This window comes from Flavobacterium anseongense (genome assembly GCF_021608185.1).
Lineage (GTDB): Bacteria > Bacteroidota > Bacteroidia > Flavobacteriales > Flavobacteriaceae > Flavobacterium > Flavobacterium anseongense.
This window is the reverse complement of record NZ_JAKIHN010000002.1, coordinates 115344-173014: the sequence shown is the minus strand read 5'-3', so window position 1 is coordinate 173014 and position 57671 is coordinate 115344. Positions and strand designations below refer to the sequence as shown.

Here is a 57671-nt window from a genome sequence, read left to right as displayed (position 1 = left end):
AATATCCCACTGTATGGAATAGGTGAGCAGGAAGTAGGCGATTTTACTTTTAATAGCATCGGTGAATTGATTATTCCGGTAAAATCGGCTATGAACACCGAATTTAATTTTGCCAATCATACGACTATAACAACCAATACTGCCAATACGGTTATACTAAAAGTAGCCGCGGATGGAGAACTTGTTGATTATAAAAGGGTATATGAAAACACCGCACAAAATAGTATTTATACTTATGCTATCCATACTGATTCAGATGATAACATTTTCGTTGGTGGGACTTTTAACAAGACCACCGATTTTGATCCTCATGTTTCTAATCAACATATTTTAGTTCCGGAATTGTTTGAAAATTTTGACACAGGTCTTTTCTTTAACGATTTTAGAGGTTTTGTTTTAAAACTTAAAAATTGTGAATCGATACCTTTTTTTGGGGATACTTATGAGTTTTGTTCCGGATCAACTCCCAACCCAACAATAGCTGATATAAAAGCAAGTGGTCCGAATATAAGTTTTTATGATTCAATGACTTCTGGCACAGCATTAGCCAATAATTTCCCGCTAACTAATGGCCAGACTTATTATTATGAAAATGATGTAGACAGTTGTGCTAATATTGGACGGTTTCCTTTGCAGATAATCATTTCACCTCAGTCAAGTCCGCCAGTAGTCAGCACGCAACAGCCTTGTTTTTTTCAGGAAATGCAACTCTCTAATTTGGATATTAATGGGGAAAATTTATTGTTTTATCTTACTGATTCAGGTGGAGAAAGTGTAAGCAATAGTCTTTATGTTAATCCAAACACGACGTATTATGTTACTCAAAATTACAATAACTGTGAAAGTAGCCGGGTTTCTTTTTCAGTGTATCAAATGGCGTTGTTAACAGATAATTACACGGCTGCTGTTTGTGATGCTGATAAAAATGATACTGAAATTGTTAATTTGTCACAGTATGTTCGTTATTTTACAGGTTCATCAGGAGGTGATTTTTTAGCTTCCTATTTCAATTCACATGATGATGCTTTGAATAATCAAAATCCTATTTCGAATTTTGCTAATTTTCAAGCTACAAACCAAACGGTTTTTATTCGATTATTTTCAAATGCAAGCGAGTGTTTTGAAATTGCAGAACTCAATCTAACAATGGTTTATCCACCAGAAATTACCGAAATAAAAGTTAATGATTTGGCGGAAAATAATACTATAACAATTTTACCTTATGATGGAAATTACAGCTATTCCTTAGATGGTATAAATTATCAAAGCAGTAATCATTTTGATAATTTAGATAGTGGAATTTATCATGCTTATATAAAAGATAATACGGCTAATTGCGCTACTGTTTCAGACCAGTTTTATGTATTAGCTTATCCAAAATATTTTACACCAAATGGAGATGGAATTAATGATTTTTGGAGAATAAAAATGTCGCAATTTCAATTTTCAATCAATGTTGAAATTTATGATCGTTATGGGCAATGGATTACTTTTTTTGATAAGAACAGTCCGGGTTGGGACGGGAAACATGGAGGTAAAGAATTACCTGCAAACGATTATTGGTTTAAAATAATCCGAACCACCGATAAAGAAACCATTTATCGCGGGCATTTTTCTTTGATACGATAGCTTTATATCGAAAGTAAAAACTTCAAAGTATCAACATTATCAGCATAATCCCAAAGCTTTGGTCGCTGTGTTTGTCCAAAGGGAATCGAATTCGGAATCAAATCATTAGATACAATACACTGAATTTGCTCGGCATCATTTTCTAATCGCTTTTGCAAATCGGTTATGTCTTCATAATATTCATAAAACACAGATGAAATAGGCGAGGCATAGCTTGTGTCATCTTTTAAAGTCAGGAATTCATTATCCAATAATTTAAAATTACTCATCAAAAAAACCGCTTTATTGTAGTCATAGTTGTTAGAATATTTCTCGTAGTAGATAACGTCTTTATATTCATAGATTGCTTTAAAAAATGCTTCAAAACTGTACTCTTTTGGTACAAACAATTTAGAAACATTACGACAACCCAAACCAAAATACCTAAAAATATCTTCACCAAGATTAACCAAATCGTCATGTGATTCTTTTCCGTTTAAAACGGCAACCGAGTTTCTGTTTTTGCGAATGATATTTGGTTTGTCTTTAAAATAGAATTCGAAATAACGTGCAGTATTGTTACTTCCGGTGGCAATTATGGCATCGAAGTTTTCCAATTTTCCATCAGTAAATGAAATGTAATACGATAGTTTTGGTTCAACACTAATCAAATAATTTGCTAAAAACTGTATCAAATGCTGGTCATTCGAAGATGCTTTTACCAATACTTTATGTCCTGTAATCAAAACAGAAAGAAAATCGTGAAATCCAACTAACGGAATATTTCCGGCAAGAATCAAAGCCACTGTTTTTGGCTTAACATCTGATAAATTATAAGATGATAACCATTTATTTAAGTTATCTTCCGTCAAGGCTTCTGCCCAGGATTTAACAGCAAAATAAACCTGTTCCGGTGTAAACCATCCGTTATGCGATTTTGATAACGCTAATAAGTCTTTAAATTTTTCAAAATACAAATCATTATAAAGCACATCACGACGCTGAACCTGTTCGTTCAAAGTGAATTGGCTTAAAAACTTTCCTAATTCAACAAAAGGTAATTTTGTGTTAATAGAATCCATTTAGATTTGTTTATGAAGTGTTTTGATTGTAATTTTGCGCAAAAATAAGACAATAGAAATAGAATAAAGAGAAAAGATAAATAATTGTCTATATTCTATTCTCTATATTCTTTTATCCAAAAAAATAAAATGGCTATAATAATAACTGACGAATGTATAAACTGCGGTGCTTGTGAACCTGAATGTCCAAACACGGCAATTTATGAAGGTGCAGATGACTGGAGATATAAAGACGGAACCAAACTTAGAGGGAAAATAATTTTACCTGACGGTACAGAAGTAGATTCAGATGCGGCACAAACGCCAATTTCCGATGATATTTATTATATCGTTCCATCAAAGTGTACCGAGTGTAAAGGTTTTCACGAAGAGCCACAATGTGCTGCGGTTTGCCCTGTAGATTGTTGCGTTCCGGATGATAATCATGTTGAGAGTGAGGAAACACTTCTCAACAGACAAGCATTTTTACACAACGAGTAAATAAAAAAATCCTGAACGAACATTCAGGATTTTTCATTCAATAGCAAACTGTTATTTCTGCAAATTGAATACTTCAACGGTAACCTTATCCGTTTTCTCATCATAGGTTTCTAAAACCAGGTTTCCATTGGCATCAAAATAGCCAACCGAAAATTTATCTTTGTTTTTATAGATGTAATTATTGTTCGATGTTCTTCTCAACAATGAAATAGCATTTGGGCTCGTAACTTTATAACCGGATTTGTCAGCAAGCACATGATAACGTTCTCCGTTATAAGAATAATAGGCAGAGTGGTCAACATCAACAATTTTTACATCTCCGTCAACACTAACTTTAGTAGTTACAGTTGCCTGAGTTGGTGTTGGTTGAATATCCGTATTCAAAGTTCCGCTTGGCACATCTTTAAGTTCGATATTCTGAACCTCTTTTATTTCTTCTTTTTTAACAACCTGATGTTCTCCTTTATCGTCTTTTAACGTTGTAGTTGTTATTACTGTTTCGGTTTTCTTGTTTTGATTTTGGGCATGAATGTTCAATGTAAGTAAAAGAGCAACCGCTCCCAAAGCTATAGTTTTCATAATAATTATTTTAATGTTAGTATGTTACAAATTTACTTTACAACAGCTTGAATGTCGTTACATCATTTTGAGTTTAAGTTATACCTTTCACATAAAAAAAAACCTGAGCGTTAACTCAGGTTTTGTATTAATTATATTGTAATCAAATTAGAACTTGAAACTAAGTCTGGTATAGTAATAAGCTCCGTTGAATCCCATCTGAACGGCATCCCAATAACCACCGGCTTCTGTATTTCCGGATTCGTCTTGTTTCGTTGGATAGACATTGAATAAGTTGTTGCTTCCTACAGTCAATTTTACTTGTTTTACAACTTGGAATCCTAAGGTTAAATCAGTTACAATTTTTGCATTGTAAACGTTGTTAGCACCAGCGTAATCTACAAGGGTTACTTTACTGAATCTTGTAAAAGCGGTTCCTATATCAAACCACTTTCTTTCATAGTTAAGGTTCAAACCAAATTTGCTGTTTGGTGCTGATGCTTTTAAGAATGCGACTTCACGTGCTCCAAAGAAAGTTTCCTGATCTAAAGTTCCGTTATTAACTCGGGTTACCTGCATATCATTGATATTTCCAATTAAAGTCGCTCCAAGTTTAGAACTTCCAAAAGTATTTCTCCATGACATAACTACATCAATACCTTTAGTTACAGTACTTACACCATTCACAAAGAATTGCGCCGAATCTACACCTAAGTTTAAAGCTGTGGCATCAAAATACCCTGTAAGCACAATTCTGTCGCTTACATTTATTAAGTAACCGTCAACTGTAGCAGTGAATTTTCCGAATTTACCTGTCAAACCTATTGAGCCATTTTTTGATTTTTCCTCTTTTAGTTTATCAATTCCAAAACCTTCTGTTACGGCACTTCCGTTTGCAGCTAATAAAACTTCAGAAGCACCGCTGGCATTGAAATTAGTGAAACTTGTATTAAAGTATATTTGAGCCAATGATGGCGCTCTGAATCCGGTACTGAATGAACCTCTTAAGCTAACGTTGTTGCACAATTTAAGTTTGTATGCCATTTTAAGATTAAGTGTATTTCCGAAGTCGCTATAATTTTCATAACGAAGCGCAGTTCCTAATAAGAATTCATCTGAAACATCCAATTCGGCATCAACATAGGCTGCAGCACTGGTTCTGTCTTCGCTAACTTCATTAGCCGGACTAAAGCCGGGAAAACCTTGTGAACCTCCGGGTCTTGGATTACCTGAGATTGGGTCAATAGGAGCCGACTGAGTCAATGGATTGGTAATAGGCACGCCGTTGGTATCATAAGTTGCATACGAACCTTCTTCTCCGGCTGTGATATCATATTTTTCTATACGATATTCACCACCAAAAGCAAAGTTAAGTCCATTTAAAACCGATTTGAAATTTCTTGAAAAGTCAAGGTTGGTTGTATTTTGTGTCAGACTAAATCCACCGGCATCGAACTCAGTTGGCGATAAATCTTCCAAACTGGCATTGATAGTTCCTTTAATGGTATAATCAAATTTGTTTTGTCCAAATGCGTTGCTCAAGTCAATTTTCCAATCTCCGGCTTTAGCTTTAAAACCAAATGCAGCTGAGTTGTCAATGATTTTTGAAGTAATTCTTGGCGTATAACCACCAGGATAAATAGATTCTACCACACGTTCTCCGTCATTTCTGGTAAAAGCATAAGCATCAGTATTTCTGTCGTTTCTTCCACCAAAAACATAAAAGTCAATTTTGTTAGATAGCGGAATCTGAATATTTGCCATCAGATTATAGCTCTTGATTTCGGCATCACCAAAACCTTTTCTGAAATCAAAAGAAGGACGAAGCGTTTTGTCTTTGGATAAATATTCACCGGTGAAATTAGCAAATCCACCATTCTTTCCTATTTTAACTCCATAATTGGCTCCGGCTTTTACCGAAAATCCATCATAGTTCTTGTCTTTTCCATAAGAATTTCCGTTTCCGTTTTCGTCTAATCGGAAACCTGGCGTATTTGGCGTTCCCGGAAGAAAATCGCCATCGGCATCATTCCTGAAAATTCCGGTAGTAATCATACCGTTAAATTCATCAACATTATCATTTAAAACAATATTAATTACACCTGCAATAGCATCTGAACCATATTGCGCCGCTGCACCATCACGAAGGATTTCTATTCTTTTGATAGCAGTTGCAGGGATAGCATTCAAATCAGTCCCGGTATTTCCACGACCTCGGGTTCCGAATAAATTAACCAATGAGGATTGATGTCTTCTTTTTCCGTTGATTAATACCAAAGTCTGATCTGGCCCCATTCCTCTTAAAGTCGCCGGGTCAACGTGATCGGCACCATCAGACCCCGATTGTTTGTTGGCATTAAAAGATGGCGCTAAATATTGAAGTAATTCATTGATTTCAATTTTACCACTTTGGGTAGTAATGTCTTTTACATTAATGATGTCGATTGGAACTGCCGAATTTACAACCGTTCGTTTAACATTTCTGGAACCTACAATTTGTACTTCCTGCAAAGTTTGAATTTTTGTCGAATCTGATTTCGTTTCGTTTGGCTCGTTTTGAGCAAAAACTGCCGAAATTGGTGCGACCAATAATAGTAAAGTAATTTTTTTCATAAATATTTTGTTAGATGTTAGCCTTGCAATTTAATATTTTTTTAAGAAAAACAATAAAATTATCCTAATGATTTAACAATCAAAAAGGTAAATTTGTTTTAGTGAAAATTATTTTGTTAAATTTGTTTAGCCCAAATTTATAGTATGAAAAAAATATTTCTACTATTACTTTTTATATTCAGCATCAGCGTTTTATCTCAAAACGTCGAAAAATCCTTGGTATTAATAGATATTGACACTAATCTGCCTATAGAAGATGTAACCGTTTATATTGCAAGAACAAAACAGACTTTGTTAAGTAACGCTGAGGGAAAGGTTACTTTTGTCTTAAATGGTGTCTCTACAATACAAGTTGCACATTCCGCATATAACGAAATCAAAATAAGATCGACGATACTTAAAGAGAAAGAAAATGTTTTCTATTTAAAAAGCAACGTAAACGGTCTCGATGAAATCATCGTTACTAAACAGCATCCACAGAGAATCCTTAAAAATATTGTCGAAAACTCGATTAACAAACTTACCATTCCGGGACGTTTAAAGGTATATTCAAGAGAATTTTTTAAAAAGAACGGCACCAATTCTTATTATAATGACGGATTGATGAATTTTCAGATGACTGGAAAGGAAAAGAATGTTAAAGCCGATATTTTGATTGAGCAGAATCGTTCTTATGGTTTGGTTGAAGAAGATTTTAGTCCGGACGTTTTGGGTTATAACCTTAATGATATTATTCAAAATTATTACAACTTCAAGTATTTAGAGCCTATTTTGGAACCAAACGCCAAAAAGAAATATGATTTTCTGATTAAGGCCTATTCAAAAAATGATGATTATTATGTGATGTCAATTACACCTGTTGACCCAACCAAAGTTATGCGCGATGATTTTACCATTATTTACGACAGAAAAAAGAAATTGATTGTAGAAGCAAGTTCGTTTGCATCACCAAATACAATTTCCAACATTAAAGATAAAACTTCGGTGGGCTCCAAAAATATTTACAAGTCATCTTTCAAGACAATTTACAGGCTTGATAATACAAATTACTATTTAGTTGGATCTAAAGAAGAAATTGGTTTTGAACGAATCGATAAAAAAAATAGTAAAACTGATATAGAAATCAAAAGCTATTTCGTGATTACGAATTTCAGCGCACACAAATTTACTTATGATAATAGCGATATTTTCAAGGAAAAGACGCTTTACAACAAAAAGAATTCTATACTAACAAACTATTGGGATATTTCCGGACTTACCGCTACCGAAGAAGAAGAAGCTATCATAGCCAGTCTAGAGTTCAGACCATAATCCATATCACATTCTATTCTTTGCTTCTTGATTTTATTACGCTATATTTGCACACTTTTAAAAATAAAATCAAAATGAAGGCAGGAATTGTAGGATTACCAAACGTGGGGAAATCAACTTTATTTAATTGTTTATCAAACGCAAAAGCGCAGAGTGCTAACTTTCCGTTTTGTACTATCGAACCAAATATTGGTGTAGTAAACGTTCCCGATCCAAGAATAAACCGCTTGGAAGAATTGGTAAAACCGGAACGTGTTCAAATGGCAACTGTTGATATTGTTGATATTGCAGGATTGGTAAAAGGAGCCAGTAAAGGCGAAGGTTTAGGAAACCAGTTCTTGGCAAACATCAGAGAATGTAATGCGATTATTCACGTATTGCGTTGTTTTGATAATGATAATATTGTTCACGTTGATGGCAATGTAAACCCAATCCGCGATAAAGAAACCATCGATATTGAGTTACAGTTAAAAGATTTAGAAACCGTTGAAAAACGTTTGGAAAAAGTAAATCGTGCCGCCAAAACCGGAAATAAAGAAGCTCAGGTTGAAAAAGCATTGTTGGACAGAATCCGTGAAGCATTGCTTCAGGCAAAATCAGCCAGAACCGTTGTGCCTCAGAATAATGACGAAGAAGTTTTGCTGGAAGATTTTCAATTAATAACTAACAAACCGGTTTTATACGTTTGTAATGTTGATGAAGAATCGGCTGCAACCGGAAATAAATATGTTGAACAGGTTCGTGAATTAGTTAAAGATGAAAACGCCGAAGTAATCGTTTTGGCAGTTGGAACAGAAGCCGATATAACCGAATTAGAAACCTACGAAGAACGTCAAATGTTCCTGGAAGATTTAGGTTTAAAAGAACCGGGTTCTGCAGTTTTAATTCGTGCTGCTTACAAACTTTTAAAACAACAAACTTACTTCACAGCCGGAGTTAAAGAAGTTCGTGCGTGGACAATCAACATTGGTGATACAGCACCAAAAGCGGCCGGAGTTATCCACACCGATTTTGAAAAAGGATTTATCCGTGCTGAAGTTATCGCGTTTGACGATTATTCTAATTTAGGTTCAGAAGCAAAAGCAAAAGAAGCCGGAAAACTAAGAGTAGAAGGTAAAGAATACATAGTAAAAGATGGTGATGTGATGCATTTCCGTTTTAACGTTTAATTCGTTTTATGAAAAAATTAGTATTTTGTATCTGTTTAGTTGCTTTAGTAAGCAATGATTTTTTTGCTCAAAGTAAAATTAGATTCGGAGTTAATGGCGGGGTGACTTATTCCAGTTTCAGAGGCAATAAAGCTGCAGAAGAACTCGATGCAGGTTTTGATTTTTTAGTTGGAGTTTCTGTGGAATATCCACTCAAAGATAAATTGTCTCTATTGGCTAATTTGTCTTACGACAGAAAAACTGCAGCCGGAACTCCCAGTGGGTTTATTCCTAGTCCTGAAGATCCTGCCATTGGGAACCTTAATGCAGAAGCTAATTATCAATATATTACGCTTCCGATAGTATTGAAATATAAAATCGGAGCTAAGCAAAGTTTTTATGCTGATGCTGGATTATTTGTTGGTTATTTGCTAAAATCTCAAACACACGAAGATTACTACAACTCTACTGATGACACAACAAGTTTAAATAAAAAGTTAGATGCCGGTTTGGTTCTGGGTTTCGGCAAAAATTTCAAACTTAAAAACAATCAGGAAATTACCATTGAGCTAAGAGAAAATCTCGGGTTACTCAATACCAGTAAAGTGAATGTAACCGGAGGGAACTCAGTTAAAACAAATTCACTAAACTTGATTTTAGGTTATTCATTTGATATAAAATAAAATTCACAATAAAAAAAATACAACCTGTAGAAATTCTACAGGTTTTTTTATGCTCAAAAACTGCCAACTGCTACTGAACAATGCCAACTATTTTTTGTCAATATCATTCTTAATAACTTTGACAACTATCATTTCAAAAATCCTTCGATTTACTTATATTAGCACAAAATCGCTAAATCCAAAATGTCAGATCAAAATCAATATACCGAAGATAATATCCGTTCGTTAGACTGGAAGGAACACATCCGTATGCGTCCCGGAATGTACATCGGAAAACTTGGTGATGGGTCTTCGCCCGATGATGGAATTTATATTCTTCTCAAGGAAACCATTGATAACTGTATCGATGAGTTTGTTATGGGTGCCGGAAAAGTTATTGAAGTCACCATAAAAGACAAAATGGTTTCTGTGCGTGATTACGGTCGAGGCATTCCGTTAGGGAAAGTTGTGGATGTTGTGTCCAAAATGAATACTGGTGGAAAATACGACTCGAAAGCTTTTAAGAAATCAGTAGGTCTGAATGGAGTAGGAACAAAAGCCGTAAATGCCTTGTCCAATTACTTCCGTGTGGAATCGGTTCGTGATAACCAACAAAAAGCGGCTGAGTTCTCTGCCGGAAATCTAACCATCGAAGAAGATATAGTTGAATCAACCAAACGAAGAGGAACCAAAGTTTCTTTCGTTGCCGATGAAACCATTTTCAAAAACTACAAATACCGTAATGAGTATATTATCAAGATGCTCAAAAATTACTGTTACTTAAATCGTGGGTTAACGATTTATTATAACGGTGAAAAATACTTTTCAGAATTTGGTTTAAAAGATCTTTTGGAAGAAACAATTACCGAAGAAGACATGCAATATCCGGTAATTCATTTGGAAGGCGATGATATCGAAATCGCTTTGACACACAGTAAATCACAATACTCAGAAGAATACCATTCGTTTGTAAACGGACAAAATACAACGCAGGGTGGAACACATTTAGGTGCTTTCCGCGAGGCGATTGTAAAAACCATCAAAGAGTTTTATAACAAACCTTTTGAAGCTTCGGATATCCGTAAATCAATTGTTTCTGCGGTAGCTGTGAAAGTAGAAGAACCTGTTTTCGAATCACAAACAAAAACAAAATTGGGCTCGACAGAGATTGGTCCGAAAGGCCCATCTGTGCGTACATTTGTCAACGATTTTATCAAAACCAAACTTGATAATTATTTGCATAAAAATCCAGAAGTTGCGGATTTACTTTTACGCAAGATTTTACAGGCGGAGCGCGAGCGAAAAGAACTATCCGGAATCCGTAAACTGGCAAAAGACAGAGCAAAGAAATCAAGTTTACACAATAAAAAACTACGCGATTGCCGTGTGCATTTAACCGATGCCAAAAACCCAAGAAGTTTAGAAAGTACGCTTTTTATTACCGAGGGAGATTCTGCGTCAGGTTCAATAACCAAAAGCCGTGATGTAAATACACAAGCGGTTTTCAGTTTACGTGGAAAGCCTTTGAATTCGTATGGAATGTCAAAGAAAATCGTTTACGAAAACGAAGAATTCAATCTGCTTCAGGCAGCTTTAGATATAGAGGAGGACATGGGCGATTTGCGTTACAACAATATCGTAATTGCTACCGATGCCGATGTTGATGGAATGCACATTAGATTGTTATTGATTACATTCTTCCTGCAGTTTTTTCCAGAGTTGATTAAAGACGGACATTTATATATTTTGCAAACGCCTTTATTCCGTGTGCGAAATAAAAAGGAAACCATCTATTGCTATAGCGAACAGGAACGTATAGATGCGATTGAAAAGCTAAAACCAAAACCGGAAATCACACGATTCAAAGGATTGGGAGAAATTTCACCGGACGAGTTCAAACATTTCATTGGCGAAAGCATCCGATTAGATCCTGTGATGTTAGATAAAGCAACATCAATAGAGACTTTACTCGAATTCTATATGGGTAAAAACACACCGGACAGACAGGTTTTTATTATCAATAACCTGAAAGTGGAATTGGATGTGGTGGAGAAGAATTAATTAAAAGATACTGAAATAAATTCAGCATAAATGAACAACGACGAAGAAGACGATATAATTCCAAACGAAGACGAGAACAACGACCCGAGCGACAGCGAACAGGCGGAGCAATCGTTTGATGACGCTTCCGATGAAGGTTTTGAAGACCTCAAAGGTTCAGGTGATCATTTTTACGACCATGAAGAAGTCAATCCCGAAGATACCATTACCAAAGTTACAGGAATGTACAAGGATTGGTTTCTGGATTATGCTTCCTATGTAATTCTGGAGCGTGCTGTTCCTGCCATTGAAGATGGTTTCAAACCGGTGCAGCGTCGTATCATGCACTCGATGAAAGAGTTGGATGACGGACGTTACAACAAGGTCGCAAACATCGTTGGGCACACGATGCAGTATCATCCCCACGGAGATGCCAGTATTGGTGATGCGATGGTGCAGATTGGTCAGAAGGATTTGCTTATCGACATGCAGGGAAACTGGGGAAACATTCTCACAGGTGACAGTGCTGCAGCTTCTCGTTATATTGAAGCCCGAATTTCTAAGCTTGGTCACGATATTCTATATTCTCCAAAAATTACAACCTGGCAGGCTTCATATGACGGAAGAAGAAATGAACCGGTAAATCTTCCTGTGAAATTTCCGTTGTTGTTGGCTCAAGGTGCAGAAGGAATTGCCGTTGGTTTATCCACGAAAGTGTTGCCACACAATTTTAATGAACTGATAGAATGTTCAATAAAAGTTTTAAAGAACAAACCGTTTACACTTTTCCCTGATTTTCCAACTGCAGGAATCGCAGATGTTTCGGCATACAATGATGGATTACGTGGCGGAAGAGTTCGTGTACGTGCCAAAATTGGACAATTAGACAAACAGACATTAGTAATTACCCAAATTCCGTTTTCAACGAATACTTCAACTTTGATTGACAGTATTCTTAAAGCAAATGAAAAAGGGAAAATCAAAGTCAAAAAAATAGAAGACAATACAGCAGCTGAAGTTGAAATTCTTATTCATCTTCCGCCCGGTGTTTCTCCAGATAAAACCATCGATGCACTTTATGCGTTCACGGCCTGCGAAACTTCGGTGGCGCCATTAGGATGCGTAATTGAAAACCATAAACCGTTGTTTATTGGTGTTTCGGATATGTTGAAAATCTCAACACACAGAACTGTTGATTTGTTGAAGCGTGAGTTAGAAATTCAGTTGGATGAACTCGAAAATAAATGGCATTTTGCTACGCTCGAAAAGATTTTCATTCGGGAAGAAATGTATATCGATTTCAAATTGTATTCAGACAGAGAATCGCTTTACGAATATATGTATAAAGCTTTCAAACCGTTTTCAAAATCGTTTGTGCGTGAAATCAACGATGACGATTTGCAAAAGCTGACACAGATTCCGATGATTCGTATCACGCGTTTTGACTCGGATAAAGCTGATGATGCGATTTCGAAATTGGAAGCCGAAATGGAACAGGTAAAACACGATTTGGATCACATTATTGATTTTGCAATCAACTTCTTTCAAATGCTGAAAGACAAATACGGAAAAGGTCGTGAACGTCAAACCGAGTTGAGAAGTTTTGACAATATTGAAGCTACCAAAGTAGTTTTAAGAAACACCAAACTATACGTAAACAAAGAAGAAGGTTTCTTTGGAACCGGTTTGAAAAAAGACGAATATGTTGCCGATTGTTCCGATATTGATGACGTGATTGTGTTCCTTCGCGACGGAAAAATGATGATTTCTAAAGTAGATGACAAGAAGTTTGTAGGCAAGGATATCATTCATATTGCTGTTTTTGATAAGAATGACAAACGCACCATTTACAACATGATTTATCGCGATGGTAAAAATGGCTCTACGTTCATCAAACGTTTTAACGTTTCCGGAGTTACGCGTGATAAGTTTTATGATTTAACACAGGAAAAAGCAGGCTCACAAGTCTTGTATTTTTCGGCAAATCCGAATGGAGAAGCTGAGGTGATTACCGTTTTATTACGTCAGGTTGGAAGCATAAAGAAATTGAAATGGGATTTAGATTTTACTGATATTGCCATCAAAGGAAGAGCTTCACGTGGAAATACGGTTACCAAATATCCAATCAAGAAAATCGAATTAAAGGAAAAAGGAATTTCTACTTTGCGTCCGAGAAAAGTTTGGTTTGATGACACTGTTCAAAGATTAAATGTAGATGGAAGAGGTGAGTTGCTGGGTGAATTCAGACCAAATGACAGATTGTTATTGATTAATCAATCTGGAAAACTGAAAACTATTATTCCGGAACTGACAACGCATTTTGATGAAGATATTGTGGTGATGGAAAAATGGAATCCAAACAAACCGATTTCAGCGATTTATTATGACGGCGAAAAGGAGCGTTATTTTATCAAGCGTTTCTTGGTCGAAAACGAAAACAAAGAAGAAATCTTCATTACAGAACACGAAAAGTCACAACTCGAAATTGTTTCGACAGATTGGCGACCAATGGCGGAAATTGTTTTTGCTAAAGTGAAAGGTGTACAGAAAGATAATCAGACAATAAATCTGGAAGAATTCATTGCTGTTAAAGGAATAAAAGCATTGGGAAATCAACTCACAACGGATAAACTGAAACAAGTGAATTTGTTAGAACCATTGCCATACGAAGAACCTGAACCCGAACCAGCTGAAGAAATGGAAGTAAGTGATGAAACCGATGTTTCAGATGATATCCAGACAGAAACCGGAGATGATGGACAGATAACCCTGTCGTTAGAATAAATACAAATCCCGCCTTGTTAAAAAAAAAACAAGACGGGATTTGTTTTATAATGCATTTTAAAGACTCGGATGTCAGTAGTTTTTTTTAATCTGTTATTGATTACCTATTTCTGTTTATTTGCTAAAAGTCCTATCATCATAATTATTGAAGTTAAAATTGTTACTTGTATAATTAATGATTTGTTGACTAATTCTATTGATTGATTTATTGGTATACTCAAGAATAAAAGTATTGTAATTAATCCTCTTGGCGCAATAAATAATAAAGGAATCTTAGTTATTCTGAATGTTTTAATAAACACTAGTCGAATTATAAATATGCCCACACATATTCCAATTGCCCAAATAATTGTTTCTGAATTTATCAATTCACTTGTATTTATTAGATAACCAAATAAAATAAAAAACAATGCTCGTACTAAAAAGGCAATTTCTGTAATAAGTTCTTTAAACTTATGCACTTCTTTGTTTAAAATTGAAGGTTGCAATTTTTGAATTATATTATATTTTTTAAACTCATCCAGATTTCCTATGAATAAGCCAAATAGTAAGATGAATATCAAAGCAGGTAAATGGTAAATTTTTGAAATGGTATATATTAAAACTATCATCAAAATAATAGGTAAAAACTTAACATGGTGTTTGATTTTACTTAAAAGAAAAGCAAGTCCCATTGTTGCAATAATTGTAATAATTAAAATGATTATTAATTCTAAAAAAAAGTATCCTATTGATTGAATGTCAATATCATCATTCAATATTATGAAGTTAAAAAAAAGCACACCAAAAATGTCTGACAAACTACTTTCATAAGTTATAAATTCCTTGTCTTTAGTTAATAAATTTTGTGCACTTGGGATTGCTATCGCACTACTAATAATTGCAAATGGAATTGCATTAGCTAGTCCAATCTTAAAACTTACATTTCCAAAATATTGAAAAGCGCAAGCAAGTCCGACTGAAAAAAGTAATAGCGGTAAAAGTGCAACTATAGTTGTTTTGCCAATAAAAGGCAATTTAGACTTATTAAATTCTAATTCTAATGAACCCTCTAAAACAATCAGAATAAGCCCAATGGTTCCAAGTATTGGAAGTATTTGACTTAAATCAGGAACAGTTATTTCAAGTTTAACTGTCACTTGTTTAACAACCCAACCAACAACCAAAAGCAAAATGACAGAAGGTATTTTAGTTTTTGAAGAACTGATATCAAAAATATATGCCAAAATAAGCAGAATACATACGGAAATAATTATTGATGTTGTCATTTTATTTTTCTTTAAGTTTTATTGACAAACCGTTTATTTTGGTTTGCTGCTATCTTTCTACTTTTTAATTGCATTAGTATAATAAAGATTAAATTACTTAAGAGAAAAACAAACAGGACTATTACTAAAAAAAACCGCCTTGTGTTATAACTTCAAAATTTACCAATCAACACACAAAATAGGCCATTGAATTTTAATCAGTAACGTCATTATCGGTAAGCCTTTTATCAATAATCTTATTGTTATGTAGTTTGACCGGTTTTCTGCTTTTCCTCATTCTTAAATTTAAGAATTCAACAAACAACGAGAAGAAGATTGAGAAGTATAAATAGCCTTTCGGTATCGTTCCAACTTCGACATTGGCACCAAATCTGAAATGTGCCAAGTGCGAACCTTCGGCAATCAACATTACTCCAATTAATATTAGGAATGACAGACCAAGGATTTGAATCGTAGGATGTTCATTTACGAATTTAGAAACCGGACCGGCAAAAATCATCATGATTACAATTGAAATGATTACCGATAAAATCATAATAATCAGCGCACCAGTATGCCCAAAACCGCCTTGCTCAGGTTCCGCATTGCTGACCATTCCGATGGCTGTTAAAATACTATCAAAGGAAAAAACAATGTTCAGCAAAGCTATCTGAAGAATTGCTGACGACAAGCTATTGCTGGCTTTTCCGCTAACTCCTTCTTCTTCACCTTCCATTTTATGATGAATCTCGGAAACCGATTTGTATAACAGGAATAAACCTCCACCAAAAATGATAAGGCTTTGTCCCGTAACTCCGGCTTCAAAAAATCCCCAATCGATATGGAATAAGACTTCTTTTAAACCCATAACCCAGGTAATTCCGAATAACAGGATAATTCTAAAAAGCATGGCGAGTAATAAGCCGACACGTCTTGATTTGGGTTGGTCTTCGGCTTTTAATTTTCCGGAAACAATAGATAGGAAAACGATATTGTCAATCCCAAGAATGATTTCAAGAAAGGTAAGAGTTAAAAGAGCCATCAAGGCATTTGGCGTAAATAATATTTCCATTTTTATAAGTTTATTGATTTAACGTGTTTAATCGAGTTTTTTTACAACGCCACGAGATTTTTTATTGCTTCCCACAAAGGAATATTCAAAAGTATAGCTATTCTTATCAGTAAACAAAATTTTCATGCTGATTGCTTTTTCTTCTTTCATGTTTTTGGGATGCAATTTCTGTAAAATAAATTCACAATCATTTACCCAACGCACCGAAGCCGAATCGGTTTTCCCGTTATAGGTTTCAATCTGAAGCTTTTCCGTTCTGGTAAAAGTTGATGTGTGCTTCTTACCATCTATGTTTTGCGTGAATTCAAATTTTCCTGTTTTGAAATCCTTGCAGTTGCGTTCTTTTTCCGAGCAGGATATAAAGGTTAAGGCAAGTAGGAGTAGTGTTGTTATTTTCATTTGTTAAGGTGCTAAGGTTCTAAGTCACTAAGGTTCTATGGTTGAGAAGTAAAAACTCAGCACCTTAGTACCTTAGCGCCTTAGTTACTTTTTTAGTTTATCTAATTCATCATCCGTAAAGTTCTTAATACTTTTTTCTTTGGCAAACTTATCAGCATTATAACTGTTGGATTTGTTTTTCGGGATTGAAAGCGAGTTCCATTCACTTTGTTTTAGCATTTTGGCATAAAAAATAATTTGTCCAATATGATACGGATAATGCGCCAACTGACGGTTTATGGCTTCCATCACGGTATGACCTTCGTTGCGGATATAAATAATATCTTCTAGTTGCTCTGGACTTAATGAATTGATTGTATTGAAAAAACAATTCCAGCCTTTATGCCACATTTCCATTAGTGCAGCTTTGTCATTTCCATGAAAATGAGAATCAAATTCACCGTCACGGTTTCGCCATTCTTTCTCGCCGTCAGTAGTTAAGAAATCCGTCCAGCGCGAAATCATATTCCCCGAAAGATGTTTTATAATTACCGCAATTGAATTGGTGTCATCATTTACTGAAACGAACAATTGTTCCGGCTCGAGTTGTTCTATTGCTTTTTCTCCTATAGTTTTATAATAGAGAAACTGCTTTTTGATGCTTTCTATGTAAATATTATTTATCATTTTCAAAAAGTGCGTCTGTCAGCGTTTTTATTCCTTTAAACATAAAATAAACGGCTAAAAAGCAGAAGACAATTCCAAAAGCTAATACTAAATAATGCCACACATTCTGCTTATTAATCCATGCGTTATAAATTACGCTTGGCCCAATAAACATTAGAGGTAAGGCGTATAACATGTATTTAATTCCCTTGTCTAAAAGTGCTTTGTTGATTGGCATTTTAAAATTTTATTTGGATTCCGATTCCGTTTTGATTTGCCACTGCATTGAGGTCAAAGTTTAATGAACTTGTATTTTTTAATCCGTCGTTATACGATTGAACCGCTTCTTCAATCTTTTTTGACCTTCCGGATAAAACCGGAATAGAGACTGCAACCATACCAACACCGACATAGGTTAGTGCGGTTGGATATTTCACATCCGAAAATAATCCAACAGCCAAATCAATTACTGACAAAGTTACTCCTAATCCAAGAAGTGTTGCGCCAATCGTTTCTTTTGATTTTGCCTGTTTGTAAAGACTAAGTGAATGAAGATTTGAAGCCAATAATTTTTTTACCTGATAAGTTGGAATTTGTTCATTGTCTTGATAAATTCTACCTCTCTCTAATTTGATTGGTTTAGGCGAAGTATCACCTAATGCAGGTTTTTGTGAATAGGCAGCGAATCCTATGAGTAGTATCAAAGCAATAATAATGTTTTTCATGTTGTGATTTTTGACATTTTGTATTTGTAATATAGGGCAAAAATAAATCCGATAAAGGTGTGTGTTCCAATAATCATTAAAAATAAGAATACTTTTTTTAAACCGAATTCATCGTGTTCAAAAAAGGATATTCCAGAATAGAATAATCCGAAAAAATAGACCAAAACTAAAACTATATTACCTATGAAATACCGAATTATATGTTTCCACTTTCTCAATAATACAATGCTTATTATCCATAAGACAGGCAGTATTCCGAGGAGAAAATAGAAAATATAAACTCCCATTATTTATTGTAATTATCTACTGCTTTTCTGACACTGCCAAATTCTTTTAGTAATTCAGCCGCTTTTTCATAGTCGACGGGAATTTCACCCATAATCATTTTCACGCCACGATCTACCAGTTTGTCGTTGCTCAGTTGCATATCAACCATTTTGTTCCCTTTTACTTTCCCAAGCTGAATCATCGTTGCGGTTGAAATCATATTCAGGACGAGTTTTTGTGCTGTGCCGGCTTTCATTCGGGAACTTCCGGTTACGAATTCAGGTCCAACGACAACTACAATGGGAAACTTTGCTGTTAAAGCAATTGGGCTTCCTTCGTTGCAGGTAATACAACCTGTAATAATATTTTTTGAATTGCATTTTTCCAATCCGCCAATAACATAAGGCGTAGTTCCCGATGCGGCTATCCCAATAACGACATCATTTTCTGTTATGCCGTGTTCTTGTAAATCTATCCACGCCTGAAGTTTATCGTCTTCGGCATTTTCTACCGCTCGTCGAATTGCTTTATCTCCGCCTGCAATTAGTCCGTTAACCAAGTCAAACGGAACTCCAAAAGTTGGAGGACATTCCGATGCATCTACAATTCCCAATCTTCCTGAAGTTCCGGCGCCAATGTAGAAAAGCCTTCCGCCAAGTTTCATTTTCTCTACAGTTTTGGCAACAAGTGCTTCAATTTGAGGCAATGCTTTTTCAACAGCAAGCGGAACGGTTTTGTCTTCTTTATTGATATTGGCCAACAAATCGGCAACCGACATTTTTTCTAAATGTTCGTAGTGTGAGGATTGTTCGGTGGTTTTGGTGAAATTCATGATGCTATCTTAAAACGTGATGCGCCAATACAGTTTGGACATCATAAACATTAACTGATTTATTGAATTGTTTAACAATACTAGGGTTTGTCTCACTTGAAACCCAGATTTTCAATTCGGCTTCTAAATCGAAAGTTCCTGCAGTTTCAATACTAAATCTGGAAATGCTTTTATAGACAATCGATTTATATTCTACTTTGCTACCTGTGATTCCTTGCTTTTCAATCAGAATCAAACGTTTAGTAGTGAATATGAAAGTGTCTCTTATTAATTTGAAACCCAATTCAATTTCTTCTCCTTCAATAAGTAATTTTCCGTAATCGTTAATTAGATTTTCTTTTGAAACTGCTCCGGCGTTGCCTAATAATGCAGAAAATAAGCCCATAGTTTTTATTTTAAGTTTAAATCCAAATTTACAAAAAACTCGCCAATACAATTCCTAAAATAATCATCGAAACTTTGGCAATATTGAATTTGTGCCCTTCGCTGCTTTCAAAAATAATGGTGGATGAAATATGAAACAAAATTCCAATGACAACGGCGGTTATTTGAGTGCAGTATTCGTTTAGTATCGGAAGGCTATCGGAAGCTAATGTTCCAATAGGTGTCATTAAGGCAAACGTTAGCATAAAGAAAAATAATGCTGTTTTATTTAATTCTGCATGAACAAAAAATGTCGTTAAGATAATGGCAATAGGCAAGTGATGAATGGCAATTCCAAATGCCAAATCATGGTGATGTCCAACAGGAAACCCTTCTAAAAATGCGTGAATACACAAACTGATAAAAAGCAACCAAGGTATTTGTGTTAGTTTGTCATGACCGTGAACGTGTCCGTGTTCGGCGCCTTTGGAAAAGAACTCCAAAATGATTTGGAATAAGATTCCACACATGATAAAAATTCCAATATTTAATTGTCCGGCTGTTTGATGTACATACAAATCTGGTAACAAATGCATAACCGTCAGCGACAATAAAAACGAACCACTAAACGCCAGTAACAGCTTTAGGTTTTTCTTTGCTTTTGGTTTAAGTAACAAGGCAATTAAATAACCGATAAGTACTGACAGTAAAGGTAATAAGTAATTCATTTTATGTTAATTTGGTTATTTGGTTATTTGGTTATTCGAATGCTTTCTAACAAATTACCGAATTACCGTATAACCGAATCACCTATTTAAATATCATTATTAAACGTTCACTTGTATTTTTATGGAATTTTTTCAATTTGTAATCGCCAAAAGTATCCAGTAAATAAATCCCGGTTTCGTTCATCATATTTTGAAAATCTTCCAATGTGTAAGCTCTGACTTTTTCGATGAAATGAAAGGCTTCTCCTTTGTCTTCAAAATCAATCTCTTTAATAATAAAATCATCAAGAACAAAGCGTTTGATGTTAAAAGTGATTCCGTCAACTTCTTTGGTTTCTTCCGGAATTAAATTATCAATAACCACTTGCGAATTCATAAAATCAATCACGGCAAAACCATATTCTGAAAGGCTTTCTTTGATAGCCATCAAGGTTTTTATATCGTCTTCCCGGTTTTCAAAATAACCAAAACTGGTAAACAAATTGAAAATTGCATCAAACTTTTCTTCGAAAGGTTCACGTTTGTCATGCACTACAAAATGCAAAGTGTCATTGGTGTTTTTATTGGCTTCAGCTATACTGTTTTCAGATAAATCGGCACCAACAACATCAAACCCTAATTGGTTTAAATAAATGGCATGTCTTCCTTTGCCACAAGCCAAGTCAAGTACTTTTGCTTTCTCGGGCAAATTTAAATAATGCGTGAGATTATCCATGAAAATTTGCGCTTCACGGTAATTTCGGTCTTTGTAAAGAATGTGATAATAGGGTGTGTCAAACCAAGAAGAATACCAAGTATTGGTTTGTTGCTTATCGTTTGTGGTTTGTGGTTTTATTGCTTCTGACATTTATTCTTTTCAAATGAATTCTGAACGTGCAAATTTAATGTATTTTTGCCGAAGAAAGTGGAAAACCTTTCTTATTTCCTTTTGTGCCTTAATGGAACCACAAAGGAACAAAGGAAAAGCAAAAGTCACAAAAGTAAGTACTTTGTTTCTTTTGTGGTTAAAATAAAATATTATGGAGAATTTTAAAATGATTGCCAAAACCTTTTTTGGTTTTGAAGAAATACTGGCTAAAGAACTACAACAATTAGGCGCACAGGATGTTGAAATTGGTACGCGAGCTGTAAGTTTCAAAGGAGACAAAGGTTTTATGTATAAAGCCAATTTGTCGTTACGTACAGCCTTAAAAATATTAAAACCCATCTATTATTTCAGAGCTGTGAATGACCAGAATTTATACAAAGGCATTCAGGGAATTGACTGGTCAAAATATTTGGGCGATAACCAAACATTTGTGATTGATACCACAATTCACTCTGATAATTTTAAGCATTCGCAATTTGTTTCGCAAAAAGCAAAAGATGCTATTGTTGACCAATTCCGTGAGAAAACAGGACAACGTCCAAGTATTGATAAGGATTTCCCCGATTTAAGAATTAATATTCACATTGACCGTGACCAGGTTTCGGTAGCGCTTGATACTTCCGGAGCATCGCTGCATCATCGTGGTTACAGAACAGCTACGAATATTGCTCCGATTAACGAAGTGTTAGCAGCAGGAATGTTATTGCTTTCAGGCTGGGATGGAAGTTCTGATTTTTTGGATCCGATGTGTGGTTCGGGAACATTATTAGCGGAAGCAGCAATGATTGCGTGTAATATACCGGCAAACATTAACAGAAAAGAATTTGCTTTCGAAAAATGGAACGATTGGGATAACGATTTGTTTGATCAGATTATCGATGCTTTAATGAAACGAACGCGTGAATTTCACCATACCATTATAGGCTATGACAAAGCGCCAAGTGCAGTTCAAAAGGCGAAAGACAATATTCAGAATGCCAATCTTGATGACTATGTAAGCATCATTCAAGGTGATTTTTTTGACAGTAAGAAGGAAAATGTCGGACCTTTACATATGGTTTTCAATCCTCCATACGGTGAACGTTTGAATATCGAATTGGAACGTTTTTACAGAGAAATAGGTGATACCTTAAAGAATAATTATCCAAATACCAATGCCTGGTTTATCACAGCCAATCTGGAAGCTTTGAAATTTGTTGGACTTCGCCCATCACGTAAAATCAAACTTTTTAACGGAAGTTTAGAAGCACGTTTGGTGAAATACGAAATGTATGAAGGAAGCAGAAAAGGGAAATATATGAATACCGAAGACTAATTTATTTCAGCTGTTTGGCTTCGAAATCTATAGCCTTAATCATATTTTTTAACTGATTGGCATCAATACGTTTGGCTTTAATAACTTTATTTTTATCCAAAATATAAATAACAGGTGTTGAGTAAACATCATACTTCTCAACCGCATTGTTATAATGCGCACCATCGTAAACGTTTATCCAAGGCAACTTGTGTTCGTCTATATATTTCAGATATTTATCGCCTTCGTGCTGCATATAAACGCTGTATACTTTTATATCTTTCTTTTCTTTTAGCAAGTCGTTATACTGTTCGAGCAATATCGGAATTTCTTTTTGGCAATGACCGCAATCAACATCCCAAAAAACAAGCACGGTATATTCGGCTTTAACATCGCTTAACTTGACAAACATTTTAGAGACCTGATCAATATTTTTATAATAAACATTGGTCATTTCTTCACTGTTTTTAGCGTCTTCAAATCCCATGGCTTTCATCTTCGTAAAGTCTTCCGCCTTTATCATAGACAAATCCTGAGCTTTAGCGCCAACTAATAAAGGTTTTAGTTTATCGGCGCGTTTTATTATTTTTTGTACCACTTCATTATCTTCATAAATACCGTCGGCTTTTCCGGTTTTGAAATAAGTGTCAGACATGTGCACAAATACTTTATCAAATCCCATTATTTTGGATGTTTCATATTTGTAAGTAAAATGCGCCAGCAAAAGTTTGTAAGTCAGACTTCCCGGTTTGGTTTTGCTCATGATTTTGTCAATTTCAACACAAACAGAATCAGGATGTGTAACTACAATCGATTCAAAATACCTTTTTATTTTATTATTGAAAAACGGATTTCTAACAATGCCATCATCTTTAAAATCGACATTATCCCAATAGTGTTTTTTATAGTAATTGAAAACTTGTATACTGTCCGGTCTACCGTTTGATGCTTTTGGAATGTCTTTCAGAAGCTTTTCTACTTTTAAATTCATTACATCAGCAATATAACTTCCTTTGTGGTCAGCAATAAACTTTTCTTCAAAATTGTTGATGTTAGTTTCGATTTCTTTTTGCTTATTATTCAACGCCAATGTATCTTTTTTGGTAGCTAAACTTGTAGTTTGCTTATACGTCTGAAAGTCTTTGTTTTGTTGGTTGATGTATTGCACATAGGCAAAGAAATCGTTTTGAAGTGGCGAATTCATTGCGGTAAGTTCTTTACCAATGTTTTGGCTTGCTTCTGTTTTGAGTTCAAGGTTTTGGGTGTTGTCATCGATAAAAAAATCAAAGTAAATTGCTTTTCCTTGGCTCACCAAAGAGTAAATTCCTTTATCGAGTTTCCCTTTTCCTTTAAAAACTATCTTCCCGTTTTTGATAGAAGTGCAGGTATCTTTAATCAAGGTTTTGTCAAATTGGTAAAAGGTAAGATATGCTAAGGTATCCGGAGCATTTTTTAGATTTATCGTTATCTCATAACCCGATTGGGCAATGGCAAAAAATGAAGAGAAACAAAAGATTGCGGCAAGTAGTAATTTCTTCATAAACAAAAGACGTTATTTTCTTTAAAATGATTTTCGAAAATCAAAAATAGGGCATTTAATGGCAGCAACGGCACATTGAATTTTTAAAGTTTACTTAAAATTTTACAGTTATTTCAATCGGACTAATGGATGATTCAATCCGTTGACGATATTTTTGACCACCTGATACTTATCAATGCTTTCAAAAAGTTTGGTCAAATTCCTAAAGCCATAGGTTCTGGAGTCAAAACTTGGTGATATTTTACGCAGGTTGGTTCCAATGTTTGAGATATACGCTTCGTCATCTTCATTGGCCGAAATATCAAAGGCTTTGTCAATGATAGTGAGATTAATTTTTGGACTAGTATCTGTTTCTTTTGCGACAGTTCCTTTTGTAGTGGCTTTCTTTTTAGCAACCGGAATTGCTTTAGGTTCAACAAGAAGGTTTTCGGTAAACGTAAAGATTTCACACGATTGCACAAACGCACTTGGAGTTTTCTTTTGCCCGATTCCCATCACAAAAAGACCTTCTTCCCGAATTCTTTTGGCCAAACCTGTATAATCGCTGTCACTCGAAACAATGCAAAAGCCTTCGGTATTTTTGCTGTGGAGAATGTCCATGGCTTCAATAATTAGTGAGCTGTCAGTAGAGTTTTTACCTGTAGTATAAGCAAATTTTTGAATTGGACTGATAGAATACTGATTGATAATTTCTTTCCAGCCATTCATATGTTGTTGTGTCCAATCGCCATAAATTCTTCTGATGGTAGCTTTACCATATTTGGAAACTTCTTCCAGAATTTCCTTGATTAACTTAGGTTGGGCATTATCGCCATCAATTAAAACAGCGATATTAAATTTTGTATCTTCCATTATTTGGTTATTTTCTGGAAATAAAGATAATCTTTTTAGAACACTAATGCCGATTATTGATTATCCTACTTCTCGAATGCCTTTTAAAAACAACCAACGCATGAATATCTTTTCGCCATTCGGAGTTTTCACTGCCTGGAATTTAGGTGCAGTAAGTGTACCAATAACAAAAGCCGTAATTGGAATAAACAAGCCTGTTAGCTGAGTATATTTACCTATTAAGAAACGAAACGAAATGAATAGTATTGCAAAGCAAATAAGATTATAAACGAAAGCTTTTACTTTTTTTGACATGATTGTAAATTAGTTATGAGTTGAGTTAATTCGGTTATCTGGTTATTTGGTAATTCGTGAAAGTAGAAATCAAATAACCGAATAACCAAATCCACGGATAAACTATTTTTTCTTTTTCTTAGATTCCTCTTTCTTTTTAGCTTTTACTGTCGCTTTATACAAGGGAATAAAGTAGGAAACAGTGTAATTAAAACCGATACCGAAATCACCGTTATAAGTTCTGTTAAAACCCGGAATATAGAGATTGTCAAAATTATTCGGCCGATTTTGAGATACCAATCGGTTTAATCTAACACTGAAACCTACGAAGATATTACTTAAAACTTCAGCTTTCATTCCGGCAACTACTTCAATCCATTGCGCTGATAATCCATCAAATTTTTCACCCGAAATTATCACAGGTGATTCTCCAAAATACGGATTCGGATTATAGACTTGGTAACTATTCAAAGTCTGACTAAAACTACTTACGCCATAACGCAATCCAACAGAAATAATGTTTTCCATATTACCCCAGTTTTGAAAAGAGTTGTAGTCAAATCCGGCTTTTAGATAAGTACCTTTTGTAGTAAAATTGACTTGATCGTCAGAAACAGTTTTGTCTTCGTTGCCAATTTCGGCGGCTAGATAATGTCTGCGTGTTAGTCGATAATCACCAACTAGTTCCAGTCCGCGGTAATCGGTTTCATAAAATGAACGTGTTAATTTGAATAAATCAACTCCAACACGCAAACCATAGCGCTCTTTTTTGGGTGGAATGCTGTCTTTTTTTATTGTTGTTTTCTCTTGTGCATTGCCCAAAAATGAAAGCAATACTATACAAACACTAAAAAAGAATTTTGATATGTGTCTCATTTTCGGTTTCAATGTTTGTTGTTAAAATATTGATGTCCTGTATCCAAAAACCTTCAGGTATTGCTGCATCTGTTTTGATAACGCCGCTTGGAAAACCATTCAATTCAAAAACAGTTTTATAACCACAAGCTCTGGAAACAAATACGTTTTGACGTGTATAATTAAACTGAAGAAAATCTTCATTGGCGCCGGTCGAACTCGTACTGTTTAGTATCAAACTATATTGGGTCGTGTCTTGTGTTATGTCCAGAGGTAACTCAATCTTGCTCACAGCATTATAAATACCTAAATCGTCTGTCTGTCCAACACCTTTAATTTTTAGGTTTACCACATTCTTTAAATTCGACGGATTCGAAATGTCATAAAACTCCAATATCAACCGAGGTGTAGTTTCATCTATGCAGATATCGTCCTTTTCACAGCTTGATAGGCTTATTGTAATTAGTAACAGGGTAAGTATTTTTTTCATATAATTTATTATTGTCAGTCTGAGCTTGTCGAAGACAGTGTGACAAATTTCTATCGTCTTTCCAAAAGTACAACATTTTCCACATGATGCGTTTGCGGAAACATATCTACCGGACGCACGCGTGTCACTTTGTATTGTTCATCCATCAATGCTAAATCTCTGGCTTGTGTAGCCGAGTTACAACTCACATATACAATCTTATCGGCACCAATTTTCAGCAATTGCTCCACAACATCTTTATGCATTCCATCGCGTGGTGGATCTGTTATGATAACATCCGGCTGACCGTGTTGCGCAATAAAATCATCGTTAAACACATTCTTCATATCGCCCACATAAAACTCACAATTGGTGATGCTGTTGCGTTTGGCATTTTCCTTTGCATCAGCAATTGCTTCAGGAACTGCTTCTACACCAATTACTTTTTTGGCTTTTTTGGAAACGAATTGTGCAATCGTCCCGGTTCCGGTATATAAATCGTAAACGACTTCATTGCCTGTCAAGCCTGCAAATTCACGTGTGATTTTGTATAATTCATACGCCTGGTCAGAATTGGTTTGGTAAAACGATTTAGCGTTAATGCTAAAATGCAAGCCTTCCATTTCTTCAAGGATATAATCTCGTCCTTTATAAAGTTTGATATCCTGGTCGTATAAAGTATCATTTGCTTTACCATTGATTACGTATTGTAGAGAAGTAATCTGTGGAAATGTTGCGTCAATATAATTCAATAACAATTCGCGTTGTTTTTTGTCTTCCTGAAAGAACTGAATCAGTACCATAATTTCTCCGGTCGAAGCCGTTCTAATCATCAATGTACGCAATAGACCTTCGTGATTACGCGCATTGAAAAAAGGCATATCATGTTCTATAGCAAATTCTCTGATAGCATTTCTAATAGCATTTGATGGATCTTCCTGCAGGTGGCATTTCTCAATATCTAAAATCTTATCCCACATTCTCGGAATATGAAAACCAAGCGCAGGTTTTTTACTCAGATTAGTATCTTCTGATTGGATTTCCTTTTCGGTTAACCAACGCGTATCCGAAAATCCGAATTCCATTTTATTTCTGTAGAAAAACTGTTTTTCCGAACCCAATATTGGTTCAAAATCCGGCAACTCAATTTTACCAATGCGCTTCAGATTATTATAAACTTCCTGATTTTTATAAAACAACTGTTGCTCGTATTTCATATTCTGCCATTTGCACCCACCACAAGCACCAAAGTGCTGACAAACAGGCTCAATTCGGTTTTCAGAATAGGAGTGGAACTTGATGGCTCTGCCTTCAAAATAGGATTTTCTTTTCTTTAAAGTTTGTACATCTACAACATCACCGGGAACGACATTCGGGATAAAGATGACCTGGCCTTCGGGTGCTTTAGCTACTGATACACCTTTGGCACCGGCATCTAAAACCGTTATGTTTTCAAAGATGACTTTGTTAGTTTGTTTTCTTCCCATGGCGCAAAAATAAACTATTGGTTAAAACTTGATACGGATTTAAGAAAAAAATATAATTTTATAGAAATTTAATAATCATGACCACCCACTTAGCACTTCTTCGCGGCATCAATGTTTCGGGACATAAAATGATAAATATGATAGCTTTGAAGAAAGCACTAGAAGCTATTGGTTTTCAAAACGTGGTAACTTATATCCAGTCGGGAAATGTGTTTGTAGATACCGATGAAGAAAGTCCGGGTAAAGTTGGTTTTCTGATTAAGCAGGAAATATTTAAGGAGTTTGGACATGATGTTCCGGTGATTGTCATTGGCAAAGAAGATTTGCAGGCGTGTTTAGATCGAAATAAATTCCTTAATGAAGAAGGAGTCGATTTAAAGAAATTGTATGTTTCGTTTATTTCATCGATGCTGCCTGACAATATGATTACCCAACTCAACTTAAACTTTATCAAACCCGACGAAATCCAATTGGATGGCAAACGTATTTATCTGAAATATGACATTTCACCAGCTAAAACCAGACTAGACAACAAATGGATTGAGAAAAGCATGAATGTGGTTTCTACAACGCGGAATTGGAATACGGTGAATAAGCTGTTGGAAATGTTCCCGCCTGCGCGGGAATGACAAGGGTAAATAAATAGTACTTTCAGACCTGACAGGTTTTTAAAACCTGTCAGGTCTAGAGAAAAATTGATGTCTTCATTAGAAATAATGATAATTGTATAACATCAGTTTCCGATTCTATTCTTAAATTTGGGATTCAAATTTTAAACAACACATAATTATGAAAAGAAATGCAACAGCAGTTTGGAAAGGTTCCCTTAAAGAAGGAAAGGGAGCGATTACTACACAAAGCACCACATTAAACAACACGCAATATTCTTTCGGTTCCCGTTTTGAGGAAGGCGTTGGAACCAATCCTGAAGAATTAGTAGCTGCAGCGCATTCGGGTTGTTTTTCGATGCAGCTTTCTGCTTTTATCGGAGAAGCCGGATTTACACCGGACAGTATAGAAACCAAATGCGTAATTGATTTACAAAATGGAAGTATTGTTAGTTCTACTTTGACTGTAGAAGCTAAAATTCCGGGAATATCAAATGATACGTTTCAGGAATTGGTTACCAAAGCAGAGAAAAACTGTCCGATTTCTAAATTATTGAATACTGAAATTACGTCAACTGCTACTTTACTGTAGTTGATAACTAGTATAATAACTAACCTCATTTCTTTTTAAGGAATGAGGTTTTTTTATGGAAATTAGCACTAAAATACAAGATCGATATGAGTTCAAAAGCCACATTCAAGAGTGCCATTTCAGGTATCGAAGCTCCTGAAAAAGATAAAGTTTCCTGTAAAAGCATCAGGGTTCCCATTCTCAATTTGATAAAAGAAGACCATCCCGATTTGGATATGTCAAAAGAGATAACTGTAGGGGAATTGAATATCTACAGGGAAAAATATATTTCAAGGTTTTTAAAATCGGAAGTAGGTGAGTTAAATGATTTACATAAAAATGTGCTGAAATCATTAACCGATGACAAATCATTGGTTAGAAAAGTTGAAGACGAACCCGACAATCGGACTTTTGGTCAACGATTAGCGGATAATGTGGCTGATTTTGGCGGCAGCTGGACCTTTATTATTTGGTTTTTTATTGTCATAGTGGCTTGGATTGGCGCGAATGTTTTTCTGCTGATGAACAAAGGTTTTGACCCGTATCCGTTTATATTGTTGAATTTAATTTTGTCCTGTTTAGCATCCCTGCAGGCACCCATAATCATGATGAGCCAAAACCGTCAGGAGCAAAAAGACAGGGAACGCGCCAAGAAAGATTATATGATTAACCTGAAATCAGAATTAGAAATTAGAATGTTAGATGATAAATTAGACCATTTAATCATGCACCAACAACAGGAATTAATAGAAATCCAGAAAGTGCAGATCGAAATGATGAATGATATTTTGAATAGAATTGAGGGAAAAAAATAAGCTCCAAATTTTGAAATTCTAAATTCCAAAACTCAAAAGGCAAATTTTAAAACAACAGTATTCTTTGAAGTTTCGAATTTGAATTTTATTTGGAATTTGGTTTTTAAATTTTGGAATTTAACAAAACAGTTGGCCTTTTTTGTACTTTTGCTCAATATATGGATGATTTCTCTCCAAAAGAAGGAACCTGCCTGTCGGCAGACAAGTTGATATTAAAGAATTTAAATTACATAAAATGTCAGTTTTAGAAAAAATGAGTTCCGCTGAAGCGATTGCTTTAGAAAACAAATATGGTGCACACAATTACCATCCGTTACCTGTAGTTTTGAGTAGAGGAGAAGGCGTGTATGTTTGGGATGTTGAAGGTAAAAAATATTACGATTTTCTTTCGGCGTACTCGGCAGTTAATCAAGGTCATTGTCATCCAAAGATTGTAGGAGCAATGATGGAACAGGCGCAGACTTTGGCGCTGACATCGAGAGCATTTTACAATGATAAATTAGGAATTTACGAAGAGTACATCACTAAATATTTTGGCTTTGATAAAGTATTACCAATGAATACAGGTGCTGAAGCGGTTGAAACAGCTTTGAAACTTTGCAGAAAATGGGCTTACGAAAAGAAAGGAATCAACGAAAATGAAGCGCAAATCATTGTGTGTGACGGAAACTTCCACGGAAGAACTACAACTATCATTTCGTTTTCTAATGATGAAAACGCACGCAAAAACTTTGGTCCGTACACAGCTGGATTTATAAAAATAGCTTATGATGATCTAGAAGCTTTAGAAAAAGCGATAACTTCTTCTAAAAATATCTCAGGTTTCTTAATTGAACCAATTCAGGGTGAAGCTGGAGTTTATGTACCAACAGAGGGTTATTTAGCAAAAGCCAAAGCCTTGTGCGAAGCCAACAATGTATTGTTTATTGCAGACGAAGTGCAAACCGGAATTGCTCGTACCGGAAAATTATTAGCCGTAAACCACGAAAACGTACAGCCTGATATTTTGATTTTAGGGAAAGCCATTTCTGGTGGCGCGTATCCAGTTTCGGCAGTTTTGGCAAATGATGCAATTATGAATGTCATCAAACCGGGACAACACGGTTCTACTTTTGGTGGAAATCCGGTAGCTGCAGCAGTTGCTATGGCTGCGTTAGAGGTTGTAAAAGATGAGAAATTAGCTGAAAATGCAGAACGTTTAGGTGTTATTTTCCGTAATGAAATAGGTAAATATGTAGCAACATCAAATATTGCGACTTTAGTTCGTGGAAAAGGATTGTTAAATGCAGTGGTAATCAACGATACTGAAGAAAGCGATACCGCTTGGAATATTTGCATGGCTTTACGCGACAACGGTTTATTGGCAAAACCAACACACGGAAACATCATCCGTTTTGCGCCGCCATTGGTAATGAATGAGGAACAATTATTAGATTGTGTCGCTATCATTATTAAGACACTAAAGCAATTTGAAAAGTAATCAATAAACCAATTTATAACCAACCAAAAACCTTTATTTATTATGGAAGAAAAATTATCATTGAATGAATTAGCTGTTGCAGCTTTAAGAGAAAGTGCCAAGTGGTGTCTGTTTTTAGCAATCGTAGGATTTATTGGAATCGCATTTATGGTTCTTGCCGGAGCATTTATGTCGCTTACCATGGCTACAATAGGAAACGAATTCGGAGGTGTTGATCCTTTAGGAGGATTAAAAGCTTATTTCGGATTGATCTACATCGTAATTGCCGCTTTGTATTTCTTTCCAATATATTATTTGTACAAATATGCCACTGGAACAAAAAGAGCTTTAGAATCAAGCAATAGTGAAGTGCTTTCGGATGCTTTGGTAAATTTAAAATCACACCATAAATTTTTAGGAATTACAACCATTGTAATTATTTCATTATACATTTTAATTATAATTGGAGTAATTATTTTTGCGGCAAAAATGGCAAGCAGCGGAATGTAATTTTATTAAAATATACTTATCTAAAACCAGCTATTTTGGCTGGTTTTTTTTATTTTTGGACATAGATAAACGATACTTAACTAAATTCAGCATAAATGAAAAAACTAGTACTGCCTTTTACACTTGTGGCCATTATTGTTGGTTTATATGAACAATCAAAGGAAAAACCTAATGTTTATATTTTATGTATTACCATCGTAATATTTATGTATGGTGTTATGAGACTAAGTGCCAAAACTCCTAGTAAAAATCAGGACGAAAATGAAGAAGGCAATGCTGAATAAAGGGGATAAAGTTTCGGTTTTAGATGATGCTATTGATGGTGTTGTTACAGGAATCAATGGTTCAGAAGTTACTATTGAAACTACTGATGGCTTTAATCTAACATTCAAAAGCAGCGAGTTGATAAAGATTGGAAGTGGTAGTGTGATGAATTTGAGCTTTAATAAAAATCAGGTTATTAGCGAAAAAGAAGTTGCCAAACCAAACTACATCAACAAAGAGAAAAAAAATAAAAAAGAGATTCCGCCACCGGAGTTTGATTTGCATATCGAAAAGCTGGTCAAAAACTACAAAGGCATGAGTAATTATGATATTTTGACAAAGCAAATCGATACTGCCAAATACCACATCGAATTCGCCATAAAAAATAGAATTCCGAAGATAGTTTTTATTCACGGCGTTGGTGAAGGTGTACTCAAATCGGACCTTGATTTCCTGTTAGGAAGATATGATAATATAATTTTTCAAGACGCTAATTATCAGAAGTATGGACAAGGTGCAACGGAAGTTTACTTTAAGCAAAATGTGAAATAAAGGGATAAGGGAAAAGGGATAAGTCAAAAGTGGAAAAATAGAATTTACAACTCATAACTCATAACTTTTACCTTAGTTCTTTTCCCTCATAATAGTTTATCAACAAGTCAACAAATTTACTATAACTTTCTAAACCGTCTTTTTGTTGATTGGCTTTTAGGAATTGGTCATAAAAAGCGTGAAATCCTTTGTCAATAAAGGTGTCGTATTGTTCCCAAAAAAGTTCACTTTCCTTAAAGTTCTCAATGATTCCGGGATGGATTGTTCGTTTAAAAGCTTTGAATTTTTCCTCATCTTTCATAATCACATTCTCCAAACAATAACGTAAAGCGACTGTATAAGCAGCGTACTGAAAATACAAATCGTCATTCTTGATGCAGGCCATAAAGCCGATAAAGTTACATTCACTTTCGCTGGCAAAGCCAATTTGGTGTGCCATTTCGTGACAAACAACATTTGGGAAACCATACATCGGTAACTTGTAATTCACCTGAGATTCATTGGTAAACGGATTCAGATAACCGCCAAAACCCATATAAGTCAAAGGCAGACTGAATAAAGATTTCTTCCGACTTGGAATTTCATATTTAAAAAATGGATATTGTTTGGCCAAATTATCATAACCATTTTGCGTCATGCTGAAAATACTATCCTGCGAATACAGATTGCTGACTTTCTGATTTTTATTATGTGTAATGGCGAATTGCACTTCGTTGGTTTTGGCAATCAGCTTTTCAGTAAATGCATATAAATCTTCGTTGCTGTATTCCCTTTTGATATTCATTTTCTCAAACAGTGGCAGGCGATAATAATTGAATGCCCAGAGCAGATGAAATATAAAGTAGAAAATGGAAAGGCCGCTTATCACCTTCAGCAAATTGTCCTTCCATTGTTTTCGCCATGTTTTTCTAGATTTCCAGATAGAAATTAACAGATAAACAATTAGAATTCCATATATGATATCACCAAAAGAAAACGGAATCCAGCCTAAAACGGTGCGCTCAAATTTCGAAGTGAAAACATACATTCCATTGCTGTAAAAACGTTCAACCACTTCCGGGAAGAAGGCTATAACCTTCATGAAAATGATTTGAAATAACAGAAAAAGTGGAAGTATATACTTGCGTTTCACGTTGCGGATTTAAAATGTAAATATAATCACAATATCAATTTACAAAGCAATTTAACTTTGTAACTTTGGAACCTTAAAACTTTGAAACTAAAAAAATGAGCCAGGAAATTAGAAACCTTGAACCAAAAGTACTTTGGAATAAATTCGCTGATTTGAATGCAGTACCGCGTCCATCAAAAAAAGAAGGACGCGTGATAGAATTTATGAAAAACTTCGGTAACAGTTTAGGATTGGAAACTTTTGAAGACGAAATCCGAAACGTAATCATTCGCAAACCGGCAACTCCGGGAATGGAAAATAGAAAAACTGTTGTGCTTCAAGGACATTTGGACATGGTGCACCAAAAAAATAACGACACCAATTTTGACTTCGACACGCAGGGAATTGATATGTATGTTGATGGCGACTGGGTTCGTGCCAAAGGAACTACGCTTGGCGCTGATAACGGACTTGGAGTAGCGGCTATCATGGCGATTTTAGAGAGCAAAGATATTCCGCATCCAGCGATTGATGCCTTGTTTACGATTGATGAAGAAACCGGAATGACAGGTGCTTTGAACTTAAAAGGCGGAATTTTAAAAGGAGAAATCCTGTTGAATTTAGATACCGAAGAAGACGATGAAATTGATATTGGTTGTGCCGGTGGAGTAGACGTAACAGCAACCAGAAATTATAACGAAGAAGAAACTCCGGAAGGTTCAGTTGGCTACACAATTACCGTTAAAGGTTTGAATGGCGGCCATTCCGGAATGGATATTCATAAAGGTTTGGGAAATGCTAACAAGATTATGAACCGTTTATTGTTTGACGGATTTGAGAATTTTGGTTTGCAGATTTCGGAAATCATTGGTGGAAGTCTGCGTAATGCGATTCCGCGTGAAAGCGTGGCGAAAGTTATTGTAGCCGGAATGTATGATGAAGCGTTTGTGTTTGATATGCAGGAAATCATCAACGATATTAAATTCGAATTCAAAACTACTGAACCTAATTTAACTATTGAAATTGTAAAAAGCGATTTGCCTAAACAAGTTATGGATTTAGGTGTGCAAGAAGGATTGCTTCGTGCTATTTATGCTGCGCACAATGGTGTTTATCGAATGAGTGCTGACATGGCTGACTTAGTAGAAACTTCGAATAATATTTCTAAAGTGGTTGTGAAAGATGGTGAAATTAGCATTCAGAATTTAACGCGTTCATCGGTTGAAAGTTCTAAGTTTGATTTGGCAAATGCTTTGCGTTCGGCTTATGAATTGTTTGGTTGTGAAGTCGAATTTGCAGGAAGTTATCCGGGTTGGACACCAAATGTAAAATCGGAAATACTAGATTTATTGGTTTCTATTTATGAAAAACAAAACGGAAACAAACCCAATGTTGTTGCCTGTCATGCAGGATTAGAATGTGGTATTTTAGGAACCAATTATCCTGGAATGGATATGATTTCTTTTGGACCAACAATCCACGGCGCACATAGCCCTGATGAAAGAGCTTCGATTAAATCCTCACAGAAATTCTGGAAGTTTTATTTGGAGATATTGGCAAATATTCCGGAAAGAAAATAGAAGATAGATTATAGAAAATAGAAAATAGAAAAACCCACTTATCATTAAGCGGGTTTTTTAATTAAACCAATATATAATACTTAAACAAACAGTAATATCAGTAATGGAAATATAATTCCGGCTAATGCCAGTTTCCAGCCTCTGTTTTTAAAACTGAATTTTCCTGCGGATATCATTAAACTTCCGGTAATGGCAATAACGATTAATGAAATCCCAAAAATATCCCCGTAATAAATCCACCAATTGGAAGTGTTTTTATGCAGTTTCATCATTTGGCTGATGATAGGTGTTTTTTGAAAAGAAACAATTTCACCTTTACCAGTTTCCATATCAATTTCAACATCGTGTTTTTCGAATGAAATCTTGAATGTTCCTTTTTTTATATTGTGACGACGGATTTTGTCATCAATACCAAGAGCTTTTCCCAAAGAATCAGCAAACGGTTCGTTGATTTTTTCCTCCGCAGGCAATTTAACTTCAATGGCTTTGGTTTCAATCGTATATTTTTCAGGATGCCAGCTTTCCCTGTGGTTCATCAAAATCCCAGAAAAGGCAAAAGAAATAATCAATCCAATATAGAAATAACCTAAGTCGCGGTGGAGGTTTCTGATGGTGGCTTGCTTCATTTTTTAGAATTTATAAGATACTGTAGTGGTTAACATTCTTGGGGCAATTGGAGTTACCGTATTGTCATCGTAAACATAATAGCTCACTACATTGCCCAAATTAGACAATCTTGCTCTGATAGAAAAATCTTTAATCGAATAGCCAACTGATGCGTCGAATTGTAAAAATCCGTCAACCGGAATTGGTTTTCTGGCCATTTCTGCAGCAGTTGATGCATTGTTTGGTCTTAATCTTCCGCCTAATCGTTCTCCGATAAAAGTGGATTGCAAACCAAATTCGAATCCTTTTAATTTAGTGTTTTCAAAAGTATAAAAAGCACTTGCATTTGCGGTGTGTTTTGGAGAGAATCTCAAATAAGTTCCTTTGTCGTAAATGTTGCTTTTGGTATATTTTGTTTCGTTGAAACTGTATCCGGCAATCAATCTTAATCCTTTGTGGTGACCGGTAATGTCTAACTCAACACCTTTACTTTGGTAAGCTCCGGCTAATTCTTTTATGTTGGTATTGGTGTTTCCGTTTGAAAAATCGGTCTGTGCTAAATTTCCGTAATCGATTAAATAAGTTGTCAAATTGGCTACCAAATGACCTTTGAAGAATTCGTTTTTAACTCCAACTTCGTATTGATCGATTGTTGAGTTTGGTAATGCTTTTAGGTTTCTGTCAGTTCCGGTGTTTAACACAAATGAATCCGAGTAGCTTGCAAAGATTGAGTTGTTTTTAGTTGGTTGAAAAACCAAACCTAACTTTGGAGAAAAGATATTATCATGCGCTTCTGTTACTGCTGGTGGAGTTGGGGTTGCAGAATATGTATATACGTTAGTGGTATTTTCAAGATAGCTGTAACGCAAACCAGCTAATACTTTTACTTTTTGAGTAACTTCAATTAAATCCTGAAAGTAAACTCCGGCTCTTTTAACATTGGCCAAAGTGTTTGTGTTTTTATCCATTGTAGGGATAAGTGCATTTGCGTAGGCTGGATTTTTAGCTAAAATCACATTTGGGTTATATATGTTGATTTTGTCATAATAATTGATGTTTTTATAAGCTAAAGTCGCAGTATTACTTTGGTCGGCATCTGCACCAAAAAGCAATGTGTGTTTAATTTTTCCGGTGTGGAATGTTCCGTTTAAATCTACTTCAGCTAAGCTGTAGTCTTGCTCTGAGTCTGTTTTTTGAACACCTCTAATCCAATCTCCATTAGCACGAACTAAATTATTGTTTACGTTGTTAGGATCATTAATTCCGGCATTTGGTCTTAAACTCGACAATAAATTTGTACTATAACCTTGGTAAGAGAAAATGCCTTTTAACTGCCAGTTTTTGTTTAAATCGTGATTAATGGTCGAAGTAAATCCAACTTGTTCAGAATCAAATCTTCCCCAATCAAATCCTAAAAATGTGTTTATTGGTAATTCAACTACTTTGTAATCGATGGCAGCCAAACCAAAGTCAGGTGTTCTGTTGTCTTTAATATAATCTGCTTCAACTATAATGTTTGTTTTTGCCGAAATATCAAATAAGAAGGAAGGATTGAAATAGATTCTTTTAGTCTGTACACCATCTCTAAAACTATTTCCTTGTTCGTAGCTGCTGATAAAACGGTAAGCCACGGTATTACTGTTATTCACAGCTCCGTAAACATCAACTGTTGGTTTGAAAAAGTTATATTCAGTTGTTCTGATACTCAATTCACCACCGTGATCAAATCGTGGTTTTTTGGTGATAAGGTTTAAAATTCCACCAGGAGCAACGTTTCCGTATAATAGAGCAGCGCTTCCTTTTAAAATTTCAATACTTTCAAGCGAAGCTGTTTCCGGAATTAACGACCCGTTGAAACGAACTCCGTTTTTAAATGTGTTAGCACCGCTAAAAGTAAATCCTCTTGAACCTAGTTCTTCCTGATTGTTTCCGGAAGCATTACTTGCTCCGGAAACATAAACACCATTTGCATTTTTTAAGGCATCAGACAATCTCAGAATTTGTTGTTGTTGAATCGTTTCTTTTCCGATTACAAATGTAGCCTGTGGTAAATCTAAAGGCTTAATGTTGGTTTTGCCACCTTTTACAATTGTTTTTTGTTGTTGTGAAATAATCACAACTTCTTTAAGGACTTCTCCTTTTTTGTTTTTTACAGTATCGTTTACTGCATATAGTTCGTCTTGGAAATCATCTTTGGTTTCTTGAGAAAAACCAATGGCACTAGTAGTAAGTGTTAGGGCGAGAATTGAAATATATTTATGCATTTATTTAGAATAATTAAAAATAAGTATTAAAATCTGCTGCAAATATAAATACGTGTTTTTAAATAAAAAAGTTTATTTAGACTTAATATAAATAATATTTTTCAACAAACTGATTTTGTATTGTTTATAAATGAAAAAACCTCACTGTTTAGTGAGGTTAAGTCATAGTATAGTCTTTAAATCGACTTATTTTTTGGTCATTGGATAACTTTCTGAAGTCGGTTTTCCTTGTTGTTTACCCGAAATGGTAGCAATTAAACTAGTTTCATTTACCTTTTTATAAGTGATTTTTTGTGGATAATCATGTGTCGGATTTTCAAAAGCAAAGGTATTATCTGCATCCGAAGTTAATTTAAATGAAACCGGTTCATCATTGTTCTGACCAATTACAGTTGCTATATAAGTCAGTTCATCATCCTTTTGAGTAAGCTTTATACTTTCGAAATGAACGGTGTCTTTTGTATTTATAAAATAACTGTCTCCACTAAACGTACTGTCATTTTGTTTTGTCCAGGTTTCTTTTAATGTGCCATCAGGAAGTTTTTGTTCCCAATTACCAACCAGCCAATTCATTTTTTCGAGTTTGTCGAATTTTTTTTCCGATTTGTTTTGGCAAGATACAAGCAGCATTATCGATAGTATTCCCAGAGTAGTTTTCATCGCTATTGTTTTAGTAGTACAATACTATAAAAAATCTGCCAACTGAACACTCTCAACTGATTACTTTTTTTAGTATTTTTGCACCCAAAATAAAGAATACAGATAATGTTAGAAAGACTTCAATATGTAAAACAACGTTTCGACGAGATTTCGGATTTGATTATTCAACCCGATGTTATTGCCGATCAAAAACGTTATGTGCAATTAAATCAGGAATACAAAGGTTTGAAAGCGTTGATGGAAAAGCGTGAAGAACTTATTAATGTTACCGCAAATATTACTGAAGCTAATGAAATTATTGCTGATGGTTCTGATGCCGAAATGGTAGAAATGGCCAAAATGCAATTGGATGAAGCTAAAGAGCGTTTACCGGAATTAGAAGAAGAAATCAAATTCATGCTGATACCAAAAGATCCGGAAGATGCGAAAAATGTAATGGTTGAAATCCGTGCCGGAACCGGTGGTGATGAAGCTTCTATTTTTGCCGGAGATTTATACAGAATGTACACTAAATATTGCGAATCTCGTGGCTGGAGAACTTCTACAGTTGATATGAACGAAGGAACTTCAGGAGGTTTTAAAGAGGTAATCTTTGAAGTAACCGGAGAAGATGTTTACGGAACATTGAAGTTTGAAGCTGGAGTTCATCGTGTGCAACGTGTACCACAAACCGAAACACAAGGTAGAGTTCATACTTCTGCAGCAACGGTTATGGTTTTGCCGGAAGCCGAAGAGTTTGACGTACAAATAGATATGAATGATGTTCGTGTCGATTTCTTCTGTTCGTCTGGTCCAGGTGGACAATCAGTAAATACCACTAAATCTGCGGTGCGTTTGACTCACATTCCAACCGGTTTGGTGGCGCAATGTCAGGATCAAAAATCGCAGCATAAAAATAAAGATAAAGCGTTGGAAGTTTTGCGTTCCCGTTTATACGAACAGGAATTAGCTAAAAAGCAGGAAGAAGATGCAACAAAACGTTCTTCGCAGGTAAGTTCGGGTGACCGTTCGGCAAAAATCAGAACCTATAATTATGCGCAAGGTCGTGTAACCGATCACCGAATTGGATTAGATGTTTTTGATATGGATGGTGTGATGAACGGGAAAATTCAAAAATTTGTTGACGAACTTCAGTTGGTCAACAATATGGAAAAACTAAAAGAAAGCGAAGTTTTCTAAATGCAAAAGAGCTAACTTTCGTTAGCTCTTTTTTTTGCTTACATGAATAGACTCTTTTGGGCTAAAGTCTAAATCCATAAGCAAGTCTCAAAGCAATCATTCCCATGCCTTTTCCTGTAGTCCCATCATTATTCACTTTTGGAAAATCAGTATAATGTTCGTATCGTAAACTCGCATCAAAATATTTGTTTGCATATCCAATTCCCGGACTTAGCAAAAAAGAATTCTCATCATAATCATTTGTAACTGCAAAAGCATAGCCAACTTCTCCAAGTAAATACAATTTATCTTTTAGAACAAAGGCTTTAAATCCACCTTTTACAGGTATGTATCCCAAATCATTATCATCACCATTAATGAAGAAATTATTGAATCCTGTGGTAAAAGTTAACGAATATTTAGTTGATAAATCGTATTGCAATCTAACATCAGCGCCAATATTAAACTCATAAGGTTCTGCATTTAGTGGTACTCCACCACTTAGGCCAAATCCCAAACGCCATCCTTGATCATAATTTTCTGTTTTTGTTGTTCCCGAATCTTGTGCCGAAGCTGTGGCTGAACCGAATAAGCATAGGGCAACTAAGGCCAGTTTTGCTGAATTTCTTAAGATAGTCTTCATGGTATTTAATTTAGATTAGTATTGAGTACAACTTAATTGTTTACACTTTTTCTCCTTTTATGATTTTAAGCAATACAACTACAACTGCTGCTAATAGTAAAAGATGGATAATAGCGCCTGTGTTGTAAATGAAAAATCCTAATGCCCAAAATATTAGCAATAATATCACAATTGAGTAAAATAAATTTTGCATGATAGTCTGAAAATTATTTGTTAGTATTCTGTATGTTTTGATTGAAATCATTCTACATCGCAAAATTGCATGGATTACAGGAGGTTTATGTTATAACTTTTTTAACAATAGTTATAACATTTCCATTTATAGAAAATCCCATGCAATTGCATAGGATTCATAGATAAAGAGTATTAGTTAATTAGTGGTTGTCTTCGGGAAGGTAAATGGTAAAAGTTGCACCAACATTTGGTTTTCCTTCTGCAAAAATAAATCCTTTATGATTTTCGACAATTTTTTTACAAATGGCTAAACCAATTCCGGTGCCAACATATTCATTCTTATTGTGAAGACGGTTGAATAAAATAAATATTTTTTCTGCATACTCTTGTTCAAAACCAATTCCGTTGTCGGTAAAGGTAATTTTATAGAATTTGTCTTTTGTCTTTTTAGGAATCAGTTCTTCCTCAAAAGCAATTACTCTTTTGCATGAAATTTTAATTTTCGGAGCAATGTCGGCTTTGCTATATTTTAATGAATTCCCAATCAGATTAGCAAATAATTGCTGAATTTGAAACGGAATTACAGTCATTGTCGGCAACTTTTCATTTTTAATAACAGCATTTTTTTCCTCAATAGATTGCAACAAATCACTTTTGGCATTTTCAAATAAGTCATTCAGGTCGGTACTTTCAAAAACTTTCTCTATTTTAGTTGTTCTCGAATATTGCAATAAGTCATCAATAAGAATACGCATTCGTTCAACAGAATTGTTGATTCGGGTCATGAACTCTTTTCCGCTTTCGGATAGGTTATCATACTCCTTGTCAGCCAATCGGGAAACAAAGGTTTGGATTTTCCGCAAAGGCTCCTGTAAATCGTGACTGGCTACATAATTAAATGCGACCAGTTCTTTATTACTGGCTTCTAATTCTATGTTTTGTTGTTCTAATGATAATGATGCCAATACTTCTTCGGTTACATCACTGGTGGTTCCGATTAAAATTTCTTCACCCGATTTATTAGTTACAATTCGGGCAGTAGTTCTAAAATACCTAACTTTTTTATCTTTTCTAATCACCCTATAAGTAAAAGGAGACATGGTTCCGTTTTCTATCATTTTAGAAGAGGCATCGCGAAAAGCGGAAAGATCATCCGGATGGATGTATTTCATAAAATTTTCCTGACTTGCAAAAAAAGCTTTCGGTTCATAACCAAGCAATCGATAACTATTATCTGAAAAAGTATATTCTTTGGTATCAACATTCAACTGCCAGCTACCAAAACTACCCACGATTTCCGCCAGATTATTTGATTCATTTAAAACAACCAGACTATTGTTAGAAATTTGCAACTTCTCTAAATCCCGGGTAATTCGGATATAGGAAATGGAGATTAACATTAGTGTAATCAATAGCGTGATATAAACAAAAATTGGAGTAACCTTAATAGTATCTTTATAATACAGTTCCCGACCTTTTAAGGTTTTTTTTTCGAAAAGAATCATTTTGTCAACCTGATTCCTGATACTATCCATAGTTTGTTTTCCAATAACTAATTTTTCTTTTACCTCTTTGTCGGTTATCGATTTCTTAAGCGATAAGTGTAAGGCCAGCGAAAGATAATTTTGTCGTTTACTGATATAAAATTCTAGTTTTCGGAGGTTATTTTCCTGAGCCGGATTATCTTTTGTATATTTTTTTACTTTGGCAAAAGATTGGTTAATTTTATTTTTTGATTGGATATATGGAACCAAAAAAGTAGAGTCTTTGGTAATTAAAAAACCACGTTGCCCTGTTTCCGCATCTTTTATATAAGACATCAAACGCTCCAGTTCTAAATTGATGTCATAGGAATGATTAACCCATTTAGATGAATTGTCGAGTAAACTAATGTGTTTGAAAGTTACGGCAGAAATGAAAAAAATAGCAAAAATAGAAACCACAAAAATGCTTTTGAGAAAAATTGCCGATTTATAAATTTTGCTTAGTTTCATTGCTTAAATACTTTACAATCGTAGTAAAAAATTATCTCTGTTTAATCCCGAAGTGTAATACTGCCAATTTATTGTAACAACATCAGATAATACTTTTTTCAGCGTTGTAAAATCACTTGGCTTTTTTATATATATGTTGGCACCAAGTACAAAAGTTTCTTCTATATGTTCTTCCGAAGATGAAGTAGAAAAAATAGCGATAGCAATATCATTAAAACGGTCGTCTTTCTTTATTTCATTGAGACACTCGATTCCGTTTTTCTTCGGCATGTTTAAATCCAGAAATAAGACATTAGGTAAAACAGCATTTGGATTATTCAAATAATCCATCAATTCTACTCCGTCATTAAATGTATTTACTTTTGTATTGATTTTCATTTCTTCAAATGCATCAGTAAAAAGCATCCTGTCGTCCTCATCATCATCAGCCAAAATAATGTGTATATAATCCTTATCCATAATGTCTTATTTTTTCGTGGCGATTTCTCTTCTTTTTGTTATTATTCGCTGAAAGGCAGAAGGTGTAATTCCGGTAACATTTTTAAATTGTGTACTCAAATGCGCCACACTCGAATAATTGAGTTGAAAAGCAATTTCAGTCAAACTCAAATCACTGCTCACAATTAACTGCTTGGCATATTCTATTTTTTGTAAAATGATGTAATTCTCAATTGAAGTATAAGTTATATCAGAAAACAAATTGGAAAGATAGCCATAGCTGTGACTCAACTTTTCGGCAAGATAGACGGAACTTTTGACATTAACCAGTTCAGGGCTGTGAATCATTTCAATTATAGCGTCTTTTATTTTTTGAACTAAAACGCTTTTTTGGTTTTCGATGATATCAATGCCATATTCTTTAAGCTCTTCAGTCAGTGCCGATAAAACAGAAGAAGGGATTCTTTCCAAAACATCAACTTCACCAAAACCCAATATCCTATACTTGATATTATGCTTAATAAGTTTTTCTTCTAAAACTTTTCGGCAGACGGTATTAAAATCAAATTTGATAAATATCTTCATAAAATGTATTCAGGTTAATTACTGTAAATGTAACAAAATAAAGCTATCAAAAAAGCCGCATCGAAATGCGACTTTTTCTTTCTCTCTAACCCCAACTTTTTATTATAGCCAAATGATAGTAGATTTGAGTATCATTTGCTTTACAAAGATATTTCAGCTTTTGAAGAATAGGTTATATAATTTTAGTGTAATGTTATAATTTTTCCACTTTTTAGTTTCCAATTTGTAACTTTGTGCCACATCTACCTGTCGGCAGACAGGCAACTAAGCAAAAATGACAACACAACAACTCGTTCAGCAAATCCACAAAAAAAAGTCTTTTCTCTGTATTGGTCTCGATGTCGATTTGACTAAGATTCCACAACATTTACTCGATCTTGAAGACCCAATTTTTGAATTTAACAAAGCCATAATCGATGCCACTCATGATTTGTGTGTTTCATATAAACCCAATATGGCTTTTTATGAAGCCTATGGATTAAAAGGCTGGCAGTCACTACAAAAAACTATTAATTATCTAAACGAAAGGCATTCTGAAATTTTCACCATTGCCGACGCAAAACGTGGCGATATTGGAAATACATCAACGATGTATGCCAAAGCATTTTTGGAGGATTTAGATTTTGACAGCATAACAGTTGCACCTTATATGGGCAAAGATTCGGTTGAGCCTTTTTTAGCTTTTGAAAACAAGTTTGCTATCATGTTAGCACTAACATCCAACGAAGGCGCATTCGATTTTCAGACTAAAAATACAGCAGGAGAAGAATTATACAAAACCGTAATTAAAACTTCTAAAACCTGGAAAAATTCTCAGAACTTAATGTATGTTGTTGGAGCAACTAAAGCGGAATATTTTACTGAAATTCGTAAAATTGTTCCAAATAGTTTTCTGCTTGTTCCAGGAGTTGGCGCTCAAGGCGGAAGTTTATACGATGTTTGCAGTTATGGAATGAATGACGAAGTTGGTTTACTGGTTAATTCATCACGTGGAATTATTTATGCTTCTAATGGAAAAGATTTTGCCGAAAAGGCTAGGGAAGAAGCGTTGAAAATGCAACAGGAAATGCAAGAGATTCTTGCAAATAAATAGTCATTTGAAAACGTTTGTAGACCAACTCGGCACTTCGCACACGTTTGAAACTGCACCAAAAAGAATAGTTTCACTTGTACCATCTCAAACCGAATTGCTTTATGATTTAGGTTTGGAAGAAAGCATTGTTGGAATCACTAAATTCTGTGTTCATCCGTTTCATTTCAAATCAACTAAGAAGATTATTGGCGGCACCAAAAAAGTGCATTTTGAAAAGATAAGATTACTCCAACCCGACATTATCATTGCCAATAAAGAAGAAAACACGCTGGAAATTGTAGAAGAACTTTCTAAAATCTGTCCTGTTTGGGTTACCGATATTATCGCTTTGGAAGACAATTTGAAAATGATTTCAGATTTTGGACTGCTATTCAACAAAAGAACCGAAGCTCAAAAATGGGTTGATAAAATTAATTTTGCACACTACGATTTTCTGAGTTTTATCAAAGACAAGGAAGCACAAAAAGTGGCTTATTTTATTTGGGCAAACCCCTATATGGTTGCAGGAAATAATACGTTTATCAATGAAATGCTTAAACTTAACAATTTCCAAAACATTTATCAAAACAGAGAAGAGCGTTATCCGGAAATAATTATTCAAAAGATGCGAATTCAGGGCGATCCTGATTTGGTTTTATTGTCATCTGAACCTTTTCCTTTTACAGATGAACACGCCTTTGAGATAGGAAGATTTACGCATCATGCCAAAACAATTTTTGTAGATGGCGAAATGTTTTCTTGGTACGGAAGCAGATTAGTAAAAGCGTTTGATTATTTCAAAAGACTGCACGAAAGTATTGCATAAAAAATGCCGGCATTTATGGATACCGGCATTCTTAAACTAACTAACCCTAACCAAAATAATAAAAAACCAAATTTATTACAGTACAAATGTACGCTGCCTTTTTCGCTTTTACTGTTAAGGTTATGTTATTCTTATGTTATTGATTTCTAAAAATTTAGAACTATTTTTTGTCTTGTAAGGCAAATACTTGTTGTAATAATGGAGATGTTCTGGCTTTCAAATCAGTTCGGATATTTTTTTCTTCAACAGCTATCATTTTAAATACACCTTCCAATGCTTTGTTGGTTGTATAATCGGTCAAGTCAGGGTTAACTTTTTTTACTTTTGGCAAACTATTGTATTTTTTTATGATGCTGGCCCAAACTTTATCAGCCCCAACTTTAGCAAAAGAATTTTTGATAACCGGATTAAATTTATCATATAGTGGCGAACTGGTAGTAGTTTGCAGATAAGAAGTAGCGGCACTTTCATTCCCCATCAAAATATTTTTAGCATCGGCAAAACTCATATTTTTTACAGCATCAACAAAAATCGGAGTTGACTCTTTCACAGCATCTTCGGCAGCACGATTCAGTACTAACAGACCTTTGTTTGCCAATGAACTCATTCCGAGTTTTCGGAGTGCTTTATCTACCTTTTGCAACTCTTCGGGCAAAAGAATTTTTACCATTTCATTTTTGTAAAAACCATCAGTTGCAGTCAATTTGGTAACTTGAGTTTCTATTCCTTTGTTTAGTGCTTCCTTTAAACCAGCTGAAATATCTACGGTTCCTAATTTACCGGTCAGTATTGATAAATCTACAGGTACCACTTTTTGAACTTCATTTTGGACATCCTTTTTGATTTGATCTAAAAGCCCGCCTTGAGCAAAAATCAGAGTAGGAAATAATAGTAGTAAGGTTAACTTTGCTTTCATGTCTTTATAATTTTGGTAGCGGATTATCAAAAATAAAGCCAAAAATTATTAAGCAAAAACAACAGTCTTATTATTGTAAACCATCGTTTTTCTTTCGGCATGCAATTTTATGGCTCTTGCCAAAACCATACGCTCTAAATCTTTTCCTTTCATAATAAAGTCTTCGATGGAATGACTATGGGTAACCCGAGTAATATCTTGCTCAATAATTGGTCCTTCATCCAATTCTTCGGTAACATAATGACTGGTTGCTCCAATAATTTTTACACCGCGGTTAAAAGCGGAATGATAAGGTTTCGCTCCGGGAAAAGCGGGTAAAAACGAATGGTGAATATTGATGATTTTGTTCTTGTATAATTCAATCAGATTAGGTGTGATAATTTGCATATAACGAGCCAAAACAATGAAATCTATTTGGTGCTCTTTTAGGATTTCTATCTGTGCTTTCTCTCCGGCTTCTTTGTTTTCTTTGGTAAACGGTATGTGATAATATGGAATATCAAATCGTTTGGCAACTGTACTCAAATCGTTGTGATTGCTAATAATCAATGGAATCGCTACATGCAATTCGCCTGTGCTGTATCTCGAAAGAATGTCATACAAACAATGATCGTATTTAGAAACAAAAATCGCCATTTGAGGTTTATTTTCTTTCAGATGAACCGACCATGACATCGAAAATGAATCGGCTAAATTCTTTTGAAAATTATCCTTGAAATCGTCCAAATTAAATTGGTTTTTGGCAAAATCACATTCTACTCGCATAAAAAACACATCCTGATCGCCATCAACATGTTGGTCAAGATAAATAATATTTCCCCCAATAGAAGCAATATAATTCGTAACTGCTGCAATAATTCCCTTCTGGTCACGACAATGAATAAGTACGGTAATTCGGTTCATTTTGAAAAATTTCTGTATTCCAAATCTAAACTTATTTTGCTTTGGATTTTAACAAAAACTAATTTTTATGTTTTGTATGATTTAATAGCCCATTTTTTGAAAATTACGTAAATTGCGGCACTTAAATTAGCACATCCTTAAAATGAAACCACAAATACCTTATATTCCTAAAAATAAAGTACGAATTGTAACAGCAGCTTCTCTTTTTGACGGTCACGATGCGGCTATCAACATCATGCGAAGAATCATTCAGGCAACCGGTGTTGAAGTTATTCATTTGGGTCATGACAGAAGTGTTGAAGAAGTTGTAAACACAGCAATACAGGAGGATGCTAATGCGATTGCAATGACTTCCTATCAAGGTGGACATAATGAGTATTTCAAATACATGCACGATTTATTAAAGGAAAAAGGAGCAGGCCATATCAAGATTTTTGGCGGCGGCGGTGGCGTAATTTTGCCAAGCGAAATAGCCGAATTACAAGCCTACGGAATCACCCGAATTTATGCTCCGGATGATGGTCGTGCTATGGGATTGCAAGGAATGATTAATGACTTGGTTAAGCAATCTGATTATCCGATTGGCAATGAATTGAATGGGGAATTAAAACATATAGAAGACAAAAATCCGACTGCTATTGCGCGTTTGATTTCTTCTGCCGAGAATTTTCCTGAAATTGCCAAACCCGTTTTTGATGATATTCATAAGATTAATGAAACCTCAAAGATTCCTGTTTTGGGAATTACCGGAACTGGTGGCGCCGGAAAGTCTTCTTTGGTTGATGAATTAGTTAGAAGATTTTTAATCGATTTCCCTGAAAAAACTATCGGATTAATTTCTGTAGATCCTTCAAAAAGGAAAACAGGTGGTGCATTGCTGGGCGATAGAATTCGTATGAATGCTATCAACAATCCCAGAGTTTATATGCGTTCGTTGGCAACACGTCAGTCTAATTTGGCATTGTCAAAATATGTTTCCGAAGCAATTCAGGTTTTGAAAGCAGCTAAATACGATATCATTATTCTTGAAACTTCAGGAATCGGACAATCGGATACGGAAATCATGGACCATTCGGATGTTTCGCTATATGTAATGACACCTGAATTTGGTGCAGCAACTCAATTGGAAAAGATTGATATGCTTGATTTTGCTGATTTGGTTGCGATAAATAAGTTTGACAAACGCGGCGCATTAGATGCGATTCGCGACGTGAAAAAACAATACCAACGCAATCACAATTTGTGGGATTCTAATCCGGATGATATGCCAGTAGTTGGAACAATCGCGTCACAGTTTAATGATCCGGGAATGAACACACTTTACAAAAAAGTGATGGACAAAATTGTGGAAAGAACCGGAGCCGATTTGAAATCGGATTTTCATATTACACGCGAAATGAGCGAGAAGATTTTTGTGATTCCGCCACATAGAACAAGATATTTATCCGAAATTGCAGAGAACAATCGCAAATATGATGAAACCGTTTTAGCACAAGTTGAAGTCGCTCAAAAGCTATACGGAATCTATAAAACGATAGAATCGGTTAACAAAAAAGCACCAAAATTTGACAAAGGCGGAATTGATGCTAATTCATTGAATTCTAATGATGATAACAAAGACTTTTTAAACCTATTGGTTAAAGAATTTGATCGTGTAAAAATGAATCTTGATCCATTCAATTGGGAAATAATTTCTACATGGAATGACAAAGTAAATAAATACAAAAATCCTGTGTATAGCTTTAAAGTGCGTGACAAGGAAATCAAAATCCAAACGCATACTGAAAGTTTATCACATTCACAGATTCCAAAAGTTGCCTTACCAAAATACCAAGCTTGGGGCGATATTTTAAAATGGAATTTGCAGGAAAATGTTCCCGGTGAATTTCCTTTTGCTTCGGGTTTGTATCCGTTTAAGCGTGAAGGCGAAGATCCGTCAAGAATGTTTGCCGGAGAAGGCGGACCGGAACGCACCAATAAACGCTTTCATTATGTAAGCGCAGGATTACCCGCGAAACGTTTGTCAACAGCTTTTGATAGCGTAACTTTATACGGGAATGATCCTGATTTGCGTCCCGATATTTATGGAAAAATTGGTAATGCCGGCGTTTCTATTTGTTGTTTGGATGATGCTAAGAAATTATATTCAGGCTTTGATTTGAGCCATCCGTTAACTTCTGTTTCGATGACAATCAATGGACCAGCGCCAATGTTACTTGGATTCTTTATGAATGCGGCCATAGACCAAAATTGTGAAAAATACATCATTGAAAATAATCTTCAAGTAGAAGTGGAAGAACGAATCAATGAAATCTATAAAGAAAAAGGGTTAGTTCGCCCAAAATACAACGGCGAATTGCCGCAAGGAAATAACGGTTTAGGGTTGATGTTGCTTGGCGTTACCGGTGATCAGGTTTTGCCAAAAGATGTTTATCAGGATATCAAAGTAAAAACATTAACTCAGGTTCGTGGTACAGTTCAGGCTGACATTTTAAAAGAAGATCAGGCGCAAAATACTTGTATTTTTTCTACCGAATTTGCCTTGCGATTGATGGGCGACGTGCAGGAATATTTTATTCAGAAGAATGTGCGTAACTTTTATTCGGTTTCTATTTCGGGTTATCATATTGCCGAAGCAGGAGCAAACCCAATTACGCAATTGGCATTTACCTTATCGAATGGTTTCACTTACGTGGAATATTATTTAAGTCGTGGAATGAACATCAATGATTTCGGACCAAATTTATCGTTCTTTTTCTCTAACGGAATCGATCCTGAATATGCTGTAATCGGAAGAGTAGCGCGTAAAATTTGGGCGAAAGCCATGAAAAATAAATACGGTGCCAACGAAAGAGCACAAATGTTGAAATACCACATTCAAACTTCCGGACGTTCTTTACATGCTCAGGAAATTGACTTCAATGATATTCGTACGACATTACAAGCGCTTTATGCGATTTATGACAACTGTAATTCATTGCATACAAATGCATATGACGAAGCAATTACAACACCAACCGAAGAAAGTGTACGTCGTGCGATGGCAATTCAGTTGATTATCAACAAAGAATTAGGTCTAGCCAAAAACGAAAATCCAATCCAAGGTTCATTCATTATAGAAGAATTAACCGATTTGGTTGAAGAAGCAGTATTACAGGAATTTGATAGAATCACGGAACGGGGCGGAGTGCTTGGTGCTATGGAAACCATGTATCAAAGAAGTAAAATTCAGGAAGAAAGTTTGTATTATGAAACTTTAAAACACACTGGTGAATTTCCAATCATTGGAGTAAACACATTTTTAAGTTCTAAAGGTTCACCAACCGTTTTACCTGCCGAAGTGATTCGTGCCACCGAAGAAGAAAAGCAAGAGCAAATCAAAACGCTTGAAAATCTTCATAAAACGTATCACGATTATGAAGATGAACAGATTGCGGCTTTGCAGAATGCTGCCATAAATAACGAAAACATCTTTGAAGTGTTGATGAATGCCACCAAATATTGTTCACTCGGACAAATAACCGCTGGGTTGTTTGAAGTAGGAGGACAGTATCGTAGAAATATGTAAGCTATAATATTTTATAAAAAAACCTCACAGTGATGTGAGGTTTTTTGTTACAAATTTATTTTCTTATTCTTAGGATATTTTACCTGATAGCCCAATTGCTTTTTGATTACTTGCTTTGGTGTAATTGTTATAGGCCAATATAAAATCCCTGTTTTTTCATCATACTCAGCACTATCAGTGTTTTCTTTTTCTACTTTTATCTCTTTGTTTTGGCTTATAGGGATTCGGTCATAGATTCTAACAGTGGCATCAGTCGATTTATTATTACGCAAAGTGATTTCGTAGTTGCGGTCAATAATTCTGGTGCTTCCCAAAAATGATTTGTCTTTTAGATTGTTGATTTGTTTACGCTCAATAATCAGATTACTGTCAATTCCCATCGATATTATCAATTCTTCTTCTGTTTGATATGGATTGATAAATGTTGTCCCGGCATAACTTCCTTCGGTATAAATACTTGCATCACCCGGTAGCAAATCGTATTTGTTCCAGTCTTTTACTTTGGCAGTTAAGAATACATTTTCGCTTAGTATTGGAGCTGAGAAATATTCAAATTCAGCTGGCATACTAAAGTTGTCAATTTCTATTATAGATGGAGTATCAACCGATGGAATAGAATAATTTTTTTTAATTTTAAAAGTTACGGTATTCATTATAATTTCTTTCTCGTCACCAGAACCTGTTGTGATTTCTTCTGATTTTACTTCGTTATCGTCTGATTCAATATCAGATTTTCTTGTAGAGCCATAACCAACAACTACAACTTCCTGTAATGCAACACTACTGTCTTTCATAGCAACATTCATAGTATTGCTGTATATGGGAAGCACAGCGTTTTCCATACCAACAAACGAATAAACTAATTCTTTTCCGTTTTCTATTTTAAGAGTGTATCTGCCGTCAAAATCAGTTTGAGTGCCAATGTTGGTTCCCTTTACCATAACATTAACGCCGGGTATTGGACCGCCTTTATCTGTAACCACACCTGAAACTACTTTAACCATTGGGTTATAAATAAAATTTTGTTTTGTTAGCGCAGCTCCGGCATTGTAGTTATAAGTATTAATAAAGTTTAAATATTGAGGATCTAATTGTGGTTTGTCGTTATTAACAGTAGGATTACCTGTTGACAAAATAAGTTTTACGTTATTCCAATCCTCACCGGTATTTTGGTAAACCTGTGCTTTATAAGCAAATTGCAAAGCATCTTTTGAATTCTTGGCCTTAATTTCATAAGAGGGAACCCAGCCAGCACCTGAAACAGTATATTTCAGAATCAAATCCAGCGCAACGGCTTCATTGGGATTGTCTAATTTTATAATTATCTCACCTTTGGTTTCGTTAGAATTACCCATCATTTTTTGCAATTCCTGCTGCATGAGTTTTACGTCAGTATCTAATGCTGCAATTTTCTTGTTGGTATCATACTTTTCCATTTTGATAATAGGAATACGTTCTCTGTAATGTTTGGAATGCAAAAGCAATTTGTCCATTCCAACGGCTTGTTGACTACTGCCTAAATTCTTATTGAGTGAAAGTAACGACTCTTCTTCATCGAGACCATTAATACTGCTTTGCAAAACAGCTATTTCCCTTAGTTTGGCATTGATTTCTGATTGAAGCGTTTTGATTTTATCTGACAATATTTTTTTCGGATATGACACTACTTCATAAGCAATGGATAGTATTGAAACATCTTTTAATCCACTGATTTGTATAGTATTTTGACTTATAAATTGAGAAACATCAGTAATTCTGAGGATATTAGCTCCTTTTGGAATAGTTACAGAAACATCCGAAGTGATTTGTGCTCCATTGGTATAAACAATGACTTCTTTAGGTGTTGCTTTTGCTTTAATTTCGGTAGCAGAAACATAAATCGAAGTAGTACATAAAAGGAATAAAATGATTTTTTTCATCAGTGTTGTGATAATTAGTTTGTCTCGATAAGCTCAAAGATATAAAACAAATGGTACAGATTTCAGCATTCTTAAGAGTTAGATTTATCCTCATTAAACTTTTTCACAATAGCTTTAAGTTTTTCTTCACGAGCTACTTTCTTAGCTTTTTCCTTATCTTGCGATTTGTGAAGCTTATCGTTATGTGCTTTTATATTTTTGGCATTGTTCCTTCCCATGTGCTAAAAATACAAATTTTTGTTAAATTAAATTTTTGGCATAATTAATGAAAGGAGTTAGAAAAATCATTAACCTGCCTGTCGGCAGACAGGTCATCTAAAAATATAAACACCATGAAAAAATTTACTTTAGTTTTAGCTTTTATCGGGATGATAACGCTAGGAAGTTGCAGCACAAATGACGACAATGTTGATAACGATACCATTAGTGAAGTATTTGAACTTAGAAATATTAATTTTGGTTTTGACGGAGGAAACAGTTATTCAATTTATCAAGTATTAAACCCTCAAATTTATCCTTCAGATGTAATTCTCATTTATAGATTGTCAGGAACAATCGATTCGAGTACTCCAATCTGGCAATTAATTCCAAGAACTTTATACTTGGATGAAGGAGAGTTGGATTACGATTTTGATTTCAGCAAAGAAGACTTTACGATATATGCCGGCGGAACTTATGATTTGACTTTAACGTCAAGTTACATAACGAATCAAACTTTCAGAATTGTAATTGTTCCGGGTTATTTTTCAAATAAAAAAGGCATAGATTATTCTGATTACGATGCTGTTGCAAAAGCATTTCATATTGACGAATCAAAAATTAAAGTGCTGAATAAATAATTCAAATAGATATTCAAAAAGCGGATTTAGGTCCGCTTTTTTTATTGCTATAATAGCCGTAACTTTGATAGAGAAAAAAATAATTCAATTTTTCTGCGTCTTTTTTATGTTTCTCAGGTCTAATGGGTATAACATTAAAAAACATATAATCATGAAAACGAATGAAACCTGCACTTGTCAATGTGTATCATGTCAAGATGGAAATTGTACCAACTGTAATTGTGAAAATTGTACTTGTACTAATTGCTCTTGTTAATTAATAAACAGCCTTATCTCTTTTGAGTGATAAGGTTGTTTTTTAGTATTGATATGAAAAAAGATATTGCTTTATCAACTACGGTTTTTACTTCTGAATCACTTTGGGAAACATATGCCAAGGATTTGGAACGCTATATATTTAGTCAGATTAAAGATGTGGACACTACCAACGATGTGCTACAGGAAATCTTTATCAAAATACATCTCAATATAGCAACGTTACAAAAGAAAGAAAGTATAAAATCATGGGTTTTTACAATAGCTCACAACACTTTAATGAATTTCTTAAACAAGAAGTCAATTCCGTTTCCAATTGAAGATATTGCTGATGATTTTTCATTAGATGAAGAAATACATTCCGCTAAAAGTTGTCTGCTTCCCATGATTAAAAACTTGCCCGAAAAGTATAGAGAACCTTTGTTACTTAGCGAGATCAAGGGCAAAAAGCAATCGGAAGTTGCTAAATTATTAGGCATAACTTTATCAGGTGCTAAATCTCGAATTCAGCGCGGCCGAAAGTTGTTACAGCAAGGATTTATGGATTGTTGCCAATATAAACTTAACAAAGAAGGGTACTTGGTTGGTGAACATCAGGAAAAAGCAGATTGCAAACTCTGTAAATAAAAAATGCCATCTTAAAAAGATGGCATTTATTTTATAATCTCAGCTTATTATGCCATATCTTCAACATTGGCTTGTGCCAATTTTGCATATGTTCCGTTTACTAATTTTTCGCGGATGGCATCGAATGCTACAAGTGTTTCTTCTATATCAGCTAAAGTGTGTGAAGCTGTCGGAATCATTCTCAATAAGATAATTCCTTTTGGAATAACAGGATAAACCACAATCGACAAGAAAATGCCATAGTTTTCTCTTAAGTCGTTTACCATAACCATCGCTTCAGGAATTGAACCTTCAAGATAAACAGGAGTTACACAAGTGTTGGTATCTCCAATATTAAATCCGTGTGCCTTTAATCCGTTTTGCAAAGCGTTTACGTTTTCCCAAAGCTTGTCTTTCAATCCGGGATTGTCCCGCAACAACTGTAATCTTTTCAAAGCTCCAACAGTTTGTATCATCGGTAATGCTTTGGCAAACATTTGTGAACGCAAATTGTATTTTAAATAATCAATAACATCTTTATCTGCTGCAAGGAATGCCCCAATGCTTGCCATTGATTTGGCAAATGTTGAGAAGTAAACGTCAATTCCATCCTGACAACCTTGTTCTTCTCCGGCACCTGCACCAGTTTTTCCTAATGTTCCAAAACCATGAGCATCATCAACTAAAAGTCGGAAATTGTATTTCTTTTTCATCTCTACAATTTCTTTCAGCTTTCCTTGTTGGCCACGCATTCCGAAAACACCTTCGGTAATGAATAAAATTCCACCACCTGTTTCAGTAGCCATTTTAGTAGCACGTTGAAGATTCTTCTCCATGCTTTCCAAATCGTTGTGTTTGTAGGTAAAACGTTTTCCCATGTGAAGACGTACACCATCAATGATGCAGGCATGAGCATCAACATCGTAAACTATAATATCATTTTTGGTAACCAAAGCATCAATAGCTGACATTATCCCTTGATAACCAAAGTTTAATAAGTATGCTGATTCTTTCATTACGAAAGCGGCTAATTCTTTTTCTAATTGTTCGTGAGCGTCAGTGTGACCAGACATCATACGAGCACCCATTGGATAAGCTGCACCATATTTAATAGCAGCATCAGTATCTGCCTGACGCACTTCAGGATGATTTGCTAATCCTAAATAGTCATTAAGACTCCAGTTTAAAATATTTTTTCCGTGGAATGTCATTCTTGGACCAAGTTCTCCTTCCAGTTTTGGGAAAACATAATATCCTTCGGCTTGAGATGCCCATTTTCCTAATGGACCTTTATTGTTTTGTATTCTTTCGAATAAATCTTTTACCATAATCACTTTGTGTTTTACGTGGCAAAAGTAATTATAAATTTAGTTTACTCCTAATCATTATAATTAGAAACTTGTAAACCATAAAATGTTGAAAAACCAGTGTGGATTTAGCTGACCAATAGTTTAATAATTTCAAATAAAGTGTCTTTATCAACAGGTTTTGATAAGTATTTGTTCATGCCAATTTCGATAACGCGTTCTTTGGTGCTTTCCATAACGTCGGCAGTTAAGGCGATAATTGGAATAGATTTCTTTTCTTCGCCAGCTTCACCATTTCGGATGGCAATTGTGGCTTCATAACCATCCATGATTGGCATTTGTAAATCCATTAGGATGATATCGTAATGATTTTCCATTAATTTTTGGATACCTTCTTGTCCGTTATTGGCAAATTCAACTGTTGTATTGAGCCATTTTTTGGTAATCATTTTAATCACCATTTGGTTCATCGCATTGTCTTCAACAACCAAAATAGATTTTCCGTTTAAATCATAATCATTAGTTGCAACGCTTACTTCAATTTCTTTTTTGACTTCAATATTTTCATAAGTCAAATTGATAGTAACAACCGTTCCCAAGCCAGTGGTGCTATCGACTTTAATCTTGCCATTTTGCAGATTTACCAGATGTTTTACGATATAGAGTCCAAGTCCTAAGCCACCAAATTTTCGTTTGTTGGTAATGCTGTCCTGTGAAAACGAATCGAAAATGCTGTTTATTTTTTCTTTAGAAATTCCAACGCCGGTATCACTTACCGTAAAGGTGATTTGCACTTTGTTGTCTTTTTCTTTTTTGGCTTCTAACTTAAATTTGACAAATCCTTCTTTGGTAAATTTGAGTGCATTACTTAAAATGTTTTGCAGTATTTGGCTCAGTCTGGCAACATCGCCTTTAACCATTTGTGGCAAATCTTCTCCTTTGATGAAAGTAAATTCTAAGCCTTTATCCTTAGCTTCACTAGTAAAATTATTGGCCATATGCTCTACAGTTTTTACCAAATCAAACTCCGAAATTTCCAGTTTTATTTCATCTTTTTCAATTTTTGAGAAGTCCAGAATATCATTAACGGAATTTAATAAACTATAGGTTGAATACTTTATAATTTGACTACCGTTTTGTATTTGCTCGTCTTTTGAATCATTCGCCATTGTTTTGGCTGTATTCAAAATCGCATTCAAAGGTGTTCGTAATTCATGACTTATATTGGATAAGAAATACGACTTTAATTCGTTCATTTCTTCTGAT

General features: G+C 34.9%; 56 protein-coding genes (2 of these 56 cut by a window edge). 22 read left to right on the top strand and 34 right to left on the bottom strand.

Annotated features, from left to right (window positions below):
- Positions 1-1629: the 3' portion of a T9SS type B sorting domain-containing protein gene (locus tag L1S35_RS03850; protein ID WP_236396793.1), read on the top strand. Its footprint begins 1095 nt before the window's first position; only the last 1629 of its 2724 coding nucleotides appear in the window; the start codon falls outside the window, past its left edge; it ends in the stop codon at positions 1627-1629.
- 2 nt (positions 1630-1631) lie between these two features.
- Here the strand turns inward: L1S35_RS03850 and L1S35_RS03845 are convergent, their stop codons facing one another.
- Positions 1632-2690: an acyl-CoA reductase gene (locus L1S35_RS03845; protein WP_236396791.1), complete on the bottom strand. Its 1059-nt coding sequence runs from the start codon at positions 2688-2690 to the stop codon at positions 1632-1634.
- A 129-nt stretch (positions 2691-2819) separates the two neighbouring features.
- Here L1S35_RS03845 and L1S35_RS03840 point away from each other — a divergent pair, with 129 nt between their 5' ends.
- A complete protein-coding gene (locus L1S35_RS03840) occupies positions 2820-3170 on the top strand; it encodes a 4Fe-4S dicluster domain-containing protein (protein WP_236396789.1) in 351 nt (116 codons plus the stop codon).
- Positions 3171-3221: 51 nt separating this feature from the next.
- On the opposite strand, the gene L1S35_RS03835 is transcribed toward L1S35_RS03840, so the two are convergent.
- A complete protein-coding gene (locus tag L1S35_RS03835) occupies positions 3222-3749 on the bottom strand; it encodes a hypothetical protein (RefSeq protein WP_236396787.1) in 528 nt (175 codons plus the stop codon).
- 147 nt (positions 3750-3896) lie between these two features.
- Positions 3897-6341, bottom strand: coding sequence for a TonB-dependent receptor plug domain-containing protein (locus L1S35_RS03830; RefSeq protein ID WP_236396785.1), 2445 nt, complete (start codon positions 6339-6341; stop codon positions 3897-3899).
- A gap of 144 nt (positions 6342-6485) precedes the next feature.
- On the opposite strand from L1S35_RS03830, the gene L1S35_RS03825 reads away from it, so the two are divergent.
- From L1S35_RS03825 to L1S35_RS03805, 5 genes are all read left to right on the top strand, one after another.
- A complete protein-coding gene (locus L1S35_RS03825) occupies positions 6486-7652 on the top strand; it encodes a hypothetical protein (protein ID WP_236396783.1) in 1167 nt (388 codons plus the stop codon).
- Between the two features lie 74 nt (positions 7653-7726).
- Complete coding sequence (gene ychF, locus L1S35_RS03820) at positions 7727-8821, top strand: redox-regulated ATPase YchF (protein WP_236396781.1); 1095 nt, start codon at positions 7727-7729, stop codon at positions 8819-8821.
- Positions 8822-8829: 8 nt separating this feature from the next.
- Positions 8830-9483, top strand: a complete 654-nt coding sequence (locus L1S35_RS03815; RefSeq protein ID WP_236396779.1) for a porin family protein — start codon at positions 8830-8832, stop codon at positions 9481-9483.
- 183 nt (positions 9484-9666) lie between these two features.
- Positions 9667-11523 (top strand): DNA topoisomerase IV subunit B, encoded by a 1857-nt coding sequence (locus L1S35_RS03810; RefSeq protein WP_236396778.1) that lies wholly within the window; start codon positions 9667-9669, stop codon positions 11521-11523.
- Positions 11524-11553: 30 nt separating this feature from the next.
- On the top strand, positions 11554-14286 hold the full coding sequence (locus L1S35_RS03805; RefSeq protein WP_236396776.1) for a DNA gyrase/topoisomerase IV subunit A: 2733 nt from the start codon (positions 11554-11556) through the stop codon (positions 14284-14286).
- Between the two features lie 104 nt (positions 14287-14390).
- Here L1S35_RS03805 and L1S35_RS03800 read toward each other — a convergent pair whose 3' ends face one another.
- The 10 genes from L1S35_RS03800 to L1S35_RS03755 all read right to left on the bottom strand — a co-directional run bounded on the left by L1S35_RS03800 (position 14391) and on the right by L1S35_RS03755 (position 21411).
- Positions 14391-15554 carry a cation:proton antiporter domain-containing protein gene (locus L1S35_RS03800; RefSeq protein WP_236396774.1) on the bottom strand — a complete coding sequence of 388 codons (1164 nt, stop codon included), beginning with the start codon at positions 15552-15554 and terminating at the stop codon, positions 14391-14393.
- A 193-nt stretch (positions 15555-15747) separates the two neighbouring features.
- On the bottom strand, positions 15748-16605 hold the full coding sequence (locus L1S35_RS03795) for a TerC family protein (RefSeq protein WP_236396772.1): 858 nt from the start codon (positions 16603-16605) through the stop codon (positions 15748-15750).
- Positions 16606-16632: 27 nt separating this feature from the next.
- Complete coding sequence (locus L1S35_RS03790; protein WP_236396770.1) at positions 16633-17004, bottom strand: DNA topoisomerase IV; 372 nt, start codon at positions 17002-17004, stop codon at positions 16633-16635.
- Between the two features lie 84 nt (positions 17005-17088).
- Complete coding sequence (locus tag L1S35_RS03785) at positions 17089-17670, bottom strand: DUF1572 family protein (protein WP_236396768.1); 582 nt, start codon at positions 17668-17670, stop codon at positions 17089-17091.
- Complete coding sequence (locus L1S35_RS03780; RefSeq protein WP_236396766.1) at positions 17660-17887, bottom strand: DUF6095 family protein; 228 nt, start codon at positions 17885-17887, stop codon at positions 17660-17662. Before L1S35_RS03780 ends, L1S35_RS03785 begins: the two co-directional genes overlap by 11 nt.
- 1 nt (position 17888) lies before the next feature.
- On the bottom strand, positions 17889-18374 hold the full coding sequence (locus tag L1S35_RS03775) for a hypothetical protein (protein ID WP_236396764.1): 486 nt from the start codon (positions 18372-18374) through the stop codon (positions 17889-17891).
- A 286-nt stretch (positions 18375-18660) separates the two neighbouring features.
- Positions 18661-19473 (bottom strand): N-acetylmuramic acid 6-phosphate etherase, encoded by an 813-nt coding sequence (gene murQ / locus L1S35_RS03770; protein WP_236396762.1) that lies wholly within the window; start codon positions 19471-19473, stop codon positions 18661-18663.
- A 4-nt stretch (positions 19474-19477) separates the two neighbouring features.
- Positions 19478-19858: a PH domain-containing protein gene (locus L1S35_RS03765; RefSeq protein ID WP_236396760.1), complete on the bottom strand. Its 381-nt coding sequence runs from the start codon at positions 19856-19858 to the stop codon at positions 19478-19480.
- Positions 19859-19886: 28 nt separating this feature from the next.
- Positions 19887-20564, bottom strand: a complete 678-nt coding sequence (locus tag L1S35_RS03760; RefSeq protein WP_236396758.1) for a ZIP family metal transporter — start codon at positions 20562-20564, stop codon at positions 19887-19889.
- Between the two features lie 82 nt (positions 20565-20646).
- A complete protein-coding gene (locus tag L1S35_RS03755; RefSeq protein WP_236396756.1) occupies positions 20647-21411 on the bottom strand; it encodes a class I SAM-dependent methyltransferase in 765 nt (254 codons plus the stop codon).
- A 172-nt stretch (positions 21412-21583) separates the two neighbouring features.
- On the opposite strand from L1S35_RS03755, the gene L1S35_RS03750 reads away from it, so the two are divergent.
- On the top strand, positions 21584-22747 hold the full coding sequence (locus L1S35_RS03750; RefSeq protein ID WP_370641045.1) for a THUMP domain-containing class I SAM-dependent RNA methyltransferase: 1164 nt from the start codon (positions 21584-21586) through the stop codon (positions 22745-22747).
- A 1-nt stretch (position 22748) separates the two neighbouring features.
- On the opposite strand, the gene L1S35_RS03745 is transcribed toward L1S35_RS03750, so the two are convergent.
- From L1S35_RS03745 to rlmD, 6 genes are all read right to left on the bottom strand, one after another.
- A complete protein-coding gene (locus tag L1S35_RS03745) occupies positions 22749-24266 on the bottom strand; it encodes a TlpA family protein disulfide reductase (RefSeq protein WP_236396754.1) in 1518 nt (505 codons plus the stop codon).
- A 108-nt stretch (positions 24267-24374) separates the two neighbouring features.
- Complete coding sequence (locus L1S35_RS03740; RefSeq protein WP_236396752.1) at positions 24375-25118, bottom strand: NYN domain-containing protein; 744 nt, start codon at positions 25116-25118, stop codon at positions 24375-24377.
- A 60-nt stretch (positions 25119-25178) separates the two neighbouring features.
- A complete protein-coding gene (locus tag L1S35_RS03735; protein ID WP_236396750.1) occupies positions 25179-25412 on the bottom strand; it encodes a hypothetical protein in 234 nt (77 codons plus the stop codon).
- A 102-nt stretch (positions 25413-25514) separates the two neighbouring features.
- Entirely contained in the window at positions 25515-26267 is a 753-nt protein-coding gene (locus L1S35_RS03730; RefSeq protein ID WP_236396748.1) for a DUF6048 family protein, read from the bottom strand.
- A complete protein-coding gene (locus tag L1S35_RS03725) occupies positions 26239-26736 on the bottom strand; it encodes a DUF6452 family protein (RefSeq protein WP_236396746.1) in 498 nt (165 codons plus the stop codon). The genes L1S35_RS03730 and L1S35_RS03725 overlap by 29 nt, the downstream gene beginning before the upstream one ends.
- Before the next feature lie 50 nt (positions 26737-26786).
- Entirely contained in the window at positions 26787-28202 is a 1416-nt protein-coding gene (gene rlmD / locus L1S35_RS03720) for a 23S rRNA (uracil(1939)-C(5))-methyltransferase RlmD (RefSeq protein ID WP_236396744.1), read from the bottom strand.
- Positions 28203-28279: 77 nt separating this feature from the next.
- Between rlmD and L1S35_RS03715 the strand changes: the two genes are divergently transcribed.
- The 7 genes from L1S35_RS03715 to L1S35_RS03685 all read left to right on the top strand — a co-directional run bounded on the left by L1S35_RS03715 (position 28280) and on the right by L1S35_RS03685 (position 32981).
- Complete coding sequence (locus L1S35_RS03715) at positions 28280-28831, top strand: DUF1697 domain-containing protein (RefSeq protein WP_236396742.1); 552 nt, start codon at positions 28280-28282, stop codon at positions 28829-28831.
- A gap of 160 nt (positions 28832-28991) precedes the next feature.
- Positions 28992-29402 carry an OsmC family protein gene (locus L1S35_RS03710; RefSeq protein WP_236396740.1) on the top strand — a complete coding sequence of 137 codons (411 nt, stop codon included), beginning with the start codon at positions 28992-28994 and terminating at the stop codon, positions 29400-29402.
- 86 nt (positions 29403-29488) lie between these two features.
- Complete coding sequence (locus L1S35_RS03705) at positions 29489-30196, top strand: DUF1003 domain-containing protein (RefSeq protein WP_236396738.1); 708 nt, start codon at positions 29489-29491, stop codon at positions 30194-30196.
- A gap of 235 nt (positions 30197-30431) precedes the next feature.
- Positions 30432-31676 (top strand): ornithine--oxo-acid transaminase, encoded by a 1245-nt coding sequence (gene rocD / locus L1S35_RS03700; protein WP_236396736.1) that lies wholly within the window; start codon positions 30432-30434, stop codon positions 31674-31676.
- A gap of 42 nt (positions 31677-31718) precedes the next feature.
- The gene (locus L1S35_RS03695) at positions 31719-32165 is read left to right on the top strand and encodes a hypothetical protein (RefSeq protein ID WP_236396734.1); all 447 of its coding nucleotides are present in this window, start codon (positions 31719-31721) and stop codon (positions 32163-32165) included.
- 95 nt (positions 32166-32260) lie between these two features.
- Positions 32261-32449, top strand: coding sequence for a hypothetical protein (locus L1S35_RS03690; RefSeq protein WP_236396732.1), 189 nt, complete (start codon positions 32261-32263; stop codon positions 32447-32449).
- Positions 32439-32981 (top strand): DUF8465 domain-containing protein, encoded by a 543-nt coding sequence (locus L1S35_RS03685; protein ID WP_236397289.1) that lies wholly within the window; start codon positions 32439-32441, stop codon positions 32979-32981. Before L1S35_RS03690 ends, L1S35_RS03685 begins: the two co-directional genes overlap by 11 nt.
- A gap of 67 nt (positions 32982-33048) precedes the next feature.
- On the opposite strand, the gene L1S35_RS03680 is transcribed toward L1S35_RS03685, so the two are convergent.
- Entirely contained in the window at positions 33049-34062 is a 1014-nt protein-coding gene (locus L1S35_RS03680) for a DUF3810 domain-containing protein (protein ID WP_236396730.1), read from the bottom strand.
- Between the two features lie 146 nt (positions 34063-34208).
- On the opposite strand from L1S35_RS03680, the gene L1S35_RS03675 reads away from it, so the two are divergent.
- A complete protein-coding gene (locus L1S35_RS03675; RefSeq protein WP_236396729.1) occupies positions 34209-35672 on the top strand; it encodes an aminoacyl-histidine dipeptidase in 1464 nt (487 codons plus the stop codon).
- An 80-nt stretch (positions 35673-35752) separates the two neighbouring features.
- Here the strand turns inward: L1S35_RS03675 and L1S35_RS03670 are convergent, their stop codons facing one another.
- The 3 genes from L1S35_RS03670 to L1S35_RS03660 form a co-directional block, all read right to left on the bottom strand.
- Positions 35753-36298 carry a PepSY-associated TM helix domain-containing protein gene (locus tag L1S35_RS03670; protein WP_236396727.1) on the bottom strand — a complete coding sequence of 182 codons (546 nt, stop codon included), beginning with the start codon at positions 36296-36298 and terminating at the stop codon, positions 35753-35755.
- 3 nt (positions 36299-36301) lie between these two features.
- Positions 36302-38542, bottom strand: a complete 2241-nt coding sequence (locus L1S35_RS03665) for a TonB-dependent siderophore receptor (protein ID WP_236396726.1) — start codon at positions 38540-38542, stop codon at positions 36302-36304.
- A gap of 186 nt (positions 38543-38728) precedes the next feature.
- Positions 38729-39202: a DUF6265 family protein gene (locus tag L1S35_RS03660; RefSeq protein WP_236396723.1), complete on the bottom strand. Its 474-nt coding sequence runs from the start codon at positions 39200-39202 to the stop codon at positions 38729-38731.
- A 105-nt stretch (positions 39203-39307) separates the two neighbouring features.
- On the opposite strand from L1S35_RS03660, the gene prfA reads away from it, so the two are divergent.
- Positions 39308-40381, top strand: a complete 1074-nt coding sequence (prfA, locus tag L1S35_RS03655) for a peptide chain release factor 1 (protein ID WP_236396721.1) — start codon at positions 39308-39310, stop codon at positions 40379-40381.
- A 61-nt stretch (positions 40382-40442) separates the two neighbouring features.
- Here prfA and L1S35_RS03650 read toward each other — a convergent pair whose 3' ends face one another.
- From L1S35_RS03650 to L1S35_RS03630, 5 genes are all read right to left on the bottom strand, one after another.
- Positions 40443-41003 carry a hypothetical protein gene (locus tag L1S35_RS03650; protein WP_236396719.1) on the bottom strand — a complete coding sequence of 187 codons (561 nt, stop codon included), beginning with the start codon at positions 41001-41003 and terminating at the stop codon, positions 40443-40445.
- A gap of 40 nt (positions 41004-41043) precedes the next feature.
- Positions 41044-41196, bottom strand: coding sequence for a lmo0937 family membrane protein (locus L1S35_RS03645; protein ID WP_236396717.1), 153 nt, complete (start codon positions 41194-41196; stop codon positions 41044-41046).
- 181 nt (positions 41197-41377) lie between these two features.
- On the bottom strand, positions 41378-43171 hold the full coding sequence (locus L1S35_RS03640) for a sensor histidine kinase (RefSeq protein WP_236396715.1): 1794 nt from the start codon (positions 43169-43171) through the stop codon (positions 41378-41380).
- A 12-nt stretch (positions 43172-43183) separates the two neighbouring features.
- On the bottom strand, positions 43184-43630 hold the full coding sequence (locus L1S35_RS03635; protein ID WP_236396713.1) for a response regulator: 447 nt from the start codon (positions 43628-43630) through the stop codon (positions 43184-43186).
- A gap of 6 nt (positions 43631-43636) precedes the next feature.
- Positions 43637-44194 carry a helix-turn-helix domain-containing protein gene (locus tag L1S35_RS03630; RefSeq protein WP_236396711.1) on the bottom strand — a complete coding sequence of 186 codons (558 nt, stop codon included), beginning with the start codon at positions 44192-44194 and terminating at the stop codon, positions 43637-43639.
- 274 nt (positions 44195-44468) lie between these two features.
- Here L1S35_RS03630 and pyrF point away from each other — a divergent pair, with 274 nt between their 5' ends.
- Together pyrF and L1S35_RS03620 are read left to right on the top strand one after the other, a co-directional pair.
- Positions 44469-45287 (top strand): orotidine-5'-phosphate decarboxylase, encoded by an 819-nt coding sequence (gene pyrF / locus L1S35_RS03625; RefSeq protein ID WP_236396709.1) that lies wholly within the window; start codon positions 44469-44471, stop codon positions 45285-45287.
- Between the two features lie 4 nt (positions 45288-45291).
- Entirely contained in the window at positions 45292-46092 is an 801-nt protein-coding gene (locus tag L1S35_RS03620; RefSeq protein ID WP_236396707.1) for an ABC transporter substrate-binding protein, read from the top strand.
- 160 nt (positions 46093-46252) lie between these two features.
- Here L1S35_RS03620 and L1S35_RS03615 read toward each other — a convergent pair whose 3' ends face one another.
- Both L1S35_RS03615 and purU read right to left on the bottom strand, forming a co-directional pair.
- Positions 46253-47008, bottom strand: a complete 756-nt coding sequence (locus L1S35_RS03615; RefSeq protein ID WP_236396705.1) for a DUF4197 domain-containing protein — start codon at positions 47006-47008, stop codon at positions 46253-46255.
- Between the two features lie 48 nt (positions 47009-47056).
- A complete protein-coding gene (gene purU / locus L1S35_RS03610) occupies positions 47057-47911 on the bottom strand; it encodes a formyltetrahydrofolate deformylase (protein WP_236396704.1) in 855 nt (284 codons plus the stop codon).
- 142 nt (positions 47912-48053) lie between these two features.
- On the opposite strand from purU, the gene L1S35_RS03605 reads away from it, so the two are divergent.
- Complete coding sequence (locus L1S35_RS03605; protein ID WP_236396702.1) at positions 48054-51479, top strand: methylmalonyl-CoA mutase family protein; 3426 nt, start codon at positions 48054-48056, stop codon at positions 51477-51479.
- A gap of 47 nt (positions 51480-51526) precedes the next feature.
- Here the strand turns inward: L1S35_RS03605 and L1S35_RS03600 are convergent, their stop codons facing one another.
- The gene (locus L1S35_RS03600; protein ID WP_236396700.1) at positions 51527-53398 is read right to left on the bottom strand and encodes a mucoidy inhibitor MuiA family protein; all 1872 of its coding nucleotides are present in this window, start codon (positions 53396-53398) and stop codon (positions 51527-51529) included.
- A gap of 71 nt (positions 53399-53469) precedes the next feature.
- The gene (locus L1S35_RS03595) at positions 53470-53616 is read right to left on the bottom strand and encodes a hypothetical protein (protein ID WP_236396698.1); all 147 of its coding nucleotides are present in this window, start codon (positions 53614-53616) and stop codon (positions 53470-53472) included.
- Between the two features lie 114 nt (positions 53617-53730).
- Between L1S35_RS03595 and L1S35_RS03590 the strand changes: the two genes are divergently transcribed.
- The gene (locus L1S35_RS03590; RefSeq protein ID WP_236396696.1) at positions 53731-54237 is read left to right on the top strand and encodes a hypothetical protein; all 507 of its coding nucleotides are present in this window, start codon (positions 53731-53733) and stop codon (positions 54235-54237) included.
- Between the two features lie 309 nt (positions 54238-54546).
- Positions 54547-55119, top strand: coding sequence for a sigma-70 family RNA polymerase sigma factor (locus L1S35_RS03585; RefSeq protein ID WP_236396694.1), 573 nt, complete (start codon positions 54547-54549; stop codon positions 55117-55119).
- A 47-nt stretch (positions 55120-55166) separates the two neighbouring features.
- Here the strand turns inward: L1S35_RS03585 and capB are convergent, their stop codons facing one another.
- Positions 55167-56426: a cysteate-C-fatty acyltransferase gene (gene capB / locus L1S35_RS03580; protein WP_236396692.1), complete on the bottom strand. Its 1260-nt coding sequence runs from the start codon at positions 56424-56426 to the stop codon at positions 55167-55169.
- A gap of 107 nt (positions 56427-56533) precedes the next feature.
- Positions 56534-57671, bottom strand: the end of a protein-coding gene (locus tag L1S35_RS03575) for a hybrid sensor histidine kinase/response regulator (RefSeq protein WP_236396691.1). Its footprint extends 1247 nt past the window's final position; 1138 of the gene's 2385 nt are visible here — the last part of the coding sequence; its start codon lies off the right edge, out of view — the gene reads right to left on this strand; the stop codon is at positions 56534-56536.

Coding starts and splice junctions, on each gene's coding strand:
- L1S35_RS03710 (WP_236396740.1), top strand. CDS start 28,992: ATGAAAAGAAATGCAACAGCAGTTTGGAAAGGTTCCCTTAAAGAAGGA.
- L1S35_RS03685 (WP_236397289.1), top strand. CDS start 32,439: ATGCTGAATAAAGGGGATAAAGTTTCGGTTTTAGATGATGCTATTGAT.
- L1S35_RS03630 (WP_236396711.1), bottom strand. CDS start 44,194: ATGAAGATATTTATCAAATTTGATTTTAATACCGTCTGCCGAAAAGTT.
- L1S35_RS03825 (WP_236396783.1), top strand. CDS start 6,486: ATGAAAAAAATATTTCTACTATTACTTTTTATATTCAGCATCAGCGTT.
- L1S35_RS03715 (WP_236396742.1), top strand. CDS start 28,280: ATGACCACCCACTTAGCACTTCTTCGCGGCATCAATGTTTCGGGACAT.
- L1S35_RS03590 (WP_236396696.1), top strand. CDS start 53,731: ATGAAAAAATTTACTTTAGTTTTAGCTTTTATCGGGATGATAACGCTA.
- L1S35_RS03795 (WP_236396772.1), bottom strand. CDS start 16,605: ATGGAAATATTATTTACGCCAAATGCCTTGATGGCTCTTTTAACTCTT.
- rlmD (WP_236396744.1), bottom strand. CDS start 28,202: ATGGGAAGAAAACAAACTAACAAAGTCATCTTTGAAAACATAACGGTT.
- L1S35_RS03785 (WP_236396768.1), bottom strand. CDS start 17,670: ATGATAAATAATATTTACATAGAAAGCATCAAAAAGCAGTTTCTCTAT.
- L1S35_RS03810 (WP_236396778.1), top strand. CDS start 9,667: ATGTCAGATCAAAATCAATATACCGAAGATAATATCCGTTCGTTAGAC.
- L1S35_RS03775 (WP_236396764.1), bottom strand. CDS start 18,374: ATGAAAAACATTATTATTGCTTTGATACTACTCATAGGATTCGCTGCC.
- L1S35_RS03705 (WP_236396738.1), top strand. CDS start 29,489: ATGAGTTCAAAAGCCACATTCAAGAGTGCCATTTCAGGTATCGAAGCT.
- L1S35_RS03790 (WP_236396770.1), bottom strand. CDS start 17,004: ATGAAAATAACAACACTACTCCTACTTGCCTTAACCTTTATATCCTGC.
- L1S35_RS03645 (WP_236396717.1), bottom strand. CDS start 41,196: ATGCAAAATTTATTTTACTCAATTGTGATATTATTGCTAATATTTTGG.
- ychF (WP_236396781.1), top strand. CDS start 7,727: ATGAAGGCAGGAATTGTAGGATTACCAAACGTGGGGAAATCAACTTTA.
- capB (WP_236396692.1), bottom strand. CDS start 56,426: ATGGTAAAAGATTTATTCGAAAGAATACAAAACAATAAAGGTCCATTA.
- L1S35_RS03745 (WP_236396754.1), bottom strand. CDS start 24,266: ATGAAGAAATTACTACTTGCCGCAATCTTTTGTTTCTCTTCATTTTTT.
- prfA (WP_236396721.1), top strand. CDS start 39,308: ATGTTAGAAAGACTTCAATATGTAAAACAACGTTTCGACGAGATTTCG.
- L1S35_RS03755 (WP_236396756.1), bottom strand. CDS start 21,411: ATGTCAGAAGCAATAAAACCACAAACCACAAACGATAAGCAACAAACC.
- L1S35_RS03615 (WP_236396705.1), bottom strand. CDS start 47,008: ATGAAAGCAAAGTTAACCTTACTACTATTATTTCCTACTCTGATTTTT.
- L1S35_RS03730 (WP_236396748.1), bottom strand. CDS start 26,267: ATGAGACACATATCAAAATTCTTTTTTAGTGTTTGTATAGTATTGCTT.
- rocD (WP_236396736.1), top strand. CDS start 30,432: ATGTCAGTTTTAGAAAAAATGAGTTCCGCTGAAGCGATTGCTTTAGAA.
- L1S35_RS03695 (WP_236396734.1), top strand. CDS start 31,719: ATGGAAGAAAAATTATCATTGAATGAATTAGCTGTTGCAGCTTTAAGA.
- L1S35_RS03635 (WP_236396713.1), bottom strand. CDS start 43,630: ATGGATAAGGATTATATACACATTATTTTGGCTGATGATGATGAGGAC.
- L1S35_RS03840 (WP_236396789.1), top strand. CDS start 2,820: ATGGCTATAATAATAACTGACGAATGTATAAACTGCGGTGCTTGTGAA.
- L1S35_RS03815 (WP_236396779.1), top strand. CDS start 8,830: ATGAAAAAATTAGTATTTTGTATCTGTTTAGTTGCTTTAGTAAGCAAT.
- L1S35_RS03800 (WP_236396774.1), bottom strand. CDS start 15,554: ATGACAACATCAATAATTATTTCCGTATGTATTCTGCTTATTTTGGCA.
- L1S35_RS03765 (WP_236396760.1), bottom strand. CDS start 19,858: ATGGGCTTATTTTCTGCATTATTAGGCAACGCCGGAGCAGTTTCAAAA.
- murQ (WP_236396762.1), bottom strand. CDS start 19,473: ATGAATTTCACCAAAACCACCGAACAATCCTCACACTACGAACATTTA.
- L1S35_RS03760 (WP_236396758.1), bottom strand. CDS start 20,564: ATGAATTACTTATTACCTTTACTGTCAGTACTTATCGGTTATTTAATT.
- L1S35_RS03845 (WP_236396791.1), bottom strand. CDS start 2,690: ATGGATTCTATTAACACAAAATTACCTTTTGTTGAATTAGGAAAGTTT.
- L1S35_RS03675 (WP_236396729.1), top strand. CDS start 34,209: ATGAGCCAGGAAATTAGAAACCTTGAACCAAAAGTACTTTGGAATAAA.
- L1S35_RS03740 (WP_236396752.1), bottom strand. CDS start 25,118: ATGGAAGATACAAAATTTAATATCGCTGTTTTAATTGATGGCGATAAT.
- L1S35_RS03735 (WP_236396750.1), bottom strand. CDS start 25,412: ATGTCAAAAAAAGTAAAAGCTTTCGTTTATAATCTTATTTGCTTTGCA.
- L1S35_RS03780 (WP_236396766.1), bottom strand. CDS start 17,887: ATGCCAATCAACAAAGCACTTTTAGACAAGGGAATTAAATACATGTTA.
- L1S35_RS03680 (WP_236396730.1), bottom strand. CDS start 34,062: ATGAAGGTTATAGCCTTCTTCCCGGAAGTGGTTGAACGTTTTTACAGC.
- L1S35_RS03835 (WP_236396787.1), bottom strand. CDS start 3,749: ATGAAAACTATAGCTTTGGGAGCGGTTGCTCTTTTACTTACATTGAAC.
- L1S35_RS03665 (WP_236396726.1), bottom strand. CDS start 38,542: ATGCATAAATATATTTCAATTCTCGCCCTAACACTTACTACTAGTGCC.
- L1S35_RS03585 (WP_236396694.1), top strand. CDS start 54,547: ATGAAAAAAGATATTGCTTTATCAACTACGGTTTTTACTTCTGAATCA.
- L1S35_RS03605 (WP_236396702.1), top strand. CDS start 48,054: ATGAAACCACAAATACCTTATATTCCTAAAAATAAAGTACGAATTGTA.
- L1S35_RS03600 (WP_236396700.1), bottom strand. CDS start 53,398: ATGAAAAAAATCATTTTATTCCTTTTATGTACTACTTCGATTTATGTT.
- L1S35_RS03750 (WP_370641045.1), top strand. CDS start 21,584: ATGGAGAATTTTAAAATGATTGCCAAAACCTTTTTTGGTTTTGAAGAA.
- L1S35_RS03670 (WP_236396727.1), bottom strand. CDS start 36,298: ATGAAGCAAGCCACCATCAGAAACCTCCACCGCGACTTAGGTTATTTC.
- purU (WP_236396704.1), bottom strand. CDS start 47,911: ATGAACCGAATTACCGTACTTATTCATTGTCGTGACCAGAAGGGAATT.
- L1S35_RS03650 (WP_236396719.1), bottom strand. CDS start 41,003: ATGAAGACTATCTTAAGAAATTCAGCAAAACTGGCCTTAGTTGCCCTA.
- pyrF (WP_236396709.1), top strand. CDS start 44,469: ATGACAACACAACAACTCGTTCAGCAAATCCACAAAAAAAAGTCTTTT.
- L1S35_RS03725 (WP_236396746.1), bottom strand. CDS start 26,736: ATGAAAAAAATACTTACCCTGTTACTAATTACAATAAGCCTATCAAGC.
- L1S35_RS03830 (WP_236396785.1), bottom strand. CDS start 6,341: ATGAAAAAAATTACTTTACTATTATTGGTCGCACCAATTTCGGCAGTT.
- L1S35_RS03690 (WP_236396732.1), top strand. CDS start 32,261: ATGAAAAAACTAGTACTGCCTTTTACACTTGTGGCCATTATTGTTGGT.
- L1S35_RS03660 (WP_236396723.1), bottom strand. CDS start 39,202: ATGAAAACTACTCTGGGAATACTATCGATAATGCTGCTTGTATCTTGC.
- L1S35_RS03640 (WP_236396715.1), bottom strand. CDS start 43,171: ATGAAACTAAGCAAAATTTATAAATCGGCAATTTTTCTCAAAAGCATT.
- L1S35_RS03595 (WP_236396698.1), bottom strand. CDS start 53,616: ATGGGAAGGAACAATGCCAAAAATATAAAAGCACATAACGATAAGCTT.
- L1S35_RS03805 (WP_236396776.1), top strand. CDS start 11,554: ATGAACAACGACGAAGAAGACGATATAATTCCAAACGAAGACGAGAAC.